The sequence below is a fragment of the Streptomyces sp. NPDC050564 genome (assembly GCF_044457265.1).
Taxonomy (GTDB): Bacteria; Actinomycetota; Actinomycetes; order Streptomycetales; family Streptomycetaceae; genus Streptomyces.
The window spans coordinates 148931-204545 of the sequence record NZ_JBITGS010000005.1 but is presented as its reverse complement, the minus strand read 5'-3'; the positions used below and the strand labels follow the sequence as shown (position 1 = coordinate 204545).

Below are 55615 nucleotides of genomic sequence, written 5' to 3'. Positions count from 1 at the left end.
AAGCTCAACACGCACCGCTGGTGGCGCGACGCAGTGATCTACCAGGTGTACGTCCGGAGTTTTCTGGACAGCACCGGGGACGGCATCGGCGATCTCGCCGGAGTCCGGGCCGGACTGCCGTATCTGAAGAAGCTCGGGGTCGACGGCATCTGGCTGAGCCCCTTCTACCCCTCGCCGCAGCACGACCACGGCTACGACGTTGCCGACTACTGCGACGTGGACCCGCTGTTCGGCGACCTCGCCGAGTTCGACCTGCTGATGACGGACGCCCGGCGCCTCGGCGTCAAGGTGCTCCTGGACATCGTCCCCAACCACTGCTCCAGCGAGCACCCGTGGTTCCAGGAGGCACTGGTCTCGGCGCCGGGCAGCGCGGCCCGCGGCCGTTTCCACTTCGCCGACGGCCGGGGCCCGGACGGGGCCGAGCCGCCCAACAACTGGCACGCCATGTTCGGTGGCCCCGCCTGGAGCCGGGTCACCGAGCAGGACGGCACGCCCGGCCAGTGGTACCTGCACATGTTCACGCCCGAGCAGCCCGACCTGAACTGGCGCAATCCCGAGGTCGGCACCCACTTCGAGCACGCGCTGCGCTTCTGGCTCGACCGGGGAGTCGACGGCTTCCGCATCGACGTGGCCGCCGGGCTCTACAAGCACCCCGACCTGCCGGACTCGCCCGACCCGGAGGCCGATGCCCGCACCCGCGACTCGGTCAACCCGCTCGCCTGGAACCAGCCCGAGGTGCACGACGTCTGGCGCCATTGGCGGTCGGTGTGCGAGGAGTACACCGGCCGGGACGGCAGAGAGCGGCTGCTCGTCGGCGAGGTCTCCGTGCCGACCGCCCGCGAACACGCCCAGTACGTACGCCACGACGAGCTGCACCAGGCCTTCTTCTTCGACCTGCTCAGCGCGCCATGGAACGCCGACGCCTTTCGCAAGGTCATATCCGAGGCCATGCAGGACATCGCGGGCACCGGCTCGACGGTCACCTGGGTGCTCAACAACCACGACCAGGTCCGTACCGTCACACGGTACGGCGAGCTCGGCACCGAGGGCAGCGGCCTCGGCGCCGCCCGCGCCCGCGCCGCCGCGCTGCTGATGCTGGCGCTGCCCGGAGCCGCGTACATCTACCAGGGCGAGGAGCTCGGGCTGCCCGAGGTCGTCGACCTGCCCGACGACGTGCTCACCGACCCGATCTTCCGCCGGACCGGCAGCCGCGCCAGGATCCGCGACGGCTGCCGGGTGCCGCTGCCCTGGTCGGGACACGCCTCGCCGTTCGGCTTCACCTCGGGCGTCGAGAGCGCCAAGCCGTGGCTCCCGCAGCCCGCCTACTTCGCCGAGTACGCCACCGACCGCGCCCTCGCCGACACCCGGTCCTTCTGGCACCTCTACCGCGACGGACTCCAACTGCGCGCGGGACTGCCCCAGTTGGGCGAAGGCGTGCTGCGCTGGCTGGACACCCAGCCCGGCGTCCTCGGCTTCGTCCGCGGTGACGGCCTGGTCTGCGCCGTCAACTTCGGTACGGCGCCCACGCCCGCGCCGGTGTCCGGCACCCCGCTGCTGTCCAGCGGCCCCTGCGCGCCCGGCGTCCTGCCCGGCTCGACGGCCGCCTGGTGGATCAGCGACTGCACCAACCCCTGAGCCCCACGACCCACCGACGCGTGAGCCCCATCCCTCCTGATGGCCGATTGCCCGTCATTTACCCGTCAGTTTCCCCGCCCTCGAAGGGACATCAATGATGATGCGACGACGTACGACCCTGCTGGCGAGCTGCACCGCCCTCGCCCTCGCCCTCGGCGCCACCGCCTGTGGTGGCGGCCCCGTCTCCGCGGGCGGTGGCGGCAAGTCGCTCAGCGGCCAGACGATCACCGTGGCCGGTGTCTGGTCCGGCAGTGAGCAGAAGAACTTCCAGAAGGTCCTGGACGCCTTCACCGAGAAGACCGGCGCCAAGACCCAGTTCATGTCCACGGGCGACAATGTCTCCACCGTCGTCGGCAGCAAGATCGAGGGCGGCAACGCCCCCGACGTGGTGATGGTCCCGCAGGTCGGTGTGCTCCAGCAGTTCGCGAAGGAGGGCTGGCTCAAGCCGCTGTCCAAGACCACCGAGCAGTCCGTCGACAGCAACTACGCGAGCGTGTGGAAGAACTACGGCAGCGTCGACGGCACCCTGTACGGCCTGTACTTCAAGGCCGCCCACAAGTCGACCGTCTGGTACAGCCCCGACGCCCTCGACCAGGCGGGCGTCAAGCCGCCGACGACGTACGACGCGATGCTGAAGGCCGGACACACCGTCTCCGAATCGGGCCTCGCGGCCTTCTCCGTCGCGGGACAGGACGGCTGGACGCTCACCGACTGGTTCGAGAACATCTACCTCTCCCAGGCCGGACCCGAGAAGTACGACGCCCTGGCCGCCCACAAGATCAAGTGGACCGACCCGACCGTGGTCGAGGCCCTCACCACCCTCGGCAAGCTCTTCAAGGACAAGCAGCTGATAGCCGGCGGCCAGAAGGAGGCACTGAACACCGACTTCCCCGGCTCCGTCGAGAAGGTCTTCGGGCCCAAGCCCGAGGCCGGCATGGTCTACGAGGGCGACTTCGTGGCCGGGGTCGCCAAGGACCAGTTCGGCAAGAAGATCGGCGAGGACGCCAACTTCTTCCCCTTCCCCGCGGTCGGCGGCGGCAAGGCGCCCGTGGTCAGCGGCGGCGACGCGGCCGTCGTCCTCAAGGACGGCAAGAACCAGAAGGCCGCCATGCAGTTCCTGGAGTACCTGGCCACCCCCGAAGCATCGGCGGTGTGGGCCAAGGCGGGCGGATTCCTCTCCCCGAACAAGAAGCTCGACCTCTCCTCCTACGGCGACGACGTCACCCGCGAGACCGCCAAGTCCCTTGTCGCCGCCGGGGATTCGGTCCGCTTCGACATGTCCGACCAGGCCCCTGCCGCGTTCGGCGGCACCAAGGGCGCCGGTGAGTGGAAGCTCCTCCAGGACTTCCTGCGCGACCCGTCCGACCCGAAGGGGACCGCGGCCAAGCTCGAGAGCGCGGCGGCCAAGGCATACCAGGGCTGATCATCATGACCGCCACGCTCCTGAAAGAGGCGAGCCCGCCGCCGGCCACCATGGCCGACCGCCGGCGGCGGGCCCGGCGACGCGGCCGCGTCATCGCCCTCGCCTTCGTCTTCCCCGCCCTGCTCCTGCTCGGCGCGCTCGTCGTCTACCCGGTGCTGTTCTCGGTGGGCCGCAGTTTCTTCGACGCCTCCGGCACCCGGTTCGTGGGCGGCGACAACTACACCGAGATGTTCCGCGACCCCGCCACGCTCAAGGCCGTCCGCAACACGGCGATCTGGGTGGTCGTCGCACCGGCTCTGCTCACCGGGCTCGGCCTGATCCTCGCCGTTCTCGTCGAGAAGGTGCGCTGGGCAACGGCGTTCAAGCTGCTGCTGTTCATGCCCATGGCCGTCTCCTTCCTCGCCGCGGGCATCATCTTCCGGCTCGCCTACGACGAGGACCCGGACAAGGGCGTTCTGAACGCCGCCGTCGTCTCCGTGCACGACGCCTTCAAGGGGACCTCGTCGTACCCGACCGCCCGCGCCCGGGACGGCCAGGGCCTGACCAAGGGCGCCGACGGCTCGTACCGTACGACCGCTGCCACGACCCCCGGCCACACCGTCGACCTCGGCCTGGTCGGCGTACTCCCGAAGGACCTGCCGCAGGGCGCGCGGCCCGCCTATCCGGCCGCGGGCCAGAAGGCGGCCGCCGACGAGATACGCGGCGTCGCCTATCTGGACTTCACCCGCGGCGGGGGAGGGCAGCAGGGCAAGGTCGACCGGCAGGAGAGCGGGCTGCCGGAGATGAAGGTCGAGGCGGTGCGCGACGGGAAGACCGTCGCGAGCACCCCCACCGCGGACGACGGCTCCTTCCGCTTCCAGGGCCTCGGCTCGGGCTCGTACACCGTGCGGCTGCCCGCGTCGAACTTCGCTCCGCCGTACCAGGGCGTCTCCTGGCTGGGCCCCGCGCTCGTCACGCCCGCCATCATCGGCGCCTACCTGTGGATCTGGACCGGCTTCGCCATGGTCCTGATCGGCGCGGGGCTCGCCGCGCTGCCGCGCGACGCCCTGGAGGCGGCCCGGATCGACGGGGCGAACGAGTGGCAGATCTTCCGCCGGATCACCGTCCCGCTGCTCGGGCCCGTCCTCACCGTGGTCTTCGTGACGCTGGTCATCAACGTGATGAAGGTCTTCGACCTCGTGTACATCATCGCGCCGGGCCCGGTGCAGGAGGACGCCACTGTACTGGCCACCCAGATGTGGCTGGTGTCCTTCGGCGGCGGCAACAACCAGGGTCTGGGCAGCGCACTCGGGGTGCTGCTCCTGCTCCTGGTGATCCCCGCCATGGTCATCAACGTCCGCCGTTTCCGAGGGAGTCAACGATGAACGCGCTCAGGCGAGGGCTCGGCAACAGCCTGGTGCAGGCGTTTCTCGTCGTCGTGGGTCTGGTGTGGCTGACCCCGCTCGCGGGACTCTTCCTGTCCTCGCTGCGATCCGCCCAGGACACGGCGAAGGGGGGCTGGTGGACCGCGTTGAAGAGCCCCGGGCAGCTGTCTTTCGACAACTACTCGGCGCTGCTGGGCAATTCGGGGATGACACGGGCGTTCTGGAACACCGTGCTGATCTCCGTCCCGGCGACCTTCCTCGTCGTCGTGCTCGCCGCGCTCGCCGGATATGCCTTCGCATGGCTGGACTTCCCGGGGCGCGAACCGCTCTTCCTGCTGGTGGTCGCGTTGCTGGTGGTGCCGGTGCAGATCGGTCTGCTCCCGGTGGCCAAACTCTTCGGCCAGCTGGGCCTGTTCGGCACGATTCCGGGTGTCGTCCTCTTCCACGTGTCGTACGGGCTGCCGTTCGCGATCTTCCTGCTGCGCAACTACTTCGCGGAGATGCCTCGGGAGATGCTGGAGGCGGCGCGCATGGACGGCGGCACCGAGTGGCGTATCTTCACCCGGCTCGTGCTGCCGGTGGGGCGGCCGGCCATCGCGAGCCTCGCCATCTTCCAGTTCCTCTGGGTCTGGAACGACATGCTGGTCGCACTGCTCTTCGCCGACAGCTCCTCGCAGCCGCTGACGGTGGAACTCCAGTCGCAGATACGGCAGTTCGGAAGCAACATCGATGTGCTGGCGCCCGGCGCGTTTCTGTCCCTGGTGGTGCCGGTGGTCGTGTTCTTCGCCTTCCAGCGGCACTTTGTGCAAGGCGTGATGGCCGGGTCGGTGAAGTGACCCGGCCCATGCCGGCCTGTCGACTGCGGGTGGGTGGGGCTTGTCGCGCAGTTCTTCAGGGGCGCGGGGAAGGGCGCAATCTGTTGAGCGGGGGTCTGGGGGCGACAGCCCCCAGGTACGGGAACGGGTAGGGGTGGCGGGGGTGAAACAAACCCCGCCGCCCCTACCTGCCGGGCTCAGGCCGAAGCCGGCGGATACAGCGATCGCGGCAGCTGGGAGGCGGCTGCCGCGTCCAGGAGCCACAGGGTGCGGGAGCGGCCGTGGGCGCCCGCTGCCGGGGCCTGTACCTCGCCCGCGCCCGACAGGGCGATCGCCGCGGCCTGGGCCTTGTCCTCGCCCGCTGCCAGCAGCCACACCTCGCGGGCCGAGCGGATCGCGGGGAGGGTGAGGGAGATCCGGGTCGGCGGGGGCTTCGGTGCGCCGTGTACGCCGACCACCGTCCGCTCCGTCTCCCGTACCGCGGGGAGCTCCGGGAAGAGCGAGGCCACGTGGGTGTCGGGCCCGACGCCCAGCATCAGGACGTCGAAGGTCGGCACGGAACCGTGGTTCTCGGGCCCGGAGGCCTTCGTGAGCTCGGCGGCGTACGCCTCCGCCGCCGCGTCCACGTCGGCGCCGTAGGGACCGTCGGACACCGGCATCGAGTGCACCCGCGCGGGGTCCAGCGGCACCGAGTCGAGCAGCGCCGCACGGGCCTGCGTGTCGTTGCGGTCGGGGTCGCCCTCGGGCAGGAACCGCTCGTCGCCCCACCACAGGTCGAGGCGGCCCCAGTCGATGGCGTCCCGCGCGGGCGCGGCGGCCAGCGCGGCCAGCAGACCGTTGCCGTTGCGACCGCCGGTGAGCACGACCGAGGCGTAGCCGCGCGAGGCCTGCGCGTCCACGATCTTCGTGATCAGCCGGGCCGCGGCGGCCTGGGCCATCAGCTCCTTGTCGCGGTGGACGACGAGCTGCGGAGTGCTCACTTTGCGGCCGCCTTCTTCGCGGGAGCCTTCTTGGCCGCGGCCTTCTTGGCCGGAGCCTTGGCGGGGGCCTTCGTCGCGGTCGTCCCGGAGGCGGAGGTCTCCGTCTCCGACGGGTTCAGCCGGTCCACCCCGTAGCGCAGTGCCGACGCGTACGTGTCGTCCGGGTCGAGGCGGCGCAGCTCCTCCGCGATCAGCTCGGACGTCTCGCGGCGCTTGAGCGCCACCGCGCGGTCGGGCTGCCCCTGGATGGACAGGGTCGCCAGGGAGCCGTCGGCGCGGTCCAGGACGATCGGGCCGCAACTCGTGTCCAGCCGGACGGCGGTGAGGCCGGGACCGGAGGACACAGAGCGCTTGACGGGCACGTCGAGGCGGTCCGCGAGCCACATGGCGAGCAGTTCGCAGCTCGGGTTGAACTCCTCGCCCTCCACCTCGACCGCGTCCACCTCGCAGGTGACCTGGTCCAGGGCCGCCGCCAGCATCGAGCGCCAGGGCGTGATGCGGGTCCAGGAGAGGTCGGTGTCGCCCGGCGTGTAGGCGTCGGCGCGGGCGCTCAGCTCCCGTACCGGCGCTTCGGCCGCGTAGGTGTCGGTCACGCGGCGTTGGCCGAGCGCGCCGAGCGGGTCCTTGGCCGGGTCGAGCGGCGCGTTCACCGGCCACCAGACGACGACCGGCGCGTCCGGCAGCAGCAGCGGCAGGACGACCGACTGGGCGTGGTTGACGACCTCGCCGTACAGGCGCAGCACCACCGTCTCGCCGGTGCCGGCCTCCGCGCCGAGCCGCACCTCGGCGTCGAGGCGTGACTTCGTGCGGTCACGGGGCGAACGCGAGACGCGCTTGATGACCACGAGGGTGCGTGAGGGGTGCTCGCGCGAGGCCTCGTTGGCGGCCTTCAGGGCGTCGTAGGCGTTCTCCTCGTCGGTGACGATGACGAGGGTGAGCACCATGCCGACGGCGGGCGTGCCGATGGCGCGGCGGCCCTGTACGAGCGCCTTGTTGATCTTGCTGGCCGTGGTGTCCGTGAGATCGGTCTTCATGGGCGACGCCAGCTCCGTCCGTCTCGCTCGAGCATTTCGTCCGCCTCGACGGGGCCCCACGTGCCCGCGGGGTACTGCGCGGGCTTGCCGTGCTTGTCCCAGTACTCCTCGATCGGGTCGAGGATCTTCCAGGACAGCTCGACCTCCTCGGTGCGCGGGAAGAGGTTCGAGTCGCCCAGCAGGACGTCCAGGATCAGGCGCTCGTACGCCTCCGGGCTCGACTCGGTGAAGGACTCGCCGTACGCGAAGTCCATCGAGACGTCCCGGATCTCCATCGAGGTGCCGGGCACCTTGGAGCCGAAGCGGACCGTGACGCCCTCGTCGGGCTGGACGCGGAAGACGATCGCGTTCTGGCCCAGCTCCTCCGTCGCCGTGTGGTCGAAGGGGGAGTGCGGGGCGCGCTGGAAGACGACCGCGATCTCCGTGACACGGCGGCCGAGGCGCTTGCCGGTGCGCAGGTAGAAGGGGACGCCCGCCCAGCGGCGGTTGTCGATCTCCAGCTTGATGGCCGCGTAGGTGTCGGTCTTCGACTTGGCGTCGATGCCGTCTTCCTGGAGGTAGCCGACGACCTTCTCGCCACCCTGCCAGCCCGCCGCGTACTGCCCTCGGACGGTGTTCCTGCCCAGGTCCTTCGGCAGCTTGGCGGCGCCGAGCACCTTGGTCTTCTCGGCGGCGAGCGCGTCCGCGCCGAAGGAGGCGGGCTCCTCCATGGCCGTGAGGGCCATCAGCTGGAGCAGGTGGTTCTGGATGACGTCCCGGGCGGCGCCGATGCCGTCGTAGTAGCCGGCGCGGCCGCCGATGCCGATGTCCTCGGCCATCGTGATCTGCACGTGGTCGACGAAGGACCGGTTCCAGATCGGCTCGAACATCGTGTTGGCGAAGCGGAGCGCCAGAATGTTCTGGACGGTCTCCTTGCCCAGGTAGTGGTCGATGCGGAAGACCTGGTCGGGTGCGAAGACCTCGTGGACGACCGCGTTGAGCTCCTCGGCCGACTTGAGGTCGTGGCCGAAGGGCTTCTCGATGACCGCTCGGCGCCAGGAGCCGTTCGTCTGCTCGGCCAGGCGGTGCTTCTTCAGCTGCTTGATGACCACCGGGAAGGCGGACGGCGGCACGGAGAGGTAGAAGGCGAAGTTGCCGCCCGTGCCCTGTGCCTTGTCCAGTTCGTCGATGGTGGAGCGCAGCCGTTCGAAGGCGTCGTCGTCGTCGAAGGTGCCCTGCACGAAGCGCATCCCCTGGACGAGCTGCTGCCAGACCTCCTCGCGGAAGGGTGTCCGGGCGTGCTCCTTGACCGCGTCGTGGACCTCCTGGGCGAAGTCCTCGTTGGCCCACTCACGGCGTGCGAAGCCGACGAGCGAGAAGCCCGGCGGCAGCAGACCCCGGTTGGCGAGGTCGTACACGGCGGGCATCAGCTTTTTGCGTGACAAATCGCCCGTGACGCCGAAGATGACCAGGCCCGACGGCCCCGCGATACGCGGGAGCCGTCGGTCTGCGGGGTCACGCAGCGGGTTGCTGCTTGACAAGGTTTCAGCCCTCCGAGGGGGCGAGGCGTTCGAGCTCTGCCTCTGTGGACTTGAGCAGGTCGTTCCAGGAGGCCTCGAACTTGTCGACGCCCTCGTCCTCCAGGAGCTGGACCACGTCGTTGTACGAGATCCCGAGCTTCTCGACCGCGTCGATCTCGGCGCGGGACTGCTCGTACGTACCGGCGATGGTGTTGCCGGTGATCTGCCCGTGGTCCTCGGTGGCCTCAAGAGTGGCCTCCGGCATGGTGTTCACCGTGTTCGGCGCCACCAGCTCGTCGACGTACAGGGTGTCCTTGTACGCCTTGTCCTTGACGCCGGTCGAGGCCCACAGCGGACGCTGCTTGTTGGCCTGCGCCTTGTCGAGGGCGGCCCAGCGGTCGGAGGAGAAGACCTCCTCGTACGCCTGGTAGGCGAGCCGGGCGTTGGCGACCCCGGCCTTGCCGCGGGCGGCCTTGGCCTCGGGGGTGCCGAGCGCGTCGATCCGCTTGTCGATCTCGGTGTCCACGCGGGACACGAAGAAGGACGCCACGGAGTGGATCTTCGAGAGATCCAGGCCACGCTCCTTGGCCTTCTCCAGGCCGGAGATGTAGGCGTCCATGACCTCGCGGTAGCGCTCCAGCGAGAAGATCAGCGTGACGTTGACGCTGATGCCGAGGCCGATGGTCTCGGTGATCGCCGGGAGACCCGCCTTGGTGGCCGGGATCTTGATCAGGGTGTTGGGGCGGTCCACCAGCCAGGCCAACTGCTTGGCCTCGGCGATGGTCGCCTTGGTGTTGTGCGCCAGACGCGGGTCGACCTCGATCGACACGCGGCCGTCCTGGCCGCCGGTCGCGTCGAAGACCGGACGCAGGATGTCGGCGGCGTCACGGACGTCCGCCGTCGTGATCATGCGGATCGCTTCTTCGACGGTGACCTTGCGAGCGGCGAGGTCGGCGAGCTGCTGCTCGTAACCGTCACCGCTGCTGATCGCCTTCTGGAAGATCGACGGGTTGGTGGTGACGCCCACGACGTGCTGCTGGTCGATCAGTTCGGCGAGATTGCCGGACGTGATCCGCTTGCGCGACAGGTCGTCCAGCCAGATCGCGACGCCTTCTTCGGAGAGGCGCTTGAGTGCGTCTGTCATGAAAATTGCATCTCCTACGTGTCGTATATCAGCGTCAGCGCCGGGCTGCGGCGATCGATTCCCGGGCGGCATTGGCGACGTTCTCGGCAGTGAAACCGAATTCGCGGAAGAGCACCTTGCCGTCGGCCGAAGCACCGAAGTGCTCCAGCGAAACAATGCGCCCGGCGTCCCCGACGAATCGGTGCCAGGTCAGACCGATACCGGCCTCCACCGCGACCCGCGCCTTCACCGACGGCGGCAGGACGCTGTCCCGGTACCCCTGGTCCTGCTCCTCGAACCACTCCACGCACGGCATGGACACAACGCGCGTCGGGATGCCCGCGGCCTGCAGCTGCTCGCGCGCCTCGACGGCGACGTGCACCTCCGAGCCGGTACCGATGAGGATGACCTCGGGCTCGCCGCCCTCGGCCTCGAAGAGCACGTAGCCGCCCTTGGCGGCATCCTCGTTGAGCTCGTACGTCGGCACGCCCTGGCGGGTCAGCGCGAGGCCGTGCGGGGCGCCCTTGCCGAACACCTTCGTGTAGCGCTTGAGGACCTCGCGCCAGGCGACGGCGGTCTCGTTGGCGTCCGCGGGACGGACGACGTTGAGGCCGGGGATCGCGCGCAGCGAGGCGAGGTGCTCGACCGGCTGGTGCGTCGGACCGTCCTCGCCGAGGCCGATGGAGTCGTGCGTCCACACGTACGTCACCGGCAGGTGCATCAGCGCGGACAGGCGCACGGCGTTGCGCATGTAGTCGGAGAACACCAGGAAGGTGCCGCCGTAGATGCGGGTGTTGCCGTGCAGCGCGATGCCGTTCATCTCCGCGGCCATCGAGTGCTCGCGGATGCCGAAGTGAATCGTGCGGCCGTAGGGGTTGGCACCCGGCAGCGGATTGTCGGCCGGCAGGAACGAGGAGTTCTTGTCGATGGTCGTGTTGTTCGAGCCCGCCAGGTCGGCGGAGCCGCCCCACAGCTCGGGGATGACCGCGCCGAGCGCCTGGAGCACCTTGCCGGACGCGGCACGCGTGGCGACGCCCTTGCCCGCCTCGAAGACCGGGAGCTTCTCCTCCCAGCCGGCCGGCAGCTCGGTCGCGGCGATGCGGTCGTACTCGGCGGCGCGCTCCGGACGGGCGGTGCGCCACGCGGCGAAGCCCTTCTCCCACTCGGCCTTGGCCTCGCGGCCGCGGTCGAGGGCCTGGCGGGTGTGCGCGAGAACCTCGTCGGTGACCTCGAAGGACTTCTCCGGGTCGAAGCCGAGGACGCGCTTGGTGGCCGCGACCTCGTCGTCGCCGAGCGCCGAGCCGTGCGCGGCCTCGGTGTTCTGCGCGTTCGGGGCGGGCCAGGCGATGATCGAGCGCATCGCGATGAAGGACGGCTTGTCCGTCACCTTCTTCGCGGCCTCGATCGCGTTGTAGATGGCGTGCGGGTCCAGGTCGCCGTCCGGCTTCGGGGCGACGCGCTGCACATGCCAGCCGTACGCCTCGTACCGCTTGGCGGTGTCCTCGGAGACGGCCGTCTCGGTGTCGCCCTCGATCGAGATGTGGTTGTCGTCCCACAGCAGGACCAGGTTGCCGAGCTTCTGGTGCCCGGCCAGCGAGGACGCCTCCGCGGAGATGCCCTCCTGGAGGCAGCCGTCACCGGCGATGCAGTAGATGAAGTGGTCGAACGGAGACTCGCCCTGCGGGGCGTCCGGGTCGAACAGACCGCGCTCGTAGCGGGAGGCCATCGCCATGCCCACGGCGTTGGCGACACCCTGACCGAGCGGACCGGTCGTGGTCTCCACACCGGTGGTGTGCCCGTACTCAGGGTGACCCGGCGTCTTGGAGCCCCACGTACGGAAGGCCTTCAGATCGTCCAGCTCCAGGCCGAAGCCGGCCAGGTAGAGCTGGGTGTAGAGGGTCAGGGACGAGTGGCCCGCGGACAGCACGAAGCGGTCGCGTCCTACCCAGTCGGCGTCCGCCGGGTCGTGCCGCATCACCTTCTGGAAGAGGGTGTACGCGGCGGGCGCCAGGCTCATCGCCGTACCGGGATGGCCGTTGCCGACCTTCTGTACGGCATCGGCGGCCAGGACGCGGGCAGTGTCCACGGCCCGCTGGTCCAACTCGGTCCACTCGAGGTCTGTGGTGGTCGGCTTGGTGCTCACCCTGGGTCAGGGCTCCTCTCCACATGTCACGCATGTCGAATGCCGGTGCACTGGGCGCCCACCGGCGGTATCGAGCCTACCCCCGTAAGTACGTGCGTTTTTTCGACTCATTCCAGACTGCCGGGACTCTTCGGGATCCGCCTCCCGACTGGGCCGTTCCGTGTTCGGCAAGTGAATACGGAGCCGCTCGTAAGAGTGCTCAATCGAGTGGTGCTCGGCTCTTCCAGCGGCGCTGCTCAACACGACCCCACCCCCGCGAATGTCGGGGTCTGGGCAACGTCTACAGTGGCGTGGTACGCGCGAGCCTTTACGGGGAGTTCACACCTGGGGGCTTGCTGGGATGTCTCTGTCAGGGGTGTGCGTGACGGCCGTCGAATCCCGTCCAGCGGGTGGGGGCACCTCCCACGCCGTTAGGGCAGTGGGGGAGCTCGAGTCGAGCAGCAGCCGGGGCCAGCGGCCATTCGGGGCCCGTGTCAAAGCGTTCGTGGCGCTGACCAAGCCGCGCATCATCGAACTGCTGCTGATCACCACCGTTCCGGTGATGTTCTTGGCCCAGCAGGGTGTGCCGGACCTGAAGCTGGTGCTCCTCACCTGCCTCGGCGGCTATCTGTCGGCGGGCGGCGCCAACGCGCTGAACATGTACATCGACCGTGACATCGACGCCCTGATGGAGCGCACCTCGCAGCGCCCGCTGGTCACCGGCATGGTCAGCCCCCGCGAGTGCCTGGCCTTCGGCATCACGCTGGCGGTCGTCTCGACACTCCTGTTCGGCCTGACCGTCAACTGGCTGTCGGCGTGGCTGTCGCTCGGAGCGCTCCTCTTCTACGTCGTCGTCTACACGATGATCCTCAAGCGCCGTACGTCGCAGAACATCGTGTGGGGCGGCATCGCGGGTTGCCTCCCGGTGCTCATCGGCTGGTCCGCGGTCACGAACTCCATGTCGTGGGCGCCGGTCATCCTCTTCCTCGTCATGTTCTTCTGGACGCCGCCGCACTACTGGCCGCTGTCCATGAAGGTCAAGGAGGACTACGCGCGCGTGGGCGTGCCGATGCTGCCGGTCGTCGCCACCAACAAGGTGGTCGCCCGACAGATCGTCATCTACAGCTGGGTGATGGTCGCGGTCTCGCTGCTGCTCACCCCCCTCGGCTACACGGGCTGGTTCTACACGCTGGTCGCGCTCGCCGCCGGTGGGTTCTGGCTGTGGGAGGCGCACGGTCTGCACAACCGCGCCAAGGCCGAGGTGACGGGCGGCAAGCTCAAGGAGATGCGGCTGTTCCACTGGTCGATCACCTATGTGTCGATCCTCTTCGTCGCAGTCGCGGTGGACCCCTTCCTGCGCTAGCTGACGTCGACGGGAGGGGTGCGTGGTCAAGGCCACGCACCCCTCCCGTCGCCGTTTGATCTACTCGTCGGTAGCATCCTGGCCATGGCAGACACCCAGCAGGATGACGAGACGACCGGCGCCACCCAGGACGCCAAGGCCGAGCGCAGGGCCGCCAAGCTCGCCCAGCAGATCTCCGCCTTCTCCAAGGCACATGGCGGGGCCGAGGGACAGGTCGCGTACATCGGACAGAAGGGCGCCCGGATCGTGCTCGTCGGCGAGGACGGCGGCTGGGGCGACCTCGTGGCACCCACCTACGCGATCGCCGAGGAAGCCGTGAAGAAGTCCGGCATCACCGTTCACGAAGAATTCGACGGCGAGTTCGCGGCGAAGGTGAAGACGGGCCCCTACGAGTGGACGCGCATGGCGGGAATCCAGGTGGGCGGCCCGAACAACGGCTGAGGCCCGGGTGGAATCGCGACTCGCCGGTCGCGCCCCCTGAGGGGCGCGGGTAACTGCGCGACCAGCCACAACAGGCCGCACCTTCGAAGAAATCCGCACTCTGCGCACCGCAAAACCAGCGAAGCTCCTTCGCACGGGGTGTGGGTCAGCAACACCTGATACCCGCTTCACCCGTTAGGACCTGAGAACGCAAGGTCCAGTCGCGGGGAGTCCGGATGATCGAAACGCCGTCCCTGGTGGACCAGTACTGCCACGGCGTACTGAGGACGGAGCTGGGCCTCGGCACCTTCGAGGCCCACCTCGCCAGAACCGAGGGCCCACCGGCCCCCGGCACCACCTTCTTCGACACGCAGACCGGTTTCGCCGTACGCCGCTGGTGTCCGCCGCTGCTCGGTCTGGAGCCGCACTGCCCGCCCGCCCGCTATCTGGCCCGGCGTCGTGAACTCGGCGTACTGGAATCGGGCCGCAGGCTGTTGCGCGGCAGCGGCATCACGACGTATCTCGTCGACACCGGGCTGCCCGGTGATCTGACGGGGCCGGGCGAGATGGCCTCCACGGGAGCTGCCGAGGCGCACGAGATCGTCCGTCTGGAGCTGCTCGCCGAGCAGGTCGCCGACACCTCCGGCACCGTCGAGTCCTTTCTCGCCAATCTCGCCGAGTCCGTCCACGGGGCCGCCGCGAACGCCGTCGCCTTCACCTCCGTGGCGGGCATGCGGCACGGACTGGCGCTCGCGCCCGAGCCGCCCGGCCCGGGCGAGGTGCGGGGGGCGGCGGGCCGCTGGCTGGCGGACCGCCGGGTGGGCGGGGCGCTCAGCGACCCCGTCCTCCTGCGCCATCTGCTGTGGATCGCGGTGGCCTCGGGGCTGCCCCTCCAACTCCACGCGGGACTCGGCGAGCCCGGACTGCGCATCGACCGCAGCGACCCCGTCCTGCTCACCGACTTCGCCCGCGCCACGGCCGGCCTCGGCACCGACCTCGTCCTCCTGCACGGCTACCCGTACCACCGGCACGCGGCCCACCTCGCCGGTGTCTTCCCGCATGTGTACGCCGACCTGGGCGCGGCCCTGGTCCGTACGGGAGTGCGGGCGGCAGCCGTCCTCGCCGAGATCCTGGAGCTGGCGCCCTTCGGCAAGCTCCTGTTCTCCAGCGGGGCACATGGCCTGCCCGAACTTCATGTGGTCGGGGCACGCCTCTTCCGCGAGGCGCTCGCACGGGTGCTCGGCTCCTGGGTCGCAGAGGGGGCCTGGTCGTTGGCCGACGCGCAGCGGGTGGCGGGGCTGATCGCGGCGGGGAACGCGCGACGGGTGTACGGGGTGGACTGAGAGCCGCCAGACTTCGACCCCATGACCGATGACGCCACTGCTCGACTCCTCGACCGCTTCCTCGCAGATCTGAGCGTTCTTGCCCCGGTCGCCTTGTGGGCGCACGGCTCGCTCGCCGGGGGCGACTACCAGGAGGGGCGCAGCGATCTCGATCTGATCGCGGTCCTGGAGGGCCCGATCTCGCTCGGGACCGTGCGCAAGGTGGTGCGGCTGCACCGTCGGCTGCGCGCCGACGAGCCGCTCGCCGACAAGCTGCACTGCAGCTATCCGACGCCGGACACCATGGCCGGCGCGGAGCGGTCGTACCTCACCTGGGCGCACAACCACCTGCTGAAGCGCCCGGTCACCCCGGTCACCCGGCGGGAGCTGCACGCCTTCGGACTCGTTGTGCACGGCACACCGCCCGAGGACCTGTTCCCGCCCACCCCGGACCGCGAACTGAACGCCTTCGTCGTGCGGGACCAGAAGGACTTCTGGCGGCCCGCGGTGCGAAAGGCCCGGCTCTGGAAGCAGAACGTCTGGGTCGACCTGGGGATGGTCACCTTCGCCCGTGCGACCGTCACCCTGCGCGAGGGCCGGCTGATCTCGAAGCGGGAGGCGTTGGAGGCGCTGCCCGCACTGGGTGCGCCCGTCGACGTGGTCGCCGACATCAGGCGGCGGAGATACGAGGACCCGGCGCCGCCCACGGAGGAGTGGACGGCGCGCCGGGCAGAGCTCACGAGGGCCTATCTGGGTCCCGCCATCGACGGCCTTGTCGGCGCCTACGAAGGACTCACGCCCGCGTGAGCGTCGATTCCGTCGAAGGGCCCGGCAGGTCCGCCATGACGTCCGGGCGTTCGCGCAGCGCCAGCAGTACGCGCAGCACCCCGATCCAGACCAGGCATGAGCCGAGCATATGGAGGCCGACCAGGGCCTCGGGGAGGTCCGTGAAGTACTGGACGTAACCGATGACGCCCTGGGAGAGGAGGATGAGGAACAGGTCGCGGGTGCGGTTCAGCGGGCCCTTGGGGGCGTCGACCGCCTTGAGGACGAACCACAGGGCGAAGGTCAGCGTGACCACGATCCAGGCCAGCACGGCGTGCAGCTTGGCGACGTTCTCCCAGTTCACGTGCATGCGGTCGACCTCGCTGGAGTCGCCCGCGTGCGGACCCGCACCGGTGACGACCGTGCCGACCGCGATCAGCAGCACGGCGGCCGCGACCAGGAACCAGACCAGTTGCTGCACCGACTTGCCGACGAGCGGACGCGGTTCGGCGTCGCCCTCGCGGGTGCGCTGCCACATGAGCGTCGCGACGGTGATGAGCGCCGTGGAGAGGAGGAAGTGGGCGGCGACCGTGTAAGGGTTGAGGCCGACCAGGACGACGATGCCGCCGAGGATCGCGTTGCTCATGACGATCCAGAACTGAGCCCAGCCCAGCCGGGTCAGGCCCCGCCGCCACGGCTTCTGCGAGCGTGCGGCGATGATCGCCCAGCCGACCGCCGCGCACAGTACGTACGTCAGCATGCGGTTGCCGAACTCGATGACCCCGTGGAAGCCCATGGCGCTCGTTGTCGTCAGCGAGTCGTCCGTGCACTTCGGCCAGGTCGGGCAGCCGAGGCCCGAGCCGGTCAGCCGCACGGCGCCGCCGGTGACCACGATGACCACCGCCATCACCAGCGCGGCGAGGGCCGCGCGCTGCACCGTCCGAGGGTTCGGGGTCCAGCGTTCGGCGATGAAGGCGAGCGGGTTGCGCACCGCGCTCAGGGCGTCGGCTCGGGTCACGTTTGGCACGCTCCCCATCGTAGGGGGCCGCTTGTGCACGCCTTCACGAGGGGGAGGTCTCTACTCCCACCGGAAGAATCGGGCGGCGGCTGCGAGACCCACGACCGCCCACACGGCCAGGATCCCGAGGTCCCCCCACGGCATCCCCGCGCCGTGCTGGAGAACGTCCCGCAGCCCGTCCGAGAGCGCCGAGATCGGCAGCAGGCCGAGGACGTCCTGGGCGCCGGCGGGGAACTTGTCCATCGGGACGATCACGCCGCCGCCGACCAGGAGCAGCAGGAAGACCAGGTTGGCGGCGGCCAGCGTCGCCTCCGCCTTCAGTGTGCCCGCCATCAGCAGGCCGAGGCCCGAGAACGCGGCCGTGCCCAGAACCAGCAACAGCAGCACAGCCAGCGGGTTGCCGTGCGGCGACCAGCCCAGCGCGAAGGCGACCACCGTCAGCAGGATCACCTGGAGAGCCTCCGTGACCAGCACGGACGCCGTCTTCGCCGTCATCAGGCCCCAGCGGGGGAGCGGGGAGGCGGCCAGCCGCTTGAGCACGCCGTAGCGCCGCTCGAAGCCCGTCGCGATCGCCTGGCCGGTGAACGCCGTCGACATCACGGCGAGTGCGAGGATGCCGGGGGCCAGGAAGTCGACCGCCTTGCCCTTGCCCGTGTCGACGATGTCGACCGAGCCGAACAGCACCAGCAGCAGGGTCGGGATGACGACCGTCAGGAGGAGCTGTTCGCCGTTACGGAGCAGCATCTTCGTCTCGAGGGCGGCCTGCGCGCCGATCATGCGGGGCAGCGGCGCCGCACTCGGCTTCGGGGTGTACGTACCGGCGACGGTCATGAACGCAGCTCCTTGCCGGTCAGTTCCAAAAACACGTCTTCGAGGGTGTGGCGTTCGACCGAGATCTTCTCCGGCATCACCCCGTGCTGCGCGCACCAGGACGTGACCGTCGCCAGCAGTTGCGGATCGACCTTGCCGCCCACCCGGTAGGCGCCCGGCGTCAGTTCGGCCGCCGTGCAGTCGGCCGGGAGGGCCTTCAGCAGGGACCCCACGTCGAGCCCCGGGCGGCCGGTGAACCGCAGGGTGTTCTCGGCGCCGCCGCGGCACAGCTCCTCGGGCGAGCCCTGGGCGATGACCTTGCCCGCGTCGATGATCGCGACGTCGTCGGCGAGCTGCTCGGCCTCGTCCATGTAGTGCGTGGTGAGGATGACGGAGACGCCGTCGGCGCGCAGATCGCGGACCAGGTCCCAGGTGGCGTGCCGGGCCTGCGGGTCGAGTCCGGCGGTCGGCTCGTCGAGGAAGACCAGTTCGGGGCGGCCGACCACGGCCATCGCCAGCGCGAGGCGCTGCTGCTGGCCGCCCGAAAGCCGCCGGTATGTCGTACGGCCGCAGCTGTCGAGCCCGAGCCGTTCGATGAGCGCGTCCACGTCCAGCGGGTGGGCGTGGAGCTTGGCGACGTGGCGGAGCATTTCGTCCGCCCGGGCGGACGAGTAGACGCCTCCGGACTGGAGCATCACGCCGATGCGGGGGCGCAGCGCCGCGGCCTCCCGGACCGGGTCGAGGCCCAGGACGCGTACCGAGCCCGAGTCCGGTCTCCGGTACCCCTCGCAGGTCTCGACCGTGGTCGTCTTGCCGGCGCCATTGGGTCCGAGTACGGCGGTGATGCCCGCCTTGGCCACCAGGTCGAGGCCGTCCACCGCGGTCTTCGTGCCGTACCGCTTCACCAGGGCCTGGACCTGGACCACGGGCTCGCTTCGCATGAGGCGCAAGTCTAAGGACGCCGTCGCGGCTCGGAGGCGCCGGGTCCCGCATCCACGTACAGATCCCGTGGCCGGTGCAGCGCCAGCCATCGCTCCGCGTACGCCACCGCGTCGGCCACCGGGAACAGCCTGGCGTCGGCCGCGCCCACCTTGCCCCGCACGACGGGACGGTCCCGCTCGAAGTCGGAGCCCAGCTCCTCGAACATCTCGGAGGTGATCGACACCTCCCGGACCAGCTCCCAGCCCGTCGGGGAGGGGCGCCCGACCTCCACGACGGGCGACGGGATGCGGTACTCGGCCAGATGGAAACTCGTACAGGTGTCGTAGCCCGCGCCGAGCAGCAGGACCCGGGCGCCGCCGGCCTCCAGGCGGGCCAGCGGGCTGCGCTCGCCGAGGCGGCAGTCGAGCGCGTGCCCCTCGGTGATCGCCGCCGCGCGCGGGCCGAGCGCCGCGAACGAGGTCTCCGGATGTGCGCTGCGCAGGGCGCCGGGCCAGTTCCGTACGGTCTCCGGGATCACGCCGACCCCGCGGGAGGGCGTCACGAGCGGGTCGTACGCGGGCATCGTCGCCCGAATGGCCGACCACCACTCCTCGGGTACGGGCGGGTTGCTCCACAGGGCCGGGTCGGAGAGGTCGCCGGACTGGGTGGGGACCACCAGAGTGCCCTCGGGACCGAGTGCGTCGAGCAGTCCCTGGACGACGGCGACCGGGCCGCCGTTGACCCAGCCGAGGGAGCTGAGGGAGGAGTGCACGAGAAGCGTCTCTCCCGGGCGTATGCCCAGCGAGAGAAGGTGTGCGGCGAGGGTGTCCCGAGTGACGAGTGGGCCGGTCGGAGGGGGTGTCGGCATGGTTCGGCAGTTTCCCCGAGAGCCCGGCCGGCCGCCACCGAATTGATCGATCAAAGATCATTTCCGCAGGTCACCTTAGGTATGCCTAAGTGATGCAGCGCACCGTCCACCCCTCAGGACGCGGCTTGCCTGGCTCTGAGGAATTACGCAACAATGGCGTTGTGAAAAACGTTGGCGAGGCTCGGGAGGCCCCCACAGGGGCCCCGCAGGAGGAGCTCGCGACCGGGGAGCGGTCCACCCGCAACCGAGTCGCGCGGTCCATCCTGGATCACGGCCCGTCGACCGTGGCCGACCTCGCGGGACGCCTGGGACTGACCCAGGCCGCCGTGCGCCGTCATCTCGACGCACTCGTCGCGGACGACGTCGTGGAAGCACGTGAGCAGCGGGTCTACGGAGCGCGTACGCGCGGCCGCCCCGCCAAGGTGTTCGCCCTGACCGACTGCGGCCGGGACGCCTTCGACCAGTCCTACGACAAGCTCGCCGCGGACGCCCTGCGCTGGATCGCGGCGCGCGAGGGCGGGGAAGAGGGCGTGGTCGCCTTCGCCCGCGCCAGGATGGCCGCGCAGGCCGGTGCGTACCGCAAGGCCGTCGAGGCCGCCGCCCCCGAGGAACGCGCCGAAGCGCTGGCCAAGGCCTTGAGCGTGGACGGGTACGCTGCTACGGCGCGTAGCGCACCGGTCGGCGAGCAGCTCTGCCAGCACCACTGCCCGGTCGCCCACGTCGCCGAGCAGTTCCCGCAGCTGTGCGAGGCGGAGACCGAGATCTTCTCCCAGCTGCTCGGTACGCACGTCCAGCGGCTGGCCACCATCGCCCACGGCGACGGCGTATGCACCACGTTTATCCCCAAGATTTCCAAGACCACTGATAACGCATCTGCAAGCACCGCCGGGAGGAACCCCGCATGACGCTCCCCATCGAGGAGACTGCCCACCCCGAGCTCGAGGGTCTGGGTACGTACGAATATGGCTGGGCCGACTCCGACGTGGCCGGTGCCTCTGCCAAGCGCGGCATCAACGAGGACGTCGTCCGCGACATCTCCGCGAAGAAGAGCGAGCCGGAGTGGATGACCAAGCTCCGCCTCAAGGGCCTGCGCCTCTTCGAGAAGAAGCCCATGCCCAACTGGGGCTCGGACCTCTCGGGCATCGACTTCGATAACATCAAGTACTTCGTGCGCTCCACGGAGAAGCAGGCGGAGTCCTGGGAGGACCTGCCCGAGGACATCAAGAACACGTACGACAAGCTCGGCATCCCGGAGGCGGAGAAGCAGCGCCTCGTCGCCGGTGTCGCGGCCCAGTACGAGTCCGAGGTCGTCTACCACCAGATCCGCGAGGACCTGGAGGAGCAGGGCGTCATCTTCCTGGACACCGACACCGCTCTGAAGGAGCACCCGGAGCTCTTCAAGGAGTACTTCGGCACGGTCATCCCGGTCGGTGACAACAAGTTCGCGTCGCTGAACACCGCCGTGTGGTCCGGTGGCTCCTTCATCTACGTGCCGAAGGGCGTGCACGTGGAGATTCCGCTCCAGGCCTACTTCCGCATCAACACGGAGAACATGGGCCAGTTCGAGCGGACGCTGATCATCGTCGACGAGGACGCCTACGTCCACTACGTCGAGGGTTGTACGGCCCCGATCTACAAGTCGGACTCCCTGCACTCCGCGGTGGTCGAGATCATCGTGAAGAAGGGCGCCCGCTGCCGCTACACGACCATCCAGAACTGGTCGAACAACGTCTACAACCTGGTCACCAAGCGCGCCGTGGCGTACGAGGGCGCGACCATGGAGTGGATCGACGGCAACATCGGCTCCAAGGTCACCATGAAGTACCCGGCCGTCTACCTGATGGGTGAGCACGCCAAGGGCGAGACCCTGTCCATCGCCTTCGCGGGCGAGGGGCAGCACCAGGACGCCGGCTCCAAGATGGTCCACATGGCGCCGAACACCTCGTCGAACATCGTGTCGAAGTCCGTGGCGCGCGGTGGCGGTCGCACGTCCTACCGCGGTCTGGTCGAGATCGGCGAGGGCGCGGCCGGATCCAAGTCGAACGTGCTGTGCGACGCGCTGCTCGTCGACACCATCTCCCGCTCCGACACGTACCCGTACGTCGACGTCCGTGAGGACGACGTGTCCATGGGTCACGAGGCCACCGTCTCCAAGGTCTCCGAGGACCAGCTCTTCTACCTGATGAGCCGTGGTCTGACCGAGTTCGAGGCGATGGCGATGATCGTGCGCGGCTTCGTCGAGCCGATCGCCAAGGAACTGCCCATGGAGTACGCCCTCGAGCTCAACCGGCTGATCGAGCTGCAGATGGAAGGCGCGGTCGGCTAACCCCGCCCCATCGGTCAGCACACGTCTTACTCAGAAAGCGAGCACTACGACAGCCATGGCTGAGGCTCAGAACATCCCGGTGGGATCCACCACCGCCGGCCAGATCGCGGTGGCCGCCGAGTCGACCGTCGCCACGCGCATGAGCGCGCCCCCGTCCTTCGACGTGGCGGACTTCCCCGTCCCCCACGGCCGCGAGGAGGAGTGGCGGTTCACCCCGCTGGAGCGCCTGCGCGGGCTGCACGACGGCACCGCGGTCGCCACCGGCGACGGCGTGAAGGTCGACATCGACGCGCCCGAGGGCGTCGTCGTGGAGACCGTCGGCCGCGACGACGCCCGACTGGGCAAGGCCGGCACCCCGGTGGACCGCGTCGCCGCCCAGGCGTACTCGGCGTTCGAGAAGGCCGGTGTCGTCACCGTCCCCAAGGAGACGGTGCTCACCGAGCCGATCCGCATCGCCGTGCACGGCGAGGGCGGGGTCGCCTACGGCCACCAGGTCGTGGAGCTCGGAGCCTTCGCCGAGGCCGTCGTCGTCATCGACCACACCGGTGACGCCGTGCTCGCCGCCAACGTCGACTACATCCTGGGCGACGGCGCCAAGCTCACCGTCGTCTCCGTCCAGGACTGGGACGACAAGTCCGTGCACGTGGGCCAGCACAACGCGCTGATCGGCCGGGATGCCACCTTCAAGTCCTTCGTGGTCACCTTCGGCGGCGACGTCGTACGCCTCCACCCGCGCGTCGCGTACGCCGGCACCGGCGGCGAGGCCGAGCTCTTCGGCCTGTACTTCACGGACTCGGGCCAGCACCAGGAGCACCGCCTCCTCGTCGACCACAACACCCCGCACTGCAAGTCGAACGTCGCCTACAAGGGCGCGCTGCAGGGCGACGGCGCGCACGCGGTGTGGATCGGCGACGTCCTCATCGAGGCCAAGGCCGAGGGCACGGACACGTACGAGATGAACCGGAACCTGGTTCTGACCGACGGCGCCCGGGTCGACTCCGTGCCGAACCTGGAGATCGAGACCGGCGAGATCGTCGGCGCCGGACACGCCTCGGCGACCGGCCGCTTCGACGACGAGCAGCTCTTCTACCTGATGGCCCGCGGCATTCCGGAGCACGAGGCCCGCCGTCTGGTGGTCCGCGGCTTCTTCGCCGAGCTGGTCCAGCAGATCGGCGTCGAGGACATCGAGGAGCGCCTCATCGCCAAGATCGAAGAGGAGCTGGAGGCGTCGGTCGCATGACCACCTTCGACCGTGCCCGATTCATTCGGGCCTGTGGGCTGAGCGAGCTGGAGGAGGACACCCCGAAGCGGGTGGAACTCGACGGCACGCCGGTCTCGGTCGTGAAGACCGAAGGGGAGGTGTTCGCGATCCACGACGTCTGCTCGCACGCGAACGTCTCGCTCTCCGAGGGCGAGGTGGAGGACTGTCAGATCGAGTGCTGGCTGCACGGCTCCAGCTTCGACCTCCGCACCGGCAAGCCGTCCGGCCTTCCCGCGACGCGCCCCGTCCCCGTATACCCCGTACAGATCGAAGGGGACGACGTGCTCGTCTCCCTCACCCAGGAGTCCTGAGGAACCCATGGCAACGCTTGAAATCCACGACCTGCACGTCACCGTCGAGGCCGACAACGCCACGAAGGAGATCCTCAAGGGCGTCGACCTGACCGTGAAGCAGGGCGAGACGCACGCCATCATGGGCCCCAACGGCTCCGGCAAGTCGACCCTCGCCTACTCCCTCGCGGGCCACCCGAAGTACACGATCACCGGCGGCACCGTCACCCTCGACGGCGAGGACGTCCTGGAGATGTCCGTCGACGAGCGTGCCCGCGCGGGCCTGTTCCTGGCGATGCAGTACCCCGTCGAGGTCCCCGGAGTCTCGGTCTCCAACTTCCTGCGCACGTCGGCCACGGCCGTGCGCGGCGAGGCCCCCAAGCTGCGTACCTGGGTGAAGGAGGTCAAGGAGGCCATGGAGCGCCTCAACATGGACCCGGCCTTCGCCGAGCGCAATGTGAACGAGGGCTTCTCCGGCGGTGAGAAGAAGCGCCACGAGATCCTCCAGCTGGAGCTTCTCAAGCCGAAGGTCGCGATCCTCGACGAGACCGACTCAGGCCTGGACGTCGACGCCCTGCGCATCGTCTCCGAGGGCGTCAACCGCGTCCGTGAGACCGGCGAGGTGGGCACCCTGCTCATCACGCACTACACGCGCATCCTGCGCTACATCAAGCCCGACTTCGTCCACGTCTTCTCCGGCGGCCGGATCGTCGAGTCCGGCGGCGCCGAGCTCGCCGACAAGCTGGAGAACGAGGGCTACGAGGCTTACGCGAAGCACGACGAAGTCGACACGAAGGGTGGCGTATCCGCGTGACACAGTTGCCGGGCCTCCTCGACACCGAGGCGATCCGCAAGGACTTCCCCGTCCTGGACCGACTGGTCCACGACGGCAAGAAGCTCGTGTATCTGGACAACGCGGCGACCTCGCAGAAGCCGCGCCAGGTACTGGACGCACTCAGTGAGTACTACGAGCGCTACAACGCCAACGTCCACCGCGGTGTGCATGTGCTCGCCGAGGAGGCCACGGCGCTGTACGAGGGCGCGCGCGACAAGGTCGCCGCGTTCATCAACGCGCCGAGCCGCGACGAGGTGATCTTCACCAAGAACGCCTCCGAGTCGCTCAACCTCGTGGCGAACATGCTGGGCTGGGCCGACGAGCCCTACCGCGTGGACCACGAGACCGAGATCGTCATCACGGAGATGGAGCACCACTCCAACATCGTTCCGTGGCAGCTGCTGTCGCAGCGCACGGGCGCGAAGCTGAAGTGGTTCGGCCTGACCGACGACGGCCGCCTCGACCTCTCGAACATCGACGAGATCATCACGGAGAAGACGAAGATCGTCTCCTTCGTGCTGGTGTCGAACATCCTGGGCACCGTCAACCCGGTCGAGGCGATAGTGCGCCGCGCCCAGGAGGTCGGCGCCCTCGTCCTGATCGACGCCTCGCAGGCGGCACCCCACATGCCTCTCGACGTCCAGGCTCTGCAGGCCGACTTCGTGGCCTTCACCGGCCACAAGATGTGCGGTCCGACGGGCATCGGCGTCCTCTGGGGCCGTCAGGAGCTCCTGGAGGACCTGCCGCCGTTCCTCGGCGGTGGCGAGATGATCGAGACCGTGTCGATGCACTCGTCGACGTACGCCCCGGCCCCGCACAAGTTCGAGGCGGGCACCCCGCCGATCGCCCAGGCGGTCGGTCTGGGCGCGGCGATCGACTACCTGACCTCGATCGGCATGGACAAGATCCTCGCCCATGAGCACGCGCTCACCGAGTACGCGGTGAAGCGGCTCGCGGAGGTCCCCGACCTGCGGATCATCGGCCCGACCACGGCCGAGGACCGCGGCGCGGCGATCTCGTTCACGCTGGGTGACATCCATCCGCACGACGTGGGCCAGGTCCTCGACGAGCAGGGCATCGCGGTCCGGGTCGGCCACCACTGCGCCCGCCCGGTCTGCCTGCGGTACGGAATTCCTGCGACCACGCGAGCGTCGTTCTATCTGTACTCCACGCCGGCCGAGATCGACGCACTGGTCGACGGCCTGGAGCACGTCCGGAATTTCTTCGGCTGAGGAGCGGCTGAGACGTGAAGCTTGATTCGATGTACCAGGAAGTCATCCTGGACCACTACAAGCACCCGCACGGGCGGGGCTTGCGGGATGGCGATGCCGAGGTGCACCACGTCAACCCGACGTGCGGCGATGAGATCACGCTGCGCGTGAAGTACGACGGCGAGCGGATCGCGGACATCTCGTACGAGGGCCAGGGCTGCTCGATCAGCCAGGCCTCGGCCTCCGTGCTGAACGAGCTCCTGGTCGGCAAGGACGTGTCCGAGGGGCAGAAGATCCAGGAGACCTTCCTGGAGCTGATGCAGTCCAAGGGCCGTATCGAGCCGGACGACGCGATGGAGGAGGTGCTGGAGGACGCGGTCGCGTTCGCCGGTGTCTCCAAGTACCCGGCCCGGGTCAAGTGCGCCCTCCTGAGCTGGATGGCGTGGAAGGACGCGACCGCCCAGGCCCTGGGCGAGAGCGCCGAGAGGAAGACGGCATGAGCGAGAACGAGACCCTGACGACGAAGCCGGCCTCCGAGGAGGAGATCCGCGAGGCGCTGTACGACGTCGTCGACCCCGAGCTGGGCATCGACGTCGTCAACCTCGGCCTGATCTACGGCATCCACATCGACGACGCGAACATCGCGACGATCGACATGACCCTGACGTCCGCGGCCTGCCCGCTCACCGACGTCATCGAGGACCAGGCCAAGTCCGCCACGGACGGCCTCGTCAACGAGCTGCGCATCAACTGGGTCTGGATGCCGCCGTGGGGCCCGGACAAGATCACGGATGACGGGCGCGAGCAGCTCCGGGCGCTCGGGTTCAACGTCTGAGGTTCTCGGTACACTTTGGCCTTCCGCACGTGGCGATGGGCGACACCCCCAGTCGGGGGTGTCGCCCATCGCTTTTTGCGGTCACCGAGCTTGGAGCACCGTCGGCCGCATGAGGGCGGGGTGGCACGCTCCGGGAACCCGGCACACCCGGGTAAGCCGTAGGGGCTCCGGGCTCCGGGCTCCGGGCTCCGGGCTCCGGGCTCAGAGGCTCAGCCCCAGCCCTTCACCACACGGAACGCCGAGTCCGCGCGGTAGAGCTTGCTGTTGTCGTACGGGTCCAGGTGGAGACGGAAGTTGCGGTGGCGCAGGTAGCGGCCCGGGTAGTTGACCGACTCCAGCATGATGGCGCCGGTGTACGACGAGGCCCGGGGGCAGAAGGTGGCGTCCTTCTCGAAGAGGTCGGAGCCGTCGTCGCGGTCGGCGCGCAGGGAGAAGTTGCGGTGGCGGAGGTAGGCGCCGTCGGCGGTGGTGAAGGAGCAACAGGAGGAGTTCGCGAGTCCCTTGACCACCGTGAAGCCGGCCTCCTGCCGCGTAGTGGCCGAGCTGCCCGCGGACACTGGGTCGAGCCGGACGAAGCCGTCGCTCACATGCCAGTAGCGGTCGGGGTAGTTGACCGACTGGAGCGACTTCCGTGCGGAGGCCGGCTTGGACCTGGGGGACTTGCCGGCCGAGGCGGACTGCGAGGGACCGGGGACGGGCCGGTCGTCGGAACTCTGGCCCGAGGGTTCGGGCGAGGCGGATTCCTGCGAGGCGGATTCCTGCGCGGCGGAGGGGAGATCCTGCGGCTGTTCCCCGACGCGCAGTTCATCCATCTCGTACGGGACGGGCGGGACTGCGTCGCCTCGCTGCTCGGGATGCCCTGATGGCACCGCGGATTCCATGAGGCCGTGGCCACCTGGGCGCAGGTCATGGACGCCACGCGCAGGTACGCCCGCAGGCTGGGCTCCGACAGCTGGCACGAACTGCGCTTCGAGGATCTGGTGGCCGACCCCGAGGTCCAACTGCGGGGTGTCTGCGGCTTCTTCGGAGAGGCGTACGCTCCCGAGATGAGCGAGCCGTATCGGGTGGCCGAGGTGGCCGTCCCCGCGCGCAAGACCTGGCACCGGCGGACGCACGGGGCGCTGGACGCTTCGCGCGCGGGGAACTGGGCGACCAGGCTGACGCCTGCGCAGATCGCCCTGTGCGACGACGTGTTGGCGGACCGGCTCATCTCGCACGGCTACGAACTGGCCGGCGCCGTCCGGCCCGACCCCGCCGAGCTGCTGCGCTACCGGCACGTGGAGGTCCTGCGACGGGCCGCCCACGCCAAGCGACGCATGCTCGACCGTTTGGCACGGGTGCGTGAACCGGGGCCCGTGGCCCGTCAGTTGATGGCGACTTCAGAGTTCAGGGCCCAGCCGGCCTGCCCTGCCCAGCCGGAGCCGCGGCCGCGGTCGTCCACGCGCAGCTGACCTCTCTACGATCCGGACACTCGCAGCAGCACGTCCGCGAGTCCCTCCTTGCGGATGCGCTGGTCGATGTAGAGCAGGGCCGTGATCAAGGGCAGGAACACCATGGCGAACAGTTGGGTGAGGAGACTTCCGGCCAACGAGAGAAAGAGGTAGACGCCCACGTGGGGCAGGCTCTGCGCGAAGGCGTCCGCCGCGTCCGTGACCGGCGGTGACGAGGCGTCGTACGGCTGCGGACCGGGCGCTGCGAATGTCAGCGGCAGTCGGACCGCGAGCGACACGATCAGCGCCGTCAGGCCGCCCAGCAGGGTGATGCCGAACGTTCGCCACCACGCGCCCCGCACCAGCCGCACCGAGCGCCGCAGCGCCTGCACGGGCCCCGCCGCCTCCAGCACGGCCGCGGCAGGGGCGAAGCAGAACAGGACGTAGAGCCAGACCGCCAGCGGTACGGCGAGCAGGGTGAGCAGGAAGAAGGCCCCGTACAGCGGAGCGCTGCCGAGGAGCAGGGCCAGGAAGAGCGAGGCGAAGACCGCGAGGAACAGCAGCGCCGGGATCAGCAGGATCAGCCCGAGCAGCAGCGTCACGCCGAGCACCGACGGGGTGCGCGGCCAGGTGCGCCGCCAGATCTGGCCGAGGGTGGCCCGCCGGCCGAGCACCGCGTCGTGCATCGTCGCCGCGCACGAGGCCTGGACGAAGGCTCCCGCGAGCGTGAAGCCCACGAGGGCGAAGGCCCAGACGGCGCCGAACGCGAGCAGGACGGGCCGCATGTCGGCCCAGGGCGGGTTGCGGGGGGTGTCGTACAGGGCGTGCAGATGGTCGCTCACGGCGGCGTACGCGACGACCGCCGCGCCCGCGACCAGGGCGCCCAGCACGAGATGGACCAGGACGGCGAGCCCGAACAACGGCCGTCCGTACCGCCGCATCGTCGCGAAGGCGCCGCTGAAGACCGTGTCCACGCCGAGCGGGGCCAGGGGTATGACACCCGGCTTGGGCGGAGGAGGCGCCGGCGCCCAGCCCCAGCCGCCCGGAGGGCCGCCGTACGGCCCCGATGGCCCCCACCCCGATGTGTCCGACATTCCTCTTGCGCTCCGATGCTCCGGGAGTCTCCGACTCCAGCCCCCACTGTGATCGCGAACGATATCCGGTGCGGCTGGCGGTGCCTATGGGGTGTGCGGGGCGGCTTTGTGTACAGGCGTACGCATCGATGTGTACACTCGTACGCATGGGATATGTGCTGCTCGCCGGCGCCATCGCCGCGGAGGTGGCGGCCACCACCGCCATGAAGTACAGCGACGGCTTCAGCAAGTTGTGGCCGTCGCTGGTGACCCTCCTCGGTTACGTCATCGCCTTCGCACTGCTCGCGCAGACCCTGAAGACGGTCTCCGTCGGCACGGCGTACGCGATATGGGCGGGGGTCGGCACCGCCGTCATCGCCGCGATCGGCATGGTGTTCCTCGGGGAGGGGCTCAACGCCGCGAAGGTCGCCGGGATCGCGCTGATCATCGGCGGGGTCGTGCTGCTGAACCTGGGCGGTGCGCACTGATGGCACCGCGCACCGGGCCCGGCGGTGAGTCCTGATGGCCCGCCGGTACGACCCGGAGCGACGCCGGCGGATCATCGACGCGGCGATCCGGGTCGTGGGCGCCAACGGGCTCGCCGGGCTGAGCCACCGCTCCGTCGCCGCGGAGGCCGATGTGCCGCTCGGCTCCACCACGTACCACTTCAAGACCCTCGACGAGCTGATGGTCGCCGCCCTGCGGCAGGCCAACGAGGGCTTCGCCAAGGTGATCGCCGCGCGCGGCGGCCTGGAGGATCCGCGGACCGATCTGGCCGCGGAGCTCGCCGGCTGGATGGGCGAGTGGCTCGCCGGCGACCGTACCGGTGTCGAGCTGGAGTACGAGCTCTACCTTGCCGCCCTGCGCCGCCCCACCCTGCGGCCCGTCGCCGCCGAGTGGGCCCAGGACCTCGCCGAGCTGCTGTGCCGCCGAACGGATCCGGTCACCGCGCGGGCGCTGGTCGCGCTCATGGACGGCATCTGTCTGCAGGTGCTGCTCACCGACGCTTCGTACGACGAGGAATACGCGCGGGACATGCTGAGGCGGATCATCGGCTGATCACGGCGGCTCGGCGGGGCGTGAGCCGCGTCCTCGCAGAGGGCCTTGGCGGCGTCTTCGCGGAGGGCTTGAGCGGCGTCCTCGCGGAGGGCCGGAGGCGCGTCTTTCGCGGAGGGCGGCGCCGCCCGGAGCCGTACCGTGCGCCCGGCACGTGAGATGGCGCGCGCACCGGTTCGCCCGGGCGGGCCCCGCCAAGTTAGGTTTCACCCATGACCGACACGACTGCTTCTCGCACCACCGGCGCCGTCGCCGCCGGGCTCGCCACCCTCACCGCCGACGGCACCGTTCTCGACACCTGGTTCCCCGCTCCCGAGCTGTCCGCCGAGCCCGGACCGGCCGGTACCGAGCGGCTGTCCGTCGAGCAGGCCGTGGAGCTGCTCGGCGAGGGCGCGGCGAAGGCCATCGGCCCGGACGCCCGTCGTGGCGTCGAGGTGGTCGCGGTCCGTACGGTCATCGCCTCGCTGGACGACAAGCCGCTCGACGCGCACGACACCTACCTGCGTCTGCACCTGCTCTCGCACCGCCTGGTCAAGCCGCACGGCCAGAGCCTGGACGGCATCTTCGGCCACCTCGCCAACGTCGCCTGGACCTCGCTCGGCCCGGTCGCCGTCGACGACGTCGAGAAGGTCCGGCTGAACGCGCGCGCGGAGGGGCTGCACCTCCAGGTGACGTCCATCGACAAGTTCCCGCGCATGACGGACTACGTCGCCCCGAAGGGCGTCCGGATCGCCGATGCCGACCGGGTACGGCTGGGCGCGCACCTCGCCGAGGGCACCACGGTCATGCACGAGGGCTTCGTCAACTTCAACGCGGGCACGCTCGGCACGTCGATGATCGAGGGCCGTATCTCCGCCGGTGTCGTGGTCGGCGACGGGTCCGACATCGGGGGCGGCGCCTCCACCATGGGCACTCTCTCCGGCGGCGGCAACGTCCGCATCACGGTCGGCGAGCGCTGCCTCATCGGCGCCGAGGCGGGCGTCGGTATCGCGCTCGGCGATGAGTGCGTGGTGGAAGCCGGTCTCTACGTCACCGCCGGCACGCGGGTGACCATGCCCGACGGGCAGATCGTCAAGGCCCGCGAGCTCTCCGGCGCCTCGAACATCCTCTTCCGCCGCAACTCGGTCACCGGCGCCGTCGAGGCCCGCCCGAACAACGCGGTCTGGGGCGGTCTCAACGACGTCCTGCACAGCCACAACTAGGCAGTTGGCCGGCCACGGAGGGTTCGTGGCCGCTCGCGCAGTCGCCCGCGCCCGCGCTCCCCACGGAGCGCGGGCGCTCGGCTTGGTGCATGCTTCGACCGCCGGTGGAATGAAGTCGCGAGCCGGGCGGAGCGGCAGCGGCCGGAAGAGATTGTCGGCCGTCAGGCGGCACGGCTCGGAGCGGGGTCCCCGCGGGCGCGGGTCATCGACGACGCCGGGCCGAACGCCTTCACGATCGGCCACGGCCGGCGTGCCACCGTGGTGTTCACCGTGGAGTGCTACCGCTCCGCCGTCTGAGCCGCGGCGAACTCCGCCAGTCGCACGAAGTCGTCCGCGCGCAGCCCGAGTCGGGGATTGACGTGATGGAGCAGCGCGGGCCCGGGATGGTGGGCGGCCACGTACGCGTCGTCCGCCGGGCTCTGTTCGTCGTCCACCCACGCGAAGGGGCGGCCATTCGCGTAGGCCACGATCCGTTCCGTCTTCCAGTGCACTCCGTCGGGCCGGTATGCGAACAGCGCGCCGGTGAAGTCGACGTACGGGAGCTCGGGGAGACCGATGGCGGGGGCGATCCAGCGGTTCGCGGCGTCCATCCAGGTGGAGGCCCAGCACAGGTCGTAGCCGAGGCCGAGGAGGGCGCGGCCGTGGTCGGGGTGGAGCCAGACACGCAGGGGTCTGCCGGGGGTGAGGGTCACCCGGATCGTCGTATAGCCCTCGGGCCGGCGCTCCGGCTGGGCGGCCCACGGGTTGAGGGGGCCGTCGACGTCGAGGAACAGCAGCGGTCGGCTCACCAGGCCACCGTAAGCGAGACCGAGCGGGGCAGGCCGGGAAATTGTTTCCGGCCCGAAGGCATAGCCGCGGGCGGGCGGGCACGTCACAAGGGGCACAGGGGCGGGCCACAGGGGACGCCGGGGAAGAGAAGGTGACGATGGATGCCGAAGCGCAGGAGAGCTTCCGGGAGTTCGTGGCGAACCGGTCGTCCGCGCTGCTGAAGACGGCTGTGCTGCTCAGCGGCGGCGACCGGCACGCCGCCGAGGACCTGCTGCAGAACGCCCTGATCAAGGCCGCGGGGCGGTGGCATCATATCGACGAGCCCGAGGCCTACGTCCGGCAGATCCTGTACCGGCAGCAGGTGAGCCGCTGGCGGCTGAAGTGGCCGAGACGGGAGCTGAGCGTCGCCGAGCCGCCCGAGGCGTCGCCCGGCGCGGACGACCTGTCCGCCGCCGAACTGCGCGTCGTGATGCGCGGGGCGCTCGCCCGGCTGACGGCACGCCAGCGCACCGTGCTCGTGCTGCGCTACTTCGAGGATCTGCCGGAGGCCGATGTGGCCCGGCTCCTCGGCTGTTCCGTCGGGACCGTACGGTCCACGACGCATCGCTCGCTCGCCCGGCTGCGGGCGCTCGCCCCCGAACTGGCCGCGCTCGGCCCGGAGGGCGGCGCACAGCCCGAGTCCCGTGACTTCTCGCCCGTGGAGGTGCGTTCGTGAACGTCGAAGAACTCGTACGCGACACGTTCCGCGAGCAGGCCGCCGACGGCGTGCCCGCACCGCCCGGCTTCGCGGACCGCGTGCTCGCCGTCCGCAGGCGCCGCAGGACCCGGACCATCGCGGGCGCCGCGGTCGCGACGGCGGCCGCCGTCGCGATGGCCGTGGCGGTGCCGCTGCTCGACACCGGCGGGGACGACGTCCGCCCGGCGGGCAGGATGAACCGGAGCGGCATCATCGCCCACCCCGACCAGTCGCCGCCGCGCGATCTGATCGCGGTGGGAGACATGGTGGTCGCCGGGTTCAGCACCACCAAGATGGTGACGCAGCCGAACAAGGACCGGGTCATCACGCGGACGTACAGTCTGCTCGACCAGAAGACGGGCAAGTACGTGAAGGACTCCCGATGGTCCTTCGTGGACATTGCGCCGGGGGGCCGGACGGCGGCCGTCCTCGAGCGGCAACTGCCCGCGCGGCGCGTCGGGTTGCTCGACCTGATGACCGGCAGGGTGGACCGCTGGATCCCGGTGCCGCAGGGTGTGGCCGGCGTCGACTACTCGCCCGACGGCAAGAAGCTCGTCGCGACGACATACGCCAAGGATCCGGACCGGTTGTACTGGAGCAACCGGAGAGAGATCGGCCACGGCAACGGCACGTGGGAGGAGCCGTGGCCCGTTCCCAGCAGGACCGGGTTCTCCCTCATCGATGTCGCGTCCGGAAAGTCCGACTGGCACGAGGCGCCTTACTGGAAGGACCGGTCCGGCAACTCGCTCAACTCCCGCGCGAACTTTACGTTCAACCACGACGGCAGACTCCTCTACGAGCAGATCTCCAAAGAGCCCTACCGTCTTTACCGCGACCTGCGGGGCATGACGGTGCCCACGCCCGCCGCCGAGACGAAGCTCGTCGACGAGGAAATCGGGTTCTCGCCCGACGGGAAGCTCGTGGGCTATCCCTCGGGGGTGAGGGAGGTCGCGACGGGCAAGCCGGTCCGCAAGGTGCCCGACGCGGACCACATCGACCCGCTCGCCTGGGCCGGCAACAAGCGGTTCATCGCCTGGCAGATCGACGAAGGCCGGAAGGGGAACCCGAAGCGGCTCGTCCTCATCACCCTCGGCAACCACAAGATCGTGCCGCTCAGCGACTTCAGCCCGCAGGACTACTACGACCCCGGACACTGGGAGCCCTTGTTCAGCGGGCGCTGACCAACTCCTCGTACGCCGCGAACAGCCCGTCGACCGTCTCCCGGTCGGCGGGCCGCAGCGGTGACCGGACCGGCCCCGCGGGCAGCCCCAGCGCACCCAGCACCGCCTTCGCCGTGACGGTGCCGGGCAGACCGGAGGACATCATCAACTCGATGAGCGGGACGGCCCGTTGCTGGCAGTGGGCCGCCTCGGCGGTGTCGCCCGCGTCGAACGTGTCCAGGATCGAACGGAACTGACGGGGTGCCACGTTCGCGACGGTGCTGATGTATCCGCTCGCGCCGATCGCGTACAGCGCGAGGACGTACTCGTCGCAGCCCGCGTAGTACGCCAACTCCGTCCGGGCCAGTACCTTCTGGGTGCCCAGGAGGTCGTACGCACAGTCCTTGACCGCCACGATTCTCGGATGCCCGGCGAGCCTGATCATCGTGTCCGGCTCGATGCGCGTACCGGTGCGGCCGGGGATGTCGTACAGCGCGAGCGGCAGCCCCGAGGCGTCCGCGATCTCGCGGAAGTGCGCCTCGACCGCGTCCTGCGGGGGCCTGCTGTAGTACGGCGCGACCACCAACAGCCCGTCCGCTCCCGCCTTTTCGGCCTCCAGGGCCAGCTCCACCGTGTGCCGGGTGTCGGCCGTGCCGACGCCCGCCACGATCGACGCCCGGTCACCGACCGCCTCCCGCACCGCCCGCACCAGCGCGGCCTTCTCCGCGTCCGTCGTGGTCGGCGACTCGCCCGTGGTGCCGGAGAGGACCAGCCCGTCACACCCCTCGGAAGCCAGCTTGTCGGCGAGGTGCTGCGCACCGTCGAGGTCGAGCGCGCCCGTGGCGGTGAACGGCGTGATCATCGCGCAGAGGGCGCGGCCGAAGGGGGCGGCGGCAGACGGCGAGGTCGTGGTGGTCATGAAAGTAGTGTCGGCATCCGCACTGTGAAGCTCCACTTAATTCTTCTACGAGGTATTGGCAGCGAATGCTACGACGTGGGGAGTGGCCGAGAGGCGAGGTCCGCCGTCCGGGAGGCCGAGGCCCTGGTGTCAAATCAGCCCCTTATGGGTCACCATGACGAGGACGGAAGTCGGCGGCAGACCGCGGGAGGCGTCATGAGGCTCGGAAAGGCACTCGCCACCGGAGTTGCGGAAGAGCAGGTTCACACGGAGGAAGAAGAACTCCCCGAGATGGTGGAGGAGTGCGAAGCATCCGTGTCCGAAGAGGTTCCGGTCGGCCGATGAGGCTGCGGCTCCCCGAGGAACGACCGACGGAGCCGCCGACCGGATACAAGATCGCCCACCCGGTGCTGTCCCAGGACGGCACCAGGGCCGGGTTCACCGGCGTATCGCTGGGCGGCGCGTTGCCGTACGGAGTGCTGGACGAGGCGCGCTGTGTCTACGGGCGACGGCACCGGGCGCCGCACCGCCGCTGCGACTGCGGCTTCCACTGCGTGCACGACCGCGCCGGCGCGGAGGCGATGCTCTGCACCGCGGAGCACCGCGCGGCCGTCCTCCTCGAAGTCTCCGTCCTCGGCGCCTACATCCGCTTCGAACAGGGCTTCCGTTACGCCCGGCAGCGGGTGCGCACGGCGACCGTCCAGCCGTGCGCGTGCGGCGCCGTGGCCGGCGCGCTGGCCGACGCGGGCTGGGGCAGGCCGGGTTGGCGCGCACTGGTGGCGGCGTGCGCGGGATGCGTACGCGGTCGTACGTCCCTGTCGCTCGCTTCCTTCGCGCGGCTGGCGGGGGAGGGGCTGCGGGTCCGGGCGGCGAGCGGAGTCGTGGCCGTGCCCGCCGATCTCGGTGTGTCCGAGCTCGTCGCCGAGGCAGCCTTGTTGCAGGCGCGACTCGACTGGTTCCAGAGCCAGTTGGCGCGCTTCGACGACGGTGGCACGCAGAGTCGGTGAGGGGCTGGGGGCGGGAGGCGGCACGTCCTTGACCTGAATCCTGGTTGAAGTCGGAGGGTGGTCGGTACGCGCAACGCCTACCGGCGACCGGAGGCCGCCATGACCCGCCGCACCGCCGTCCACTCCGAACTCGCCGACTCCCGCGCCGAATCCCCGCTCTTCGGCATGTGGCACGTCGGCTCCGTTCCTGGGCGCTGAGCGGGAGCGAGGCCGTGCACTGGCACGCCCCGAACGGTCTTGGGCGTACGGGTCGTCCGCTTCCGCTTTCGGTTGGCGACACGGTTCATGCCCGTGGTCCGGTCCCGCAAGGGCGGAGTCCCTCACGACCTGGCCACGGTCGGAGCGCGGAGACGGTCGGTTCCTCCTTCCGACAACTCTGACGGTCTGGACAAAAAAAGTTTTCGGTGGGACGGTGGAGTCATGTTGGACGTGACCGTGATCGAGGACGCCGAGGCCGCCGCCGTCTCGCTGGATCCCATACGGGCCAGGCTGCTGGCCGAGCTGGCCGCCGGGCCCGCGTCGGCCGCCATGCTGGCCGGCAAGGTCGGGCTGCCCCGCCAGAAGGTGAACTACCACCTGAAGACGCTGGAGCGGCACGGCCTGGTCGAGCTCGCGGGCGAGCGCCGCAAGGGCAATGTCACCGAGCGGCTGATGCGCGCGACCGCCGCGTCGTACGTGATCTCGCCGCTCGCGCTGGCCGCCGTGCAGCCCGACCCGGACCGCTTTCGGGACCAGCTGTCCGCCCGCTGGCTGCTCGCGCTCGGCGCCCGGCTCGTCCGGGACGTGGGTTCGCTGATCACCGGCGCCGCGAAGGCCCGCAAGCGGCTCGCGACCTACGCGCTCGACGGCGAGGTGACCTTCGCCTCGGCCGCCGACCGGGCCGCGTTCATCGAGGAGCTGACGGTCGGCGTCGGCGCGCTGATCCGCAAATACCACGACGGGGACGCGGAGGGCGGGCGCCCGCACCGGATCGTCGTCGCCGTCCACCCCACGGTCAAACCCGAAGCCGCAAACGCCGCCGCGGCTGTCGAAGCCGCCCACTGATCACTCAGGAGCCACCACCATGTCCAAGGAATTCGAGATCGCCCGTGAGTTCGAGGTCGACGCCACGCCGGAGCAGGTGTGGGAGGCCATCACCAGCGGCACGGGCGGCTGGCTGTGGCCGATGGAGTTCGAGCCGCGCCAGGGCGGCGCGGGGCCCTTCGGCTCCACGCTCACCAACTGGGATCCGCCGCACCGGCTGACCAGCCTGGTCGAGGACGTCGAGAGCATCTCGCAGCAGACCCTCAACCAGATCGACGAGACCATCGAGCCGCGCGACGAGGGACGCCGGTCCTGGGTGCGGTACGTGCACAGCGGGATCTTCGTCGAGGACTGGGACAACCAGTACGACGGCGCGGACAAGCACACGGACTTCTATCTGCACACCCTGCGCGAGTACGTGACCCACTTCGCGGGCCGCCCCGTCGCCTTCTCGACGTTCGACGGACCTGGCGCGTCCGTGGCATCGGACGCCTTCACCGCGGTCGGTCGGGCGCTCGGCCTCGCGGACGACACCGCCGAGGGGGCGCGGGTTCGGGCCCAGGGGCCCGAGGGCCAGGTCCTCGACGCCGTGGTCGACTACCGCAACCCGTACTTCATCGGGCTGCGCACCGACAACGCCCTCATCCGCTTCTTCGGGCGCAACCACTGGGGCGCACCGGTCGGTATCAGCGTCCACGACTTCGCGGCCGACGCCGACGCGAAGCGGAACGAGACCGCTTGGCAAGGCTGGCTGAACGGGGTGTTCGGCGCCTAGGCGGCCCGCTTCGGATCACGCCGACTTCGGGTTGCGGCGCCGCACCACCGCGGCCCAGGCATGATCCAAAAGACAGGCCCCAGCCGCGGACACCGGACTGAGAAGAGCCCGGCCCCCCGGACGACGGGGCCGGGCTCTTCGCCGTGCGGGCTGCGGCCCTGGCGGCCGCAGCTCCGCTACAGGCCTACGGCCGGAACCGCAGCACCTGCGGGTCGTGGTCGCTGATCTGGTCGGAGAACTCCGAGTTGATGTGCACGCTGTCGTAGTCGAAGTCGCAGCCCTCGCGAATCGACGGGCTGACCAGGATCTGGTCGAGGACCTGCTGGTTGCCCTGATAGTCGTACGTGTAACGCTCGCTCTTCGGCAGCGACTTGATCGCCGACCAGAGCTCGCCGTCGCCTTCGAGGATCTTGGTGGTGTCCGAGAACTCGAAGTCGTTCATGTCGCCGAGGGTGATCACGTCGGCGTTCTTCTGCGCCTTCAGGATCTCGTTGACGAAGGAGTTCACCGCCGTCGCCTGGAGGTGACGCTGGGTCTCCGAGCTGCGCGTCGGGGGCTGGTACTGCGAGGTCAGCCCCTGGTCGCCGCCCTTCGAGTTGAGGTGGTTGGCGATCACGAAGACCGTCCTGCCGCGGAAGACGAACTCGCCCGCCAGCGGCTTGCGGCTGGACGTCCAGGCCGTGTTGGCCGGGTCGACACGACCGGGGGACGCGGTCAGCTGTGCCTTGCCGTGCACCTTGGTGACACCGACGGCGGTCGTCGAGTCACCGCCCGCGCGGTCGGTGAAGGAGACCCGCTCAGGGTTGAAGAGGAACACCTGGCGGATGTTGCCGCCGGGCTCGCCGCCGTCCTTGTCGTTGACGGGGTCGATGGAGCGCCAGTCGTACGTCGGGCCGCCGGCGGCCACGATCGCGTCGATCAGTTTCTGCACCGTCTGGTCGGCGGCGACCGTGCCGTCGTCCTTGGCACCGTTGTTGTCCTGGATCTCCTCCAGGGACACGATGTCGGGCGACTGCAGGTTGTTCACGATCGCGGACGCGTGGGCGTCGAAGGTGGTGTCGCCCGGGTCCAGGTTCTCGACGTTGTACGTCGCCACGGCCAGCTCGCCGCGCGACTGCTTCTTCGTCGTCTCGCGCTCCAGGCCACCCTTCTCCAGAGTGCCCAGCTGGTTCGCGACGAGCGTGTAGCCGCCGAACTGGTTGTAGTCCAGCGGGCCCGCGGTGGTGCCCGTGAGCTCGTCGCCGACGTTCGCGGTCGGGAAGTCGGCGGTCGAGCCGAGCGACTGGATCTGGATCCGGCCGGTGTTCTGCGAGGTGTACGAGCCGTACACCGAGCCGCCGCGGCGGCTCGCGTGCTCATGCGGCTTCACCGTGACCCACAGCTCGCTGTACGGGTCGGTGGCGGTGACCACGCGGGTGTCGGAGACCTGGACGTTCATGCCCTCCAGGGACTCGTAGTAGTCCAGGGCGTACTTCGTCGGCTCCAGGGTCAGGCCGTTGATCGAACCGCTCGCGGCGGAGTCGCCCGCGGGGGCGTAGTCGGCCGGTACGGACTCGGCGTCGACGACCGTCGCGGCCGGGACGGCGTTGCCGCTGGAGACCACGGTCACCGTCGGCTTGGTGATCTCCGTCAGCGACTGGTTGCCGCTGGAGGCGCCGCCGGGAACGTATTCCGAGACCGTGCCCGACACCGTGACCGAGTCGCCCACGGCGACCTTCGGGGTGGAGCTGGTGAAGACGAAGACGCCCTCACTGGTGGCCGGGATGTCGTCCGCGTTCGGGTCCTGGAACCAGAAGCCCTTCGACGAACCGTAGGTCCGCACACCGGTGACGATGCCCGCCACGTCCGTGACCTTCTGACCCGCGAGCGGGGAGGTCCGGGTGGTGCCCTGGATGTCATGGATGTGGACGGTGTCCGCGTGGGCGGGTGTGGTGAGCACCACGGCGGACAGGGTGGAACAGACCGCGGCGACGGTCAGCGCGCCTATGCGCGCGGTTCTCTTGCTCGGCAAGGGAATCCCTCCGGGGACGTACGTGAGCGCCGGGACGAGGGTGGAGCAGTCGGGGGAGCGTGACCTGGGTGCGGGCCGGTGACGCGCGTAGAAGCCGGTGAACAGGTTGCCGCTCAACTTCTACGCGCGTCAATCTCGTGTGTGGGCAGGGGAGTTGTCAAGGTTTCAGGGGTGTACGGCTGCTGTCGGGGACATGAACCGGGCGGCATAGGTGGAAATCCGTCTAGGCTGAGCCGTCGGCGCGGATTTCGGGGGCGGCCTCGGGATCCATGTGCCCCGGGACGCCCTCGGGGTCCGGTGTCGATGGTGCGTGTTGCCACTTGTTCGTGATCATTACGGCTTTTTACGATTGACCTGCTTGTCCTGGTTGTGCGGAGGAGAACCCAGCCCATGTCAGACACCTCCCCCCTGCCGCCGGTGCGGCTGCACTCCGAAGCGGAGCTGGCGCGGGACGCGCTCGCCGCGCCGCTGCTCTCCCGCGCCGCGCGGCTGGCCCGCTGGGCGGGTCCGGACACGCGGGTCGGCGCGGGGGGCGAACTCGTCGAGGAGCAGCTTCCCCAGGCGGCCCTTGAGCTCGGGCTGTCGGGTGACGACGCGGCCGCCTTCGCCAGTGAGGCCTGGGAGGTGGCCGTCGACACCGGGCTCGTCGAGATCGTGGACGAGGAGGAGGGCACGGTCACCGCGGGCGAGGACCTCTCGCTCCTCACCTCCGGCGGGCCGCAGGACGTCCTAGGGGTGTGGCTCGGCGCGCTGGAGACGGTGCTGGCCGACGCGAGCGTGCCGGACCTGGACGATCTCGTCGGCGCGATGGACGAGGGTGGCGAGATCGACCTCTCCTCCCTGGAGTGGGATCCGGAGGCGGAGGCCGAATTCCTCGACGGGGTGCTCGGCAATCTCTATCTGCTGGCCGTGAGCGAGAGCGGGCACGATGACGGGCCGGTGCCGCTGCCCGCCCTCGCCGCGTCGATGATCGTGCCCGACGACATGGCGGAGCCGACCAACGACGTGCTGGAGCAGGTGTCGGACGCGATGATGCGGCTCGACGACCAGTTCCGGCTGCTGGAGCCCATCGGACTGGTCGACTTCCAGCCGGTCGACGAGGCGTTGATGGCGGACGCCGAGGAGGAGCCGGCGGCGGCCGTCGACGACACGGACGTCTCGCGGTACGGCATGGTGCGGCTGACTCCGCTCGGGCTGTACGGGGTCCGGGCGCGGCTCCTGGAAGCGGGCATGTCCGCTCCCGCGGTGGGGGACCTGGCGGACAAGGGGGCCGACGCGCTGCTGGACGGCACGGCCGCGTTCCCGCCGGCGGCCGCCCAGGCCGAGACCGAGCAGTGGCTCGCCCGGCGTGAACCCCTGCCCGCCGCACGGGAGTTGCTGGCCGCGGCCCGCGGCGGCGATGCCGGGGCCCCGCTGCGTCGTCTGCGCTGTCAGCAGGCGCTCTCCCTCGTCGGCACGGAGGCCGAGCCCGCGCTGCGCGAGGTCCTCGACGACGCGGAGCTCGGCGGGCTCGCCCGCGTCTGGCTTTCCGAGCACGGCGCGGCCGACGTGCCCGCGCCGTCCGAGGCGATGGTCTTCTGGCTCACCGTCGACACCGTGGCGGCGCAGCTCGCGGCAGAGGGCAACTCCGCCGAGCTGCAGGCCCTCGTGGAGGGCCTGGCCCAGCAGCACAGCGGCTTCTTCGCCACAGCCTGGCGCGTCGACCACCCGGCCACCCCGGACGTCCTCGAAGCCATGGGGCGCCTCCACCCCGACAAGAAGGTCGCCAAGGAGGCCCGCAAGGCGGCGTTCAAGGCGCGGTCGCAGCAAGGGGGTTGAGCCGGAGGCGGGGCGGTCCCTTCCGCCGCTGGGGCGGAGGGGGGCTTGCCCCTGTGGAGCGGCGCGAGCCGCTCTCCCGGAGACGGCCCCCTCACCGGCGCCGTCGGCTTCTCGCCGCGGCACCGGTGAGGAACCGCCCCGCCGCGAAGGCGCTAGCAGTGGTACCGGGTCGTGTGCTTGAACGACGACGTCGCGCCGTTGAAGCCGTATGTGCCCCGGTACGCCGGTGGGTTCTGGAACTCGCCGACGATGGTGACGGTGGTGGCGCAGGAGCCCTGCCCCGCGCGCTTGGCGTCGAGGCGGATCGTCTCGCCGACGTGGCCGCCGGTGATGTCCCAGGGGGCGCCGCAGATGCCGGAGGTGATCTGGCCGCCGGTCACTACGTGCGGGTACGTGTTGGGGTTGTACTTCACCTCGATGGCGAAGGTGACCGCCCCGTTGTGGAGTTCCAGCTGCGCGGACGTGGAGACCGCCTCGACGGACACGTCCTGCTGAGAGGCGAACGCCTCGTCACGCGTCTTGACTTCCGCGCCCTGCGGGTTGTGGAAGCGGTGTTCGGAGCCGGCGTGGCTCTTCTGCCGCTTGGCCTGCGTGGTCATGCTGATTCCCTCTTCCCGTGCGGGTGTTGAGTGACCGTCAGGCCAGCTGCTCGGCGATTTCCACCCGCAGCAGCGCGCGGACGTTCTCGATGTGGTTGGCCACGGTGACGACCGAGGACCCCGCAAAGAGCAGTCCGAGCGCGACGTTGTCGAGCGAGGTCACCAGCGAACCGGAGTCGCCGCCTGCCGAGATGCTCGTCGTCAGGATCTGGTCCTTGAACCGGGCCGTCCCCGCCGTGCCGTAGTTGACGTCGATGGTCGCGTCGACCGCGATGATCCGCCCGAAGCTGATGTTCGTCGTACGGCCGGTCTTCTTCACCAGGTCGCCGACCGCGACGTTGGCCTTGCGTCGCCAGGCGCGCGGAGCACCGCTGAAGTACTGCTCACGGGTGGCGTCCTGGAACTCGACGGCACCGAGTGCGCAGTCCACCACGTTGTTGTGGCGCTCCACCGGGATCTGCGGCGCGAACTGGATCGTGATGAACCGGTCCAGGGTCGCGATGCGGTCCGCCGGGTCCGTGCCGCCGTCGAACACCCCGGGCTGCAGGATCGCACTGCCCAACTGCGCCCGGTTGGAGTCGGCCAGCACATGGTTGTTGGAGAGGATGTAGAACTTCGCCGGTGTGCCGAGGCCAGGTCCCGGCGGGTCGACAGAGGCGCCCGGCAGGAAGTCGTACACCACGCTGCCCAGCGTGCCCGCCGTCACCCGTACGTTCCCGACCGAGAAACCGGAAGGAGACGGGCGCATGCGGCGCTTGAGGAGCTGTGGCTCGAACGTACCGAGCCCACCGAGCTCTTCCAGCAACGGCTGGGACAGGCCGGCGAGTTGCTCGGCCACGCTGCCGTCGGGCTGGTAGGAGACACCGCGTTCCTCGGAGCGGCCCGAGGCCCTGTGCTGCTGACGCTGCGCGGCGACATGGCCGACCGCGATGACATCGGTGGGGGTGCCGTCGTCCATCACCCGCGGGATCACGTCCCGCTCGGGAAGCTGGGACTCCGAAACCTTCTGGGTCACGAACACCAGCACGGCTGCCTCGCCCGTGGGCTGTCCGTCGATCCACTTCACGCCATGGCCGAAGCCGACGACGTTGGCCAGCGGCGACTGCGGCCGCAGGAAGTCCGACATGGCTTGCTGGCGGGAACTGTCGCTCAATTGACCGCCAGTCGGTCCTCGCATCATTTCGGGCTGGCTCACGCCAGACCACCTCTTCGTTTTCGGCTCTGGGTTCCTGACGGGCCGCGGCGCGATGACTCAGCGCTCGGGGCTCACAAGTCCCTTTCCTGAGCGCTCACTTCACCGATCGCGAGCACGCGCACCGGTACGCCGTCGAGCTCGTCCGGAACCACGTCTTCTCGAAGGAGCCGGTCACGGGGCACTTTCCGGGTGACGAAGACGATGATCACGTCCTGTCCCGAGTGCTCGTCCCTCCCGGTGCTGACTCCACTCACGTTGGCCAGCTTCATGAGCCGGCCTTCATGGAGGCGAAGTACCCGCTTTGCGTCCATCGGGCTCGCCTCCCCTTCGGGTGGTGTGCAGTTCCTGTCTATGGCCGGGTGCGACCGGCGTCAAGGCATTCTGAAATGAATCACGAATTTCGAGAGGATCCGTGCCTGTTGACCTTCTTTACGAAGATTATTCCGACCACGGGTTCGAACGCGGGCCCTCGGGCGGGCTCCCGGAACCGGTCGGGTGGATTCACGGAAGCGGGACTCCTGAAGTCGACCTGTGTTCAACTCCCGTTCAGGCGCAGGCGGGACGGTGTGGCCGCGAACCGAGGACCGCCACCCGCCCCCCCACGACAGTCCCACTCCACCGTCACAGGAGACACCATGTCGCTCACCCGCAGGGACTTCGCCAGACGATCCGCGATCACCGGTGCAGGTGTCGCCCTGGCCGGCAGCGTCGGCGCCCTTGCCACCGCTCCCAACGCCCTCGCGTCCACGGACACGGACATCGACACCGAGGGCACGGGCGAGGCGTCGGCGGAGCACCCCGGTGTCGGCTACGGGTCGCTGATCCCCGACCCGAACGGTGTGCTCGCGCTCCCCGCCGGGTTCACGTACCGGGTCATCACCTACAGCGGCAAGACCAAGCTGGAGTCCGGCGAGTTCACGCCCTCCAACCACGACGGCACCTCCACCTTCTGCGGCCCGCGCGGCGCCACCCTCCTGGTCAACAACCACGAGCTCAAGGGCCCGCGCGCCGGCTGGAAGTACCCCGTGCCGCTCACCGAGGGCCTGGTCTACGACCCGGCCGCGTCCGGCGGCTGCACCGTCGTCGAGGTGCGCAACGACAAGGTCGCCGAGTGGGTCGGCATCGCCGGCACCTCCACCAACTGTGCGGGCGGCAACACCCCTTGGGGCACCTGGCTCACCTGCGAGGAGACCGAGGACAAGGCCGGCCAGAACGGTATGACCAAGGACCACGGGTACGTCTTCGAGGTCGACCCCGAGGACCGCCGCCGCAACCAGAACCCCAAGCCCATCAAGGCCCTGGGCCGCTACGCCCACGAGGCCGTCGTCGTCGACCCCAAGCGCGGCCGCCTCTACCTCACCGAGGACGCCGCGGGCCCGAACGGCCTGCTGTACCGCTGGACCCCGCCGCAGGGCTTCGAGCACGGCCACGGCCGGCTCGCCACCCTCGCCGACGACGCCGGAGCGCTCCAGGCCTTCAAGTGCTTCGACTCGGGCGGCAAGTTCGTCGACGACCTCTCCCGCGCCACCAAGATCGGCACCGTCTACGGCGTCGACTGGGTGGACGTCCCCGACCGTGACGCCAAGACCACCTCCGTGCGCAAGCAGTTCGCCGACGGCCAGGTCACCCGCGCCCGCAAGCTCGAAGGCATGTGGTGGGGCGACGGCGGCACGTACATCGTCTCCTCGTACGCCCGCGCCGAGAGCCCCGTCCAGCACGACGGTGCCGTCTGGTTCTACGACCCCAAGCGCCGCACCCTGACGCTGAAGGTTCTCATCGGCGTCAACCTCGACCCGTCCGTCGACGGCGCCTTCGACGGCCCGGACAACATCACCGTCTCCCCGTACGGCGGCCTCGTCATCGCCGAGGACGGCGAAGGCGTCCAGCACCTCTTCGGCGCCACCGACAGCGGCCGTACGTACCCGATCGCCCGCAACGAGCTGAACCTCGGCACCGAAGAGGAGCCCGAGTACAGCGAGTTCACCGGCGTCACCTTCTCGCCCGACGGCAAGACCCTCTTCGCCAACATTCAGGAGCCGGGCATCATGCTCGCCATCACCGGCCCCTGGAAGCGCCAGAAGCGCGGGTAATTAAATCAATGGCTCGACCCGCGGCCACCCTCCTAAAGTAGTGCACGTCCAGGTGCGAAGGCAGGACCTACTTCCACTGATAATGGGGCGGCCGCGGGTTCGAGTCCCGCCACCGGTACAACGCGCCGGTGTAGCTCAGGGGTTAGAGCACCTACGTCGGTTCCGCCGACCTGAACTCTGGACACCACAACTTCATGCACCTCCCGGTGCGCAGGCTGCGGCTACTTCTCTTCCAAAGAATCCACGCCGCCGCCGATTTGATCTCCGGAGGCGCAGCACATGGTGTGTGCCCGGTGCGCAGGCAACGGTTACTTCATTGGATCGGACGGTTGCGGGTTCAAGTCCCGTCATCGACTTCGGGTCGGTGTAGCTCAATTGGGTAGAGCATCTGGCTAAGTCCGTCGCCGACTCCTGATCTCGGGCACGCTCCATTTGCTGCGCCTCCCCTCGAAACACGACTGGAAAGTCGTAGACGAATTCGGGGGAATTCATCATGGCGCGATTCAACACCAAGGCGGCGAAGGCACAGCCCACTTCGCGAGTGACCTCGACCGGCCGTGTGCTGCGCACGTACGAGGGCGGCCTCGGCCAGGAGCGCGACGCGCGCTCCGAGCTCTTCCTGCTCGCCATCGCCAACTTCGTTTCGCAGCAGACCTTCTACGAGACCGGCGCGGCCCGTGACGACCGGTTCGCCACGCTGGTGCGCGAGCTCGCCGTCGCCGACCCGTCGTGGACGGCCGGCCTGCTCGGCTGGCTGCGCGGCGAGGGCAACCTGCGTACGGCCTCGATCGTGGGCGCCGCCGAGTACGTGAAGGCGCGTCTCGACGTGGGCGCCACCGACGGCCCGGCCAACCGCCAGGTCATCGACTCCGTGCTGCGCCGCCCGGACGAGCCCGGCGAGCTGCTCGCGTACTGGACCTCGCAGTACGGCCGCAACGTGCCCAAGCCCGTCAAGCGGGGCATCGCCGACGCCGTACGACGTCTCTACAACGGCAAGGCGTTGCTGAAGTACGACACCGCGTCCAAGGGCTACCGCTTCGGCGACATCCTCAACCTGGTGCACGCGGCGCCGGACCCCGGCAAGCCGTGGCAGGGCGAGCTGTTCCAGTACGCGCTGGACCGGCGCCACAACCCCGACACGGCCGTGGTGCCCAAGTCGCTGCCCGTGCTCGTGGCGCACCGTGACCTGATGGCGCTGCGGCCCGCCAAGCGGCGCAAGGTCGTGACCGGAGCGCACGGCGCGCAGCGCCTGGCAGAGGCGGGCATGACCTGGGAGGCGCTGGCCGGCTGGTTGCAGGGCCCGATGGACAAGGCGGCCTGGGAGGCCGTGATCCCGTCCATGGGCGCGATGGCGCTCGTGCGGAACCTGCGGAACTTCGACGAGGCGGGTGTCAGCGACGAGGTGGCGGCTCAGGTCGCCGCCAGGATCAGCGACCCGGCGGAGGTGGCGCGTTCGCGGCAGTTCCCGTTCCGCTACCTCGCCGCGTACCAGCATGCGCCCTCGCTGCGCTGGTCGTACCCGCTGGAGCAGGCCCTCGGCCACTCGCTGGCCAATGTGCCGGCGCTGCCGGGGCGGACGCTCGTGCTCGTGGACCGGTCCGGTTCGATGTTCTACTCGCGGCTGTCCGACCGCTCCGAGCTGAACCGGGCGGACGCGGCGGCGATCTTCGGAACGGCGCTCGCGCTGCGGGCGGCGGACGCGGATCTCGTCGAGTTCGGCACCAGCAGCAACCGAGTGAAGTTCCGCAGGGGCGAGTCGGTGCTCAAGGTGCTGGAGCGCTTCGGGGACCTCGGCGGCACCAACACCAGCGAGGCGGTGCGGGGGCACTACAAGAAGCACGACCGGGTGCTGATCGTTACCGACGAGCAGGCCACGTACAGCCACTACGGCGACCCGACCGAGCAGGTCCCGGCGCACGTACCGGTCTACACGTGGAACCTGGCGGGGTACCGGGCGGGCCACGCCCCGTCGGGCAAGGGGAACAGGCACACGTTCGGCGGGCTCTCGGACGCGGCTTTCCGGATGGTGCCGCTCCTTGAGTCGGCGCGGGACGCGGACTGGCCCTGGAAGTGAGCGGATGAGTGCGGCCCGTACTTCGGTGCGGGCCGCACTCTTGTGCGCAGAGAGAATTGATATCTAACATTTCAGTTCATGGAGGCGATACGGCCCGTGCGTCGGACCCTGCTGAGGGACCGCGCGTACGAGGCGATACGGGACGCCATCGTGGCCGGCGACATCGCGCCGGGCGCGGTGGTGCGGGACGCCGAGCTGGCCGAACTGCTCGGGCTGTCGCGGGCGCCGGTGCGCGAAGCCTTCTCACGACTGGTCGACGAAGGGCTGCTGGAGTCCAAGCCGCAGAGCTACACCCGGGTGACACCCGTGGTGGCCGCCGATGTGCGGGACGCCGCGGCCGTCGTCGGCGCCATGCACGAACTGGTCACCCGGGCGGCGGTGCCCCGGCTTCCGGTGGACCACGTCCGCGCCATGCGGGACGCCAACGTGCGGTTCGCCGCGGCCGTACGCGACGGCGACGTGGACGCCGCCCTTCGCGCCGACGACGAACTGCACGACATCCTCGTCCGCGTCAGCGGCAACCGAGCCGCCGCGGCCACCATCGCCCGCTACACCCCGCTCATCCGCCGACTGGAGCGACGACGCTTCGGTGAGGGCGGCAACTGCCGTTCGGCCGGCCTGCACGAGCGGCTGATCGAGGCCTGCGCGCGCGGTGCGGTGGACGAGGCGGTCCGCGTCACGGCGGAGATCTGGCGGGGCCTGGAAGAGCTCGCCGACGAAGCGGCCCACTGAACCCGGGAGGACCCATGCCCCTTTCCTCGTACGAGCGTTACCCGCTGCTCTTCGGGCCCTCGTCCGTGCATCCGCTGGAGCGGCTGACGAAGCACCTCGGCGGCGCCTCCCTGTGGGCCAAGCGGGAGGACTGCAACTCCGGTGTCGCGTACGGCGGGAACAAGACCCGCAAGCTGGAGTACCTCGTCGCCGACGCGCTCGCGAAGGGCTGCGACACGCTCGTCTCGATCGGCGGCGTGCAGTCCAACCACACTCGTCAGGTCGCGGCCTGCGCCGCCCGCGCCGGACTCAAGTGCGTGCTGGTCCAGGAGAGCTGGGTGGAATGGCCCGACTCCGTGTACGACAAGGTCGGCAACATCCTCATCAGCCGGCTCGCCGGCGCGGACGTACGGCTTGTGCGGGCCGGATTCGGGATCGGCTTCAAGGAGAGCTGGGAGCAGGCGCTGCGGGAGGTCGAGGAGTCGGGCGGCAAGCCGTACGCCATACCTGCGGGGGCTTCCGACCATCCGCTGGGCGGGCTGGGGTTCGCCGCGTGGGCGTACGAAGTCACCTCGCAGGAGAGGGAGTTGGGAGTCTTCTTCGACACGGTGGTGGTGTGCTCCGTGACCGGGTCGACCCAGGCGGGCATGGTCGCCGGGTTCGCCGCGCTGGAGGAGGCGGGTGGGAGGCCACGGCGCGTCCTCGGGATCGACGCGTCGGCGGCACCGGCCCGTACCCGTGAGCAGATCGCGCGGATCGCCCACGGCACGGGCCGACTCATCGGCGTACGCAAGGAACTGACGGAAGCGGACGTCGAGCTGGACGAGCGGTACCACGCGGGGACGTACGGGATCCCGGACGAGGCCACGCTGGAGGCGATGCGCCTCGCGGCGCGCACCGAGGGGATGGTCACCGACCCCGTCTACGAGGGGAAGTCGATGGCCGGGATGGTGGATCTGGTGACGCGGGGCGAGATCGGGCGGGAGTCGACCGTGCTCTACGCCCATCTGGGCGGGCAGCCGGCGTTGAACGCGTACAGCGCGCTGTTCTAGGCGGTGGTCTTCTCTCGGCAGGGGGCTTCGTCCCCTGTGCGGTGGGGTCCTCTACGCGGTGGCCTTCGGCTTGGTACCGGTGATCACGAGCGCCGACACCAGCAGCGCGGAGAGCGCGATCAGCGCGCCGACGCCGAAGGCGCGGGCCGCGCCGTGGGTGAGGATCTCGGACGGTGATCCGGTCGTGTGCCGGGTCACCGTGCCGAACACCGTGACCAGGATGGACAGTCCGAGCGTGCCGCCGAGCCACTGGAGAGTCTGCAGCAGACCGGACGCGGCGCCTGCCTCCCGCGGCTGGACGCCCGCGAGGATCGTCGCGTTGAGCGGCATGAAGCTCAGACCCACGCCCATACCCATCAGCAGCAACGGGCCGAAGAGGCCGGTCGGATAGCCGTCGCCGGGGTGGAGCCGCCACAGCCACGCGGCCGCGGTGACGAGCAGGGCCATGCCGGTGAGCAGCACCGGTTTGGCGCCGAAGCGCGCCAGGAGCCGCGGTACGAAGCGTACGGTCGTGAACATCGCCAGCGTCATCGGAAGGAAGGCGAAGCCCGCGCGCAACGGGCTGTATTCCAGGACCTGTTGGCAGAACAGGGTGAGGAAGTAGAACGCGCCGAACATGCCCGCGGGCAGCAGCAGGACACCCGCGTAGCCTCCCGCGCGGTTGCGGTCGGCGAACAGGCGCAGCGGCATGATCGGCTGGCCCGCGCGGGACTCGATCAGGGTGAAGCCCGCCAGCAGAGCCGCCGCCGCGCTGAAACCGAGCTGTGCCTGGGTGTCGCCCCAGCCGTCCCCCGAGACCCGGATGAACGCGTACACGAGCGAGGTCGTCCCGGCCGTGCCGGTGAGCGCGCCCGCCGCGTCGAACCGGCCCGCGTGGCGCGGGGTCTCGGTGACGAAGCGGGGGAGGGCGGCCGCGACCGCGATGCCGATCGGCACGTTGATCAGCAGGGCCCAGCGCCACGATGCCCACGACGTGAGCATGCCGCCGAGGACCAGGCCGATGGAGGCGCCGATGCCCGCCATGGAGGAGTAGACCCCAAGGGCATGGTGGCGGCGCGGGCCCTCCGGGAAGTTGGTGGTGATCAGGGCGAGTGTGCTGGGCGCGGTGAGGGCTGCGCCCACTCCCTGCAGCGCGCGGGCCGTGAGCAGCCAGGCGTTCTCGGTGGCGAGTCCGCCGAGGAGGGAGGACGTGGCGAAGAGCAGAACGCCGATGGTGAGCGTGCGGCGGCGGCCGACGATGTCGCCGACCCGGCCGCCGAGGAGCAGCAGGCCTCCGAAGGCGAGCGTGTAGGCGTTGAGAACCCAGGAGAGGTCGGTGGGGGTGAAGTGGAGGTCCTGCTGGATGTCGGGCAGTGCGACGTTGACGACCGTGGAGTCGACGCCGACCATCAGGTAGGCGGTGACGATGACTAAGAGGACGGTGCCGAGCCTGGCCGGCTGTTGCTGGGACGGGGCCTTGGGCGGGCTGGTGCTGGTGCCGGCGGATGGGGTGGACGGGGTGGACGGGGTGGACATGGGATGCTCCCTGTCTCGTGTCCCCGGTGGGTGTGTGCGGGCAGCGCGGACTGCCCGCCCAATAAGCGGGGACTGTCTCCGTTTAGTACTCGGTAAGATACGGAGAGGGTCCCCGGTTGGCAAGGAGTATCTGAATGGCGCAGGTCAGGCCGATGCGGGCGGATGCGCGGCGGAACTATGAGCGGCTGATCAAGGAGGCGACGGTCGCGTTCGCCGAGCACGGGGAGGGTGCGTCGCTCGACGACATCGCCAAGCGGGCCGGGGTGGGGTCCGGGACGCTTTACCGGCACTTTCCCACCAGGCAGGCCTTGTTGGAGGCTGTGTACGTGGACAACATCGAGGCGATCGCCGCGCGCGCGGACGAGCTCGCGGCGGAGCTGTCACCCGGCGAGGCGCTGGTGGAGTGGCTCAATGAGCTGAGCGAAGGGATGATCCAGATCCGCGGGCTGAAGGCGCTGCTGGGCTCGGCCGTCACGGACGGGAGTTCGCCGGTACTGACCGCGTGCGGGGACTCGGTGAAGGGCGCGGCCACGCGGCTGGTCGGTGCGGCTCAGCGGGAGGGGACGCTGCGGGCGGATGTGGAGCCGATAGAGGTACTGCGGCTGGCGCACGGGGTGGCTACCGCGTCGGAGCTGGCGAATGGGCAGGGGAAGTACATTCGCCGGTATGTGTCGTTGCTGACGGAGGGGCTGCGTCCCTAGTGCCCCGGCGGGCAACGTTTGCCCGTCGAGGAGCGGCGTCCGGTGTGTGCTCTGGGGGTCCCCCCGGCCGGAGGTTGGGGGAGTGCCGGCCGGAAGTCCTCGTACTGGACGTACGTGGGCTTTCGGCCGGTGCGGCGAGAGGGCGTGCCGGGCGTCGCGACGGGGCGAACGTTGCCTGCCGGGGCACTGGGCGGGCGGGAACTCGAGGGTAGGCGTTACGGCGAAAGCCCGCCCAGGAGATCGGCGGCACTGTCCGTTGCTGTTTCCGGAGGGACCGAGGGCGGGCCGATGGGCTCCCGGAGAACCCGTACGGAGGGAGGAAGCGTCTCCGCGGGGGTCTCCGGTATCTCGAAGAAGACGGTACTGAGATGGGGGAAGGCGCTCAGCCACTCCCAGGTGCAGTCGAGGTCGACCTCCACCCAGAGGTCGTAGAGGCTGTCCCGGTCACACGCGTGCCGGAACTCCTCCGGGGTGAACGGACCCGAGATCTTGATGCGGGACCGGCCGCCGAAGCCGCGCAGCACCCGCAGTTCCGCGGGGTTGGAGACCGGGAAGTACAGATAGTCGTCGGCCAGGTGCGCGACGACCTCCTCGGCGTAGCGGTCGCAGTCGAACCGGCTCCAGACCCGGGCCAGTTCGGCCCGCACCCGGATGTCGGTCAGCTCCCGGTACGCGGCCAGCACCGGAATCGCCGCGTCGGTCGCGATGCGCGTCGCGGTCAGCACGGTGAAGTAGGCCTCGTCCTGCGTGAGCCCCTCCGGTCCCGGAAGCAGATCCAGGACGACCGGGCCGACATCGGCCAGCGCCCGGGCCTGCTCCGCCGACTGGGGCGGAATCAGGGCCTCGGCCCGCCGCTGCACCTCGGTTCTGACCTCGGGTTCCAGTTCCGTCGCGTGCTCCAGGCAGGCGGCCGCAAGGAGATGGAGCCGACGGCTCTCCTTCTCCGAGCAGTCGCCGCGCTCGATGAGCCCGGTCAGCAGCCGCGTACGTTCCGTCGGGCGCGCATGGGCGACCGACATCCGGATGACGTCCTCCCACTGGTCGAGATGGGCGTGCGCGATGAGGAAGTCGAAGTCGAGACCCTCCACCGCCGCCTTGGCGCCCAGGTAGTCCTGGAAGGTGCGGTGGATGAAATCCATCGAGCCCTTGGTCGGCTCGCGCAACAGGCCGCTGCGCACCAGCAGATGGCGGTAGATCTCCTCCGCGGTGCCCTGCTCGGCGATGCGCGGCATCGCCGGAAGGGCATGTGCCAGGAGGTCGACCGCGTCGGCCCGGTCCATCTCGGAACGGCCGTTGCGGATCATCCAGTACGCGAGCTTCTGGATCAGCTGGACGTGATGGGCCTCGCCGATGCGGATCGTGCCCGGCTTGTAGATGCCCCGCTCGCGGTCGCGCCGGGACAGCAGCATGGAGAGGGCGGCGTCGTAGATCTCCTTGCGGCCGTCGGGGAGATGGCCGCGGCGGTCCTGGTGGAGTGCGCAGATCAGCGCGCACATCAGAGGATTGGTGGCCAGTCGGCCCAGATCCTGCTTGGCGCGGATCGCCCGCAGCAGATCCTGCGCGTACTGGTCGCCGATGCCGGCGGCCTTGTGCCATCGCCGGACGAACTCGGCCAGGTTGTCCCGGCTCATCGGGGCCAGGTCGAGCTCCGCGAAGTCGTCACCGACCAGCCAGTCCTCCCGGACGGCGGACGGCCGCGAGGTGACCAGCCACCGGTTGCGTGGATAGGAGTCGACCAGATCCTGCAGCCAGCGGCGGGCCTCCTCGCGCTCGTTCTCCGGGATCTCGTCGATGCCGTCGACCAGCATGAGCCCGCGCCCCGACCGCAGCACCCGGTCGAACCAGCCCGTCGGCTGAAGGGCGGCGATCGGACAGCCCACCTCGGACAGGAACTCGTCGGGCGTGGGGAGCTTGGCACCGCCCCGCGTCAGCGTGCGCAGCGGAAGGACGAACGGAACCAGGCCGTACAAGTACAGCAGCCGCTCGTCGAGCGCCTTCTGAGCGGTGGACACCGCCAGCCACTGCACCAGCGTCGTCTTCCCGGAACCGGCGACCCCGCGCAGCAGCACGCGATTGCGCCCCGCCAGCACCTGGTCGGCGGGGAGCAGCATGGGGTTCGTCGTGTCGCCCACCGCGTCCAGGCTCAGATACGCGGCGTCGAGCGGCCAGGTGCCCGGCGACTCGGACAGATCGAGCCCGAAGATCGTCAGCTTGCCGTGCTTGGAGGCGATGTAGCGGGCATAGCGCTCCTCGAACGGAGCGTCGGCCGGCGACGGCGTCCGCGCGATCAGCCCGTCGATCTTCTTCGACAGCTCCTCGATCCGGTGGCTCTGCTCCACCAGCGTGCGGGCGACGAAGGTCGACCGCTGGGTGAAGAAGTGGACGATGTGCAGACAGGCGGTGTCGAGCACACTCACATAGAGATAGACCGCGTCGTTCGACAGCCCGAGCGTGGCGGAAGGGCTCTGCGCCCGCAGATGCTGCGACAGAGCCATGTGGCCGAGCTGGACGGCCTGGACGTCGTCCATGTCGATGCTGTCCATGGCGCGCAGGGTGTCGGCGACCGAGTGGGCCACAGCAGCCAGTTCGTACGACGGGAGGCGTTCCGCCACACCCGTCGACTGCGCGGCCCGGCTGACCAGTTCCTTGGCGATCTTGTGCAGGTCGAGGTCGGACAGGACGCGTTTCTCGCCCGTGAACGAGACGAGGCTCGAGATGCGTACGGGCTTGTCGACCAGCCCCGCCCCGGCCCCCTCGGCCACGAACAACTTCTTGATCAGCGGTGCGACCACGCTCGACGCGAGCCGAGCGCCAATGGCAGCGGGATCCATCTGTCCCCCGTCGGGTGCGTACGGACGGCGGCCACCTCGGTGTGACCCGCCGCCGGGTGCCCGGACTGAGCAGAGTAGGACAAAGGCGGCTACCGCGCAGGGGGAACGGGGCGGGATGTCGCCGGACATGAAGCACGGCGGTGGTGACCTCAAGTCCGCACCGCCGTCTGCCTCTTGCGCGCCCTTGCGCGCTCCCGTGCGCCGGTCGCCGGCGAGCCGTCGCTAGAGCGCCTGGGCGGCCGGCTTCACCATGCCGCGGACCGTGCGCGACTTCACGAAGTCGCCCATGGCCGTCATCTCCCATTCGCCGGAGAACTGCTTGATCAGCTTGGCCATCATGACGCCGGTCTGGGGTTCGGCGTTGGTGAGGTCGAAGCGGACCAGTTCTTCGCCGGTGGCGGCGTCGAGGAGACGGCAGTAGGCCTTGGCGACCTCGGTGAACTTCTGGCCGGAGAAGGAGTTGACCGTGAAGACCAGGCCGGTGACGTCCTGGGGGAGACGGCCGAGGTCCACCACGATCACCTCGTCGTCGCCTCCGCCCTCGCCCGTGAGGTTGTCGCCGGAGTGCTTGATGGCGCCGTTCACGATGGAGAGCTTGCCGAAGTAGCAGCTGTCGATGTGGTTGCGCTGCGGGCCGTACGCGATGACCGAGGCGTCCAGGTCGATGTCCTTGCCGCGGTAGGCGGGCTCCCAGCCGAGGCCCATCTTGACCTGGGAGAGGAGCGGCCGGCCGCCCTTGACCAGGGAGACGGTCTGGTTCTTCTGGAGGCTGACCCGGCCCTTGTCGAGGTTGATCTTGCCGGAGGCCGCCGGGGCTGCTGCCGCCGCGGGGGCGGGGGGCGCGGCCGGGGCCGGCGGGGCCGTGAGGCGGGGGTCCAGGGGCGGAGCCGGCGGGGCGACCGGGGGCTGCATCGTGGGGGCGGGCGGGGTGATCGGCTGGGCGGGGGCCGGTTCTTCCACCGTGACGCCGAAGTCCGTGGCGATGCCCGCGAGGCCGTTCGCATAGCCCTGGCCGACCGCTCGGGCCTTCCAGGCGCCGTTGCGGAGGTAGACCTCGACGATCACCAGGGCCGTTTCCGTGCCCAGCTGAGGCGGGGTGAAGGTCGCGAGTACCGAGTTGTCGTCCGCGTTGCGGATGGTGGCTGTGGGTTCGATGCCCTGGAAGGTCTGGCCGGCCGCGTCCGGGCTCGCCGTGACGACGATCTTCTCGATGCCCGGGGGGACGCCGGTCGTGTCGACCGTGATCGCGTCCGGGGCCGTGCCACCGCCCGAGCGGTACGTCACGCCCGGGCCGGCGGGCTGGTTGTAGAAGATGAAGTCGTCGTCGGAGCGCACCTTGCCGTCGGCGGTGAGCAGCAGGCCCGATACGTCGAGCCGCACCGGGGCGGCGACGTCCACCGTCACGCGAGTGACGGGGAGAGGGATGTTCGAGCCAGGGGTCATAGCTGTCATGCCTGGGGTAACGAGCGGGGGCGCTTTACCGTTCCCTTACCCAAGGAGTTATTGATTTGGGTGCGGATGGGGCGGTTTTCGCCCCCTCCGCCCCTGCCCGTTCCCGTCACGGGGGGGGGGGGGGGCCCCCCCCCCCCCCCCACCCAAAAAACAGCAAACCACCCCCCCCAGGCCCGGGGGCGGGGGACGGCGCGCGGC

The 55615-nt window shown here is 69.8% G+C and carries 52 protein-coding genes (1 of these 52 only partly in view); 32 read left to right on the top strand and 20 right to left on the bottom strand.

The features are described 5' to 3' along the window. From ACIBK0_RS10395 to ACIBK0_RS10380, 4 genes are all read left to right on the top strand, one after another. Window positions 1–1635 carry the 3' portion of a glycoside hydrolase family 13 protein gene (locus ACIBK0_RS10395; RefSeq protein ID WP_399077735.1) on the top strand. Its footprint begins 39 nt before the window's first position, so only the last 1635 of its 1674 coding nucleotides appear in the window; its start codon lies off the left edge, out of view; it ends in the stop codon at window positions 1633–1635. 97 nt (window positions 1636–1732) lie between these two features. Next, window positions 1733–3058: an ABC transporter substrate-binding protein gene (locus ACIBK0_RS10390; RefSeq protein ID WP_189187565.1), complete on the top strand. Its 1326-nt coding sequence runs from the start codon at window positions 1733–1735 to the stop codon at window positions 3056–3058. A 5-nt stretch (window positions 3059–3063) separates the two neighbouring features. Further along, window positions 3064–4422 carry an ABC transporter permease subunit gene (locus ACIBK0_RS10385; protein ID WP_399077733.1) on the top strand — a complete coding sequence of 453 codons (1359 nt, stop codon included), beginning with the start codon at window positions 3064–3066 and terminating at the stop codon, window positions 4420–4422. Beyond that, window positions 4419–5258: a carbohydrate ABC transporter permease gene (locus ACIBK0_RS10380; protein WP_399077731.1), complete on the top strand. Its 840-nt coding sequence runs from the start codon at window positions 4419–4421 to the stop codon at window positions 5256–5258. Before ACIBK0_RS10385 ends, ACIBK0_RS10380 begins: the two co-directional genes overlap by 4 nt. 176 nt (window positions 5259–5434) lie before the next feature. Here ACIBK0_RS10380 and pgl read toward each other — a convergent pair whose 3' ends face one another. Genes pgl through tkt form a run of 5 tightly spaced genes read right to left on the bottom strand, consistent with a single transcriptional unit; the run spans window position 5435 to window position 12016 of the window. Beyond that, a complete protein-coding gene (gene pgl, locus ACIBK0_RS10375; RefSeq protein WP_399077729.1) occupies window positions 5435–6217 on the bottom strand; it encodes a 6-phosphogluconolactonase in 783 nt (260 codons plus the stop codon). Continuing rightward, window positions 6214–7251 (bottom strand): glucose-6-phosphate dehydrogenase assembly protein OpcA, encoded by a 1038-nt coding sequence (gene opcA / locus ACIBK0_RS10370; protein WP_399077727.1) that lies wholly within the window; start codon window positions 7249–7251, stop codon window positions 6214–6216. The genes pgl and opcA overlap by 4 nt, the downstream gene beginning before the upstream one ends. After that, window positions 7248–8771 (bottom strand): glucose-6-phosphate dehydrogenase, encoded by a 1524-nt coding sequence (gene zwf / locus ACIBK0_RS10365; RefSeq protein WP_399077725.1) that lies wholly within the window; start codon window positions 8769–8771, stop codon window positions 7248–7250. Before zwf ends, opcA begins: the two co-directional genes overlap by 4 nt. Window positions 8772–8775: 4 nt before the next feature. Then, window positions 8776–9894 (bottom strand): transaldolase, encoded by a 1119-nt coding sequence (tal, locus tag ACIBK0_RS10360; RefSeq protein WP_399077723.1) that lies wholly within the window; start codon window positions 9892–9894, stop codon window positions 8776–8778. A gap of 34 nt (window positions 9895–9928) precedes the next feature. Beyond that, complete coding sequence (tkt, locus tag ACIBK0_RS10355; protein WP_399077721.1) at window positions 9929–12016, bottom strand: transketolase; 2088 nt, start codon at window positions 12014–12016, stop codon at window positions 9929–9931. A 355-nt stretch (window positions 12017–12371) separates the two neighbouring features. Here tkt and ACIBK0_RS10350 point away from each other — a divergent pair, with 355 nt between their 5' ends. The 4 genes from ACIBK0_RS10350 (at window position 12372) to ACIBK0_RS10335 (ending at window position 15907) form a co-directional block, all read left to right on the top strand. Continuing rightward, a complete protein-coding gene (locus tag ACIBK0_RS10350) occupies window positions 12372–13358 on the top strand; it encodes a heme o synthase (protein WP_399078022.1) in 987 nt (328 codons plus the stop codon). An 84-nt stretch (window positions 13359–13442) separates the two neighbouring features. Next, window positions 13443–13799, top strand: coding sequence for a hypothetical protein (locus ACIBK0_RS10345; protein ID WP_399077719.1), 357 nt, complete (start codon window positions 13443–13445; stop codon window positions 13797–13799). Window positions 13800–14014: 215 nt separating this feature from the next. Next, window positions 14015–15121 (top strand): amidohydrolase family protein, encoded by a 1107-nt coding sequence (locus ACIBK0_RS10340; protein ID WP_399077717.1) that lies wholly within the window; start codon window positions 14015–14017, stop codon window positions 15119–15121. A 21-nt stretch (window positions 15122–15142) separates the two neighbouring features. Continuing rightward, the gene (locus ACIBK0_RS10335) at window positions 15143–15907 is read left to right on the top strand and encodes a nucleotidyltransferase (RefSeq protein WP_399077715.1); all 765 of its coding nucleotides are present in this window, start codon (window positions 15143–15145) and stop codon (window positions 15905–15907) included. Here the strand turns inward: ACIBK0_RS10335 and ACIBK0_RS10330 are convergent. From ACIBK0_RS10330 to ACIBK0_RS10315, 4 genes are read right to left on the bottom strand one after another with little or no spacing between them, the layout of a single operon-like run. After that, the gene (locus ACIBK0_RS10330; protein WP_399077713.1) at window positions 15894–16901 is read right to left on the bottom strand and encodes a heme A synthase; all 1008 of its coding nucleotides are present in this window, start codon (window positions 16899–16901) and stop codon (window positions 15894–15896) included. The two genes, ACIBK0_RS10335 and ACIBK0_RS10330, sit on opposite strands and share 14 nt — an antisense overlap. A gap of 42 nt (window positions 16902–16943) precedes the next feature. Beyond that, a complete protein-coding gene (locus ACIBK0_RS10325; protein WP_399077711.1) occupies window positions 16944–17714 on the bottom strand; it encodes an ABC transporter permease in 771 nt (256 codons plus the stop codon). Then, window positions 17711–18634, bottom strand: a complete 924-nt coding sequence (locus ACIBK0_RS10320; RefSeq protein WP_399077709.1) for an ABC transporter ATP-binding protein — start codon at window positions 18632–18634, stop codon at window positions 17711–17713. The genes ACIBK0_RS10325 and ACIBK0_RS10320 overlap by 4 nt, the downstream gene beginning before the upstream one ends. A gap of 11 nt (window positions 18635–18645) precedes the next feature. After that, complete coding sequence (locus ACIBK0_RS10315; protein ID WP_399077707.1) at window positions 18646–19482, bottom strand: aminoglycoside N(3)-acetyltransferase; 837 nt, start codon at window positions 19480–19482, stop codon at window positions 18646–18648. Window positions 19483–19643: 161 nt separating this feature from the next. Here ACIBK0_RS10315 and ACIBK0_RS10310 point away from each other — a divergent pair, with 161 nt between their 5' ends. The 8 genes from ACIBK0_RS10310 to ACIBK0_RS10275 are packed head-to-tail and all read left to right on the top strand — an operon-like array spanning window position 19644 to window position 26240. Then, window positions 19644–20387 carry a helix-turn-helix transcriptional regulator gene (locus ACIBK0_RS10310; protein ID WP_399077705.1) on the top strand — a complete coding sequence of 248 codons (744 nt, stop codon included), beginning with the start codon at window positions 19644–19646 and terminating at the stop codon, window positions 20385–20387. Beyond that, complete coding sequence (sufB, locus tag ACIBK0_RS10305; RefSeq protein WP_399077703.1) at window positions 20384–21808, top strand: Fe-S cluster assembly protein SufB; 1425 nt, start codon at window positions 20384–20386, stop codon at window positions 21806–21808. Before ACIBK0_RS10310 ends, sufB begins: the two co-directional genes overlap by 4 nt. Before the next feature lie 55 nt (window positions 21809–21863). After that, window positions 21864–23048 carry a Fe-S cluster assembly protein SufD gene (gene sufD / locus ACIBK0_RS10300; protein ID WP_399077701.1) on the top strand — a complete coding sequence of 395 codons (1185 nt, stop codon included), beginning with the start codon at window positions 21864–21866 and terminating at the stop codon, window positions 23046–23048. Next, complete coding sequence (locus tag ACIBK0_RS10295) at window positions 23045–23380, top strand: non-heme iron oxygenase ferredoxin subunit (RefSeq protein WP_399077699.1); 336 nt, start codon at window positions 23045–23047, stop codon at window positions 23378–23380. The genes sufD and ACIBK0_RS10295 overlap by 4 nt, the downstream gene beginning before the upstream one ends. Before the next feature lie 7 nt (window positions 23381–23387). Continuing rightward, on the top strand, window positions 23388–24173 hold the full coding sequence (gene sufC, locus ACIBK0_RS10290; RefSeq protein WP_399077697.1) for a Fe-S cluster assembly ATPase SufC: 786 nt from the start codon (window positions 23388–23390) through the stop codon (window positions 24171–24173). After that, a complete protein-coding gene (locus tag ACIBK0_RS10285; RefSeq protein WP_399077695.1) occupies window positions 24170–25426 on the top strand; it encodes a cysteine desulfurase in 1257 nt (418 codons plus the stop codon). The genes sufC and ACIBK0_RS10285 overlap by 4 nt, the downstream gene beginning before the upstream one ends. A 14-nt stretch (window positions 25427–25440) precedes the next feature. Then, entirely contained in the window at window positions 25441–25905 is a 465-nt protein-coding gene (gene sufU / locus ACIBK0_RS10280; RefSeq protein ID WP_369245764.1) for a Fe-S cluster assembly sulfur transfer protein SufU, read from the top strand. Further along, the gene (locus ACIBK0_RS10275; RefSeq protein WP_189187543.1) at window positions 25902–26240 is read left to right on the top strand and encodes a metal-sulfur cluster assembly factor; all 339 of its coding nucleotides are present in this window, start codon (window positions 25902–25904) and stop codon (window positions 26238–26240) included. The genes sufU and ACIBK0_RS10275 overlap by 4 nt, the downstream gene beginning before the upstream one ends. Before the next feature lie 209 nt (window positions 26241–26449). Here ACIBK0_RS10275 and ACIBK0_RS10270 read toward each other — a convergent pair whose 3' ends face one another. Further along, window positions 26450–27121 (bottom strand): AbfB domain-containing protein, encoded by a 672-nt coding sequence (locus ACIBK0_RS10270; RefSeq protein WP_399077692.1) that lies wholly within the window; start codon window positions 27119–27121, stop codon window positions 26450–26452. Between the two features lie 6 nt (window positions 27122–27127). Here ACIBK0_RS10270 and ACIBK0_RS10265 point away from each other — a divergent pair, with 6 nt between their 5' ends. Beyond that, window positions 27128–27691, top strand: a complete 564-nt coding sequence (locus ACIBK0_RS10265; protein WP_399077690.1) for a sulfotransferase — start codon at window positions 27128–27130, stop codon at window positions 27689–27691. A 5-nt stretch (window positions 27692–27696) separates the two neighbouring features. Here the strand turns inward: ACIBK0_RS10265 and ACIBK0_RS10260 are convergent, their stop codons facing one another. Beyond that, complete coding sequence (locus ACIBK0_RS10260) at window positions 27697–28764, bottom strand: oxidoreductase (RefSeq protein WP_399077688.1); 1068 nt, start codon at window positions 28762–28764, stop codon at window positions 27697–27699. A 146-nt stretch (window positions 28765–28910) separates the two neighbouring features. On the opposite strand from ACIBK0_RS10260, the gene ACIBK0_RS10255 reads away from it, so the two are divergent. The 3 genes from ACIBK0_RS10255 to dapD all read left to right on the top strand — a co-directional run bounded on the left by ACIBK0_RS10255 (window position 28911) and on the right by dapD (window position 31001). Continuing rightward, window positions 28911–29231: a multidrug efflux SMR transporter gene (locus tag ACIBK0_RS10255; protein WP_189187533.1), complete on the top strand. Its 321-nt coding sequence runs from the start codon at window positions 28911–28913 to the stop codon at window positions 29229–29231. 34 nt (window positions 29232–29265) lie between these two features. Continuing rightward, window positions 29266–29802 carry a TetR/AcrR family transcriptional regulator gene (locus tag ACIBK0_RS10250; RefSeq protein ID WP_399077686.1) on the top strand — a complete coding sequence of 179 codons (537 nt, stop codon included), beginning with the start codon at window positions 29266–29268 and terminating at the stop codon, window positions 29800–29802. 209 nt (window positions 29803–30011) lie between these two features. Continuing rightward, complete coding sequence (gene dapD, locus ACIBK0_RS10245) at window positions 30012–31001, top strand: 2,3,4,5-tetrahydropyridine-2,6-dicarboxylate N-succinyltransferase (RefSeq protein ID WP_399077684.1); 990 nt, start codon at window positions 30012–30014, stop codon at window positions 30999–31001. Between the two features lie 278 nt (window positions 31002–31279). Here the strand turns inward: dapD and ACIBK0_RS10240 are convergent, their stop codons facing one another. Beyond that, on the bottom strand, window positions 31280–31789 hold the full coding sequence (locus ACIBK0_RS10240; RefSeq protein WP_399077682.1) for a hypothetical protein: 510 nt from the start codon (window positions 31787–31789) through the stop codon (window positions 31280–31282). A gap of 137 nt (window positions 31790–31926) precedes the next feature. Here ACIBK0_RS10240 and ACIBK0_RS10235 point away from each other — a divergent pair, with 137 nt between their 5' ends. Together ACIBK0_RS10235 and ACIBK0_RS10230 are read left to right on the top strand one after the other, a co-directional pair. Beyond that, complete coding sequence (locus ACIBK0_RS10235; protein WP_399077680.1) at window positions 31927–32484, top strand: SigE family RNA polymerase sigma factor; 558 nt, start codon at window positions 31927–31929, stop codon at window positions 32482–32484. Next, window positions 32481–33686, top strand: coding sequence for a WD40 repeat domain-containing protein (locus tag ACIBK0_RS10230; protein ID WP_399077678.1), 1206 nt, complete (start codon window positions 32481–32483; stop codon window positions 33684–33686). Before ACIBK0_RS10235 ends, ACIBK0_RS10230 begins: the two co-directional genes overlap by 4 nt. Here the strand turns inward: ACIBK0_RS10230 and dapA are convergent. Beyond that, on the bottom strand, window positions 33673–34584 hold the full coding sequence (dapA, locus tag ACIBK0_RS10225) for a 4-hydroxy-tetrahydrodipicolinate synthase (RefSeq protein ID WP_399077676.1): 912 nt from the start codon (window positions 34582–34584) through the stop codon (window positions 33673–33675). The genes ACIBK0_RS10230 and dapA overlap by 14 nt on opposite strands. Before the next feature lie 195 nt (window positions 34585–34779). On the opposite strand from dapA, the gene ACIBK0_RS10220 reads away from it, so the two are divergent. The 4 genes from ACIBK0_RS10220 to ACIBK0_RS10205 all read left to right on the top strand — a co-directional run bounded on the left by ACIBK0_RS10220 (window position 34780) and on the right by ACIBK0_RS10205 (window position 37368). Beyond that, window positions 34780–34908: a hypothetical protein gene (locus ACIBK0_RS10220; protein ID WP_399077674.1), complete on the top strand. Its 129-nt coding sequence runs from the start codon at window positions 34780–34782 to the stop codon at window positions 34906–34908. After that, window positions 34905–35570 carry a hypothetical protein gene (locus ACIBK0_RS10215; RefSeq protein WP_399077672.1) on the top strand — a complete coding sequence of 222 codons (666 nt, stop codon included), beginning with the start codon at window positions 34905–34907 and terminating at the stop codon, window positions 35568–35570. The genes ACIBK0_RS10220 and ACIBK0_RS10215 overlap by 4 nt, the downstream gene beginning before the upstream one ends. A gap of 420 nt (window positions 35571–35990) precedes the next feature. Further along, window positions 35991–36614, top strand: a complete 624-nt coding sequence (locus ACIBK0_RS10210; RefSeq protein ID WP_399077670.1) for an ArsR/SmtB family transcription factor — start codon at window positions 35991–35993, stop codon at window positions 36612–36614. Window positions 36615–36633: 19 nt separating this feature from the next. Beyond that, complete coding sequence (locus ACIBK0_RS10205; RefSeq protein ID WP_399077668.1) at window positions 36634–37368, top strand: SRPBCC domain-containing protein; 735 nt, start codon at window positions 36634–36636, stop codon at window positions 37366–37368. Window positions 37369–37552: 184 nt separating this feature from the next. Here the strand turns inward: ACIBK0_RS10205 and ACIBK0_RS10200 are convergent, their stop codons facing one another. Continuing rightward, complete coding sequence (locus ACIBK0_RS10200; protein ID WP_399077665.1) at window positions 37553–39379, bottom strand: endonuclease/exonuclease/phosphatase family protein; 1827 nt, start codon at window positions 39377–39379, stop codon at window positions 37553–37555. A gap of 390 nt (window positions 39380–39769) precedes the next feature. On the opposite strand from ACIBK0_RS10200, the gene ACIBK0_RS10195 reads away from it, so the two are divergent. Next, window positions 39770–41197 (top strand): hypothetical protein, encoded by a 1428-nt coding sequence (locus ACIBK0_RS10195; protein ID WP_399077662.1) that lies wholly within the window; start codon window positions 39770–39772, stop codon window positions 41195–41197. A 152-nt stretch (window positions 41198–41349) separates the two neighbouring features. Here the strand turns inward: ACIBK0_RS10195 and ACIBK0_RS10190 are convergent, their stop codons facing one another. The 3 genes from ACIBK0_RS10190 to ACIBK0_RS10180 all read right to left on the bottom strand — a co-directional run bounded on the left by ACIBK0_RS10190 (window position 41350) and on the right by ACIBK0_RS10180 (window position 43245). Beyond that, entirely contained in the window at window positions 41350–41796 is a 447-nt protein-coding gene (locus ACIBK0_RS10190) for a hypothetical protein (protein WP_399077660.1), read from the bottom strand. Between the two features lie 37 nt (window positions 41797–41833). Further along, window positions 41834–42949, bottom strand: coding sequence for a hypothetical protein (locus ACIBK0_RS10185; RefSeq protein ID WP_399077658.1), 1116 nt, complete (start codon window positions 42947–42949; stop codon window positions 41834–41836). A gap of 113 nt (window positions 42950–43062) precedes the next feature. Then, on the bottom strand, window positions 43063–43245 hold the full coding sequence (locus ACIBK0_RS10180) for a hypothetical protein (protein ID WP_399077655.1): 183 nt from the start codon (window positions 43243–43245) through the stop codon (window positions 43063–43065). Between the two features lie 381 nt (window positions 43246–43626). On the opposite strand from ACIBK0_RS10180, the gene ACIBK0_RS10175 reads away from it, so the two are divergent. The 4 genes from ACIBK0_RS10175 (at window position 43627) to ACIBK0_RS10160 (ending at window position 48918) form a co-directional block, all read left to right on the top strand. Further along, entirely contained in the window at window positions 43627–45081 is a 1455-nt protein-coding gene (locus ACIBK0_RS10175) for an alkaline phosphatase PhoX (protein ID WP_399077652.1), read from the top strand. A gap of 493 nt (window positions 45082–45574) precedes the next feature. Further along, a complete protein-coding gene (locus ACIBK0_RS10170; protein ID WP_399077650.1) occupies window positions 45575–47155 on the top strand; it encodes a TROVE domain-containing protein in 1581 nt (526 codons plus the stop codon). Between the two features lie 78 nt (window positions 47156–47233). Beyond that, window positions 47234–47887: a GntR family transcriptional regulator gene (locus ACIBK0_RS10165; RefSeq protein WP_399077647.1), complete on the top strand. Its 654-nt coding sequence runs from the start codon at window positions 47234–47236 to the stop codon at window positions 47885–47887. 14 nt (window positions 47888–47901) lie between these two features. Continuing rightward, window positions 47902–48918, top strand: a complete 1017-nt coding sequence (locus ACIBK0_RS10160; RefSeq protein ID WP_399077645.1) for a 1-aminocyclopropane-1-carboxylate deaminase — start codon at window positions 47902–47904, stop codon at window positions 48916–48918. 51 nt (window positions 48919–48969) lie between these two features. On the opposite strand, the gene ACIBK0_RS10155 is transcribed toward ACIBK0_RS10160, so the two are convergent. Further along, window positions 48970–50433 carry an MFS transporter gene (locus tag ACIBK0_RS10155; RefSeq protein WP_399077643.1) on the bottom strand — a complete coding sequence of 488 codons (1464 nt, stop codon included), beginning with the start codon at window positions 50431–50433 and terminating at the stop codon, window positions 48970–48972. Between the two features lie 134 nt (window positions 50434–50567). On the opposite strand from ACIBK0_RS10155, the gene ACIBK0_RS10150 reads away from it, so the two are divergent. Then, window positions 50568–51134: a TetR/AcrR family transcriptional regulator gene (locus ACIBK0_RS10150; RefSeq protein WP_399077641.1), complete on the top strand. Its 567-nt coding sequence runs from the start codon at window positions 50568–50570 to the stop codon at window positions 51132–51134. A gap of 215 nt (window positions 51135–51349) precedes the next feature. Here the strand turns inward: ACIBK0_RS10150 and ACIBK0_RS10145 are convergent, their stop codons facing one another. Together ACIBK0_RS10145 and ACIBK0_RS10140 are read right to left on the bottom strand one after the other, a co-directional pair. Beyond that, the gene (locus tag ACIBK0_RS10145) at window positions 51350–53965 is read right to left on the bottom strand and encodes an NACHT domain-containing protein (protein WP_399077639.1); all 2616 of its coding nucleotides are present in this window, start codon (window positions 53963–53965) and stop codon (window positions 51350–51352) included. A gap of 222 nt (window positions 53966–54187) precedes the next feature. Next, window positions 54188–55408, bottom strand: a complete 1221-nt coding sequence (locus tag ACIBK0_RS10140) for a TerD family protein (protein ID WP_399078020.1) — start codon at window positions 55406–55408, stop codon at window positions 54188–54190. Window positions 55409–55615: the final 207 nt, after the last annotated feature.

Excerpts from the sequence above, each read along its gene's own strand:
- ACIBK0_RS10295 (WP_399077699.1), top strand. The coding sequence starts at position 23,045 with ATGACCACCTTCGACCGTGCCCGATTCATTCGGGCCTGTGGGCTGAGC.
- ACIBK0_RS10220 (WP_399077674.1), top strand. The coding sequence starts at position 34,780 with ATGAGGCTCGGAAAGGCACTCGCCACCGGAGTTGCGGAAGAGCAGGTT.
- opcA (WP_399077727.1), bottom strand. The coding sequence starts at position 7,251 with ATGAAGACCGATCTCACGGACACCACGGCCAGCAAGATCAACAAGGCG.
- ACIBK0_RS10250 (WP_399077686.1), top strand. The coding sequence starts at position 29,266 with ATGGCCCGCCGGTACGACCCGGAGCGACGCCGGCGGATCATCGACGCG.
- ACIBK0_RS10145 (WP_399077639.1), bottom strand. The coding sequence starts at position 53,965 with ATGGATCCCGCTGCCATTGGCGCTCGGCTCGCGTCGAGCGTGGTCGCA.
- ACIBK0_RS10330 (WP_399077713.1), bottom strand. The coding sequence starts at position 16,901 with ATGGGGAGCGTGCCAAACGTGACCCGAGCCGACGCCCTGAGCGCGGTG.
- ACIBK0_RS10160 (WP_399077645.1), top strand. The coding sequence starts at position 47,902 with ATGCCCCTTTCCTCGTACGAGCGTTACCCGCTGCTCTTCGGGCCCTCG.
- ACIBK0_RS10155 (WP_399077643.1), bottom strand. The coding sequence starts at position 50,433 with ATGTCCACCCCGTCCACCCCGTCCACCCCATCCGCCGGCACCAGCACC.
- ACIBK0_RS10175 (WP_399077652.1), top strand. The coding sequence starts at position 43,627 with ATGTCGCTCACCCGCAGGGACTTCGCCAGACGATCCGCGATCACCGGT.
- sufB (WP_399077703.1), top strand. The coding sequence starts at position 20,384 with ATGACGCTCCCCATCGAGGAGACTGCCCACCCCGAGCTCGAGGGTCTG.
- ACIBK0_RS10270 (WP_399077692.1), bottom strand. The coding sequence starts at position 27,121 with ATGGAATCCGCGGTGCCATCAGGGCATCCCGAGCAGCGAGGCGACGCA.
- ACIBK0_RS10335 (WP_399077715.1), top strand. The coding sequence starts at position 15,143 with ATGACCGATGACGCCACTGCTCGACTCCTCGACCGCTTCCTCGCAGAT.
- ACIBK0_RS10275 (WP_189187543.1), top strand. The coding sequence starts at position 25,902 with ATGAGCGAGAACGAGACCCTGACGACGAAGCCGGCCTCCGAGGAGGAG.
- ACIBK0_RS10340 (WP_399077717.1), top strand. The coding sequence starts at position 14,015 with ATGATCGAAACGCCGTCCCTGGTGGACCAGTACTGCCACGGCGTACTG.
- tal (WP_399077723.1), bottom strand. The coding sequence starts at position 9,894 with ATGACAGACGCACTCAAGCGCCTCTCCGAAGAAGGCGTCGCGATCTGG.
- dapA (WP_399077676.1), bottom strand. The coding sequence starts at position 34,584 with ATGACCACCACGACCTCGCCGTCTGCCGCCGCCCCCTTCGGCCGCGCC.
- sufC (WP_399077697.1), top strand. The coding sequence starts at position 23,388 with ATGGCAACGCTTGAAATCCACGACCTGCACGTCACCGTCGAGGCCGAC.
- ACIBK0_RS10260 (WP_399077688.1), bottom strand. The coding sequence starts at position 28,764 with ATGTCGGACACATCGGGGTGGGGGCCATCGGGGCCGTACGGCGGCCCT.
- ACIBK0_RS10195 (WP_399077662.1), top strand. The coding sequence starts at position 39,770 with ATGTCAGACACCTCCCCCCTGCCGCCGGTGCGGCTGCACTCCGAAGCG.
- ACIBK0_RS10315 (WP_399077707.1), bottom strand. The coding sequence starts at position 19,482 with ATGCCGACACCCCCTCCGACCGGCCCACTCGTCACTCGGGACACCCTC.
- ACIBK0_RS10165 (WP_399077647.1), top strand. The coding sequence starts at position 47,234 with ATGGAGGCGATACGGCCCGTGCGTCGGACCCTGCTGAGGGACCGCGCG.
- ACIBK0_RS10205 (WP_399077668.1), top strand. The coding sequence starts at position 36,634 with ATGTCCAAGGAATTCGAGATCGCCCGTGAGTTCGAGGTCGACGCCACG.
- dapD (WP_399077684.1), top strand. The coding sequence starts at position 30,012 with ATGACCGACACGACTGCTTCTCGCACCACCGGCGCCGTCGCCGCCGGG.
- sufD (WP_399077701.1), top strand. The coding sequence starts at position 21,864 with ATGGCTGAGGCTCAGAACATCCCGGTGGGATCCACCACCGCCGGCCAG.
- ACIBK0_RS10345 (WP_399077719.1), top strand. The coding sequence starts at position 13,443 with ATGGCAGACACCCAGCAGGATGACGAGACGACCGGCGCCACCCAGGAC.
- ACIBK0_RS10140 (WP_399078020.1), bottom strand. The coding sequence starts at position 55,408 with ATGACCCCTGGCTCGAACATCCCTCTCCCCGTCACTCGCGTGACGGTG.
- ACIBK0_RS10320 (WP_399077709.1), bottom strand. The coding sequence starts at position 18,634 with ATGCGAAGCGAGCCCGTGGTCCAGGTCCAGGCCCTGGTGAAGCGGTAC.
- ACIBK0_RS10255 (WP_189187533.1), top strand. The coding sequence starts at position 28,911 with ATGGGATATGTGCTGCTCGCCGGCGCCATCGCCGCGGAGGTGGCGGCC.
- ACIBK0_RS10150 (WP_399077641.1), top strand. The coding sequence starts at position 50,568 with ATGGCGCAGGTCAGGCCGATGCGGGCGGATGCGCGGCGGAACTATGAG.
- ACIBK0_RS10390 (WP_189187565.1), top strand. The coding sequence starts at position 1,733 with ATGATGCGACGACGTACGACCCTGCTGGCGAGCTGCACCGCCCTCGCC.
- ACIBK0_RS10170 (WP_399077650.1), top strand. The coding sequence starts at position 45,575 with ATGGCGCGATTCAACACCAAGGCGGCGAAGGCACAGCCCACTTCGCGA.
- ACIBK0_RS10215 (WP_399077672.1), top strand. The coding sequence starts at position 34,905 with ATGAGGCTGCGGCTCCCCGAGGAACGACCGACGGAGCCGCCGACCGGA.
- ACIBK0_RS10385 (WP_399077733.1), top strand. The coding sequence starts at position 3,064 with ATGACCGCCACGCTCCTGAAAGAGGCGAGCCCGCCGCCGGCCACCATG.
- ACIBK0_RS10325 (WP_399077711.1), bottom strand. The coding sequence starts at position 17,714 with ATGACCGTCGCCGGTACGTACACCCCGAAGCCGAGTGCGGCGCCGCTG.
- ACIBK0_RS10235 (WP_399077680.1), top strand. The coding sequence starts at position 31,927 with ATGGATGCCGAAGCGCAGGAGAGCTTCCGGGAGTTCGTGGCGAACCGG.
- ACIBK0_RS10190 (WP_399077660.1), bottom strand. The coding sequence starts at position 41,796 with ATGACCACGCAGGCCAAGCGGCAGAAGAGCCACGCCGGCTCCGAACAC.
- ACIBK0_RS10210 (WP_399077670.1), top strand. The coding sequence starts at position 35,991 with ATGTTGGACGTGACCGTGATCGAGGACGCCGAGGCCGCCGCCGTCTCG.
- ACIBK0_RS10380 (WP_399077731.1), top strand. The coding sequence starts at position 4,419 with ATGAACGCGCTCAGGCGAGGGCTCGGCAACAGCCTGGTGCAGGCGTTT.